We start from the raw sequence: 57,671 nt of genomic DNA on the forward strand, positions 1-57,671 counted from the left end.
CGAGCTGACCGCGGGCGCGGGCCGGCCGGCCGTGCCGCGTCCCCCACGCGCGGCACGGGCCGGAGCCGGAACGAGGAGTGTGTGCCCGAGCGAACCCGCCATCCCCAGTACGGGCGGGATCGCCACTGGCGGCATCGAGACGCGCTGCACGGCGGTCCCCCAACCGCCGAGCTGCGCCGCCCGCTGCCACACCCTCTCGCCGACGAAGCGGTCCAGAGCGTCGGGTGCCTCCTCGTCGCCCTTCATCGCTGTGCTGGAACTGGTCGGAGGCTGCCGATCGCGACAAGGTCAAGGCTAGGGAGCGACCCTCAGCGCATCCTCAAGCGAGGCCTAAGCCCGCCTTTGCGTCCCGACAGGACTTCGATCCGGGATGCTGCGCACGTGAGGTTGGCGCGCGTGCGGGGTCGTGGCATCCTCGGTTCCATGCCGCTCATCGCACTCACCGGAGGCATCGCGTCGGGCAAGTCGACGATCGCCGCGAGGCTCGCCGCGCGCGGCGCCGTCGTCGTCGACGCGGACGCGATCGTCCGCGACGTGCAGCGTCCCGGCTCGCCCGTGCTCGCCGACATCGCGGCCGAGTTCGGGCCGCACATGATCAATCCCGACGGGTCGCTCGACCGGGCCCGCCTGGGCACGCGGGTCTTCGGCGACGACGATGCCGTCAAGCGCCTCAATGCGATCGTGCATCCGGCCGTGCGCCTCGAGTCCGCCCGCCGCTTCGCGGCGGCCCTCGCCGCCGACCCCCACGCTGTCGTCGTCTACGACGTGCCGCTGCTCGTCGAGGCGCGGGTCGACGACCCCTGGCAGCTCATCGTCGTCGCGCACGCGCCCGCCGACGTCCGCGAGGAGCGGCTCATCGGGGTGCGCGGGATGGACGAGACGGATGCCGCCGCCCGCATCGCGTCGCAGGTGTCCGACGAAGCGCGCCTCGCCGTCGCCGACGTCGTGATCGACACCAGCGGCTCGCTCGACGAGACGCTTCGCCAGACCGACGACCTCTGGGAGCGGCTGCCCGAGCACCTCGCCGCTCGCGCCGCCCGCTGACTCGGTCTTTGGCGACACGGCCTTGGTGCCTCGGCGTGCACAACGGCGGGCCGATCGACCGACGCGCCGAGCCGCCGCGGCGCGTCGGTTGAAATCCCCGCAGCTGTGCACGGGTTGAGGCCTTTCGGCCGCTCCTCGACCGGAGTACCGTGTGCGCCACGCACGAGGAGGTGCGGCATGAGCGTGTTCTCGCGGTTCCGGCACGACAAGGCCCCGCCGGTCGAGGTCACCGAGGAGGAGCGCCTGGCCCGATACGCGCACCTTCTCGAAGCCCTCCCGGGCGGGGTGATCGAGAAGGCGCACGCCGCCGCGTTCAAGGCGCTGACGGCCGACCAGCGGGCCGCGCTGGCCGAACGCCTGCAGGCGTCGATTCCGGATGCCGATCGGGATGCGGCATCCGATGATCCGAAGCTTCTTGCGGCACTCTTCGCACGCACCGTCGATCGAGGCGCAGGGACGCGGATCGATCCGGCGGAGGTGCTGCGCGATGCGGGCGCCGTCCACGCCGTCGTTCCCCGCGTGGTGTCGGGGGAGGTCGTGACGACCTACTACCTCTTCGGGCCGGGCTCGCAGACGATCGATCAGGAGCCGGCGTGGCTCCGCGACATGGTCGCTTCCGAAGGGGCGGCCCTCAGCGGGGATCACGTCAGGAGAGGCCCCGATGCCAATCAGTACGACCCCTTCCACGACGATCCGACCGACATCGTGATCGAGACAGGCACCTGGGACGGGTGGCGCGGCATCGATCCGCCTGGGTTCTCATGAGGCTTCGGCGTGGTCGAACCGTCGGGCCCGAGATTGCAGCGGCCCGGTGGGCGTCTGCGGGAACGGATGAGGCGTGATGGCGTGGTGGCGGAAAGATGTCCAGGGACCCGCCGACATCGGCGAGTGGACGCTGGAGGAGAGATCGAAGGCCTACGCGCAGCTGGTTCGATTCGTCCCTCCTGAACTGGCTGACGAAACGACTACGCGTGCCTTCGCGGCTCTGCCGGACCCTGTCGTGGCAGCGGTAGCGGACCGGCTTCTGACCGAAGGGGACCGGTTCTCGTGGGCGGGTCTTTCTTTGCCTGCTGTCCTCGCGGTACGGCTTCGGGAGCGCATCGAGGTAGGTGACCCGCTCACTCTGAAGGGCTGGCTCGCGGTCGTCGCCGATGGCTTCTTCGCCGACCCTTACGTGCAGTCGTACCTCGCCGCCTGCGTGCGCGAGGTCAAGATGCCGGAGCCCCCCAGAATCGCCGCGGCGTGGGCGAGAACGCTTCCCGAGGGTCCACGGTCATCCCAAGAATGGGTCGCGCTGCGCGACGAAGACCAGATGAGGCGTTTGACTCGGTTCGCTCGAGGATTGCGGAATCCCGGCGGGTTCGGATCCCTGTGAGGTGCCCGAGCGGGCGAGATCGTACGGTTTCGCCGAGAGCACACGATGTGCGCGCCTCGATCGTGTGCATTGGACGAGTTCGTACGATCTCGACGGGCGGGCGAGTCCGATGGACGTCCCCCGGCATCCGCCCCTCGCGAACGCCGGCCCCGGTGTCGGAGGCCCCGCCTACCCTGGATGGGTGCAGACCACTCGATCCGTGCGGCCCTTCGAGGTCATCAGCGAATACGCGCCGAGCGGCGACCAGCCGCAGGCGATCGCCGAGCTCGCGGCGCGCATCAACGCCGGCGAGACCGACGTCGTGCTGCTCGGCGCCACCGGCACGGGCAAGTCGGCGACGACGGCCTGGCTCGTTGAGGCTGTCCAGCGGCCCACCCTCGTGCTCGCGCACAACAAGACGCTCGCGGCGCAGCTCGCCAACGAGTTCCGCGAGCTCATGCCCAACAATGCGGTCGAGTACTTCGTCAGCTACTACGACTACTACCAGCCCGAGGCCTACGTCCCGCAGACCGACACCTTCATCGAGAAGGACTCCTCGATCAACGCCGAGGTCGAGCGTCTGCGTCATTCCACGACGAACTCGCTCCTGAGCCGCCGCGACGTCATCGTCGTGAGCACGGTCTCGTGCATCTACGGTCTCGGCTCGCCCGAGGAGTACCTGCGGGCGATGGTGGCCCTGCAGGTGGGGGAGCGGTACGACCGCGACGCCCTCATCCGCAAGTTCATCGCGATGCAGTACAACCGCAACGACGTCGACTTCTCGCGCGGCAACTTCCGCGTGCGGGGTGACACGATCGAGATCATCCCCGTGTACGAGGAGTACGCGATCCGCATCGAGATGTTCGGCGATGAGATCGAGGGGCTCTACATGCTCCACCCGCTGACGGGCGACGTCGTGCAGCGCCTCGAGGCCGTGCCGATCTTCCCCGCGACGCACTATGCGGCGGGAACCGAGACGGTGCAGCGCGCGATCGGCACGATCGAGCACGAGCTCGAGGAGCGCCTGAAAGAGCTCGAGAGCCAGACCAAGCTCCTCGAAGCCCAGCGCCTCCGCATGCGGACGACCTTCGACCTCGAGATGCTGCAACAGCTCGGCTTCTGCTCGGGCATCGAGAACTACTCGCGCCACCTCGACGGCCGCATGCCGGGCGAGCCGCCGCATACGCTCCTCGACTTCTTCCCCGACGACTTCCTCATGGTCATCGACGAGTCGCACGCGACGGTTCCGCAGATCGGCGCGATGTACGAAGGGGATGCCTCGCGCAAGCGCACCCTCGTCGAGCACGGCTTCCGCCTGCCGAGCGCGCTCGACAACCGGCCGCTGCGATGGGACGAGTTCAAGGAGCGCATCGGCCAGACCGTCTACCTGTCGGCGACCCCGGGCCGCTACGAGATGGGCATCGCCGACGGCGTCGTCGAGCAGATCATCCGCCCGACGGGTCTCGTCGACCCGCAGATCATCGTCAAGCCCTCGAAGGGCCAGATCGACGACCTGCTCGAGGAGATCCGCATCCGCGCCGAGCGCGACGAGCGCGTGCTCGTCACGACGCTCACGAAGAAGATGGCCGAGGAGCTCACCGACTTCCTCGGCGAACATGGCGTGCGCGTGCGATACCTGCACTCCGACGTCGACACGCTGCGTCGCGTCGAGCTGCTCACCGAGCTGCGCGCGGGGGTCTACGACGTACTCGTCGGCATCAACCTGCTCCGCGAGGGTCTCGACCTCCCCGAGGTGTCGCTCGTGGCGATCCTCGACGCCGACAAGGAAGGGTTCCTGCGCTCGGGCACATCGCTCATCCAGACGATCGGCCGCGCCGCGCGCAACGTCTCCGGCGAGGTGCATATGTACGCAGACACGGTCACCGACTCGATGCACAACGCCATCGAGGAGACGAACCGGCGCCGTGACAAGCAGATCGCCTACAACCTCGAGAACGGCATCGACCCGCAGCCCCTCCGCAAGCGCATCGCCGACATCACCGAGGTGCTCGCCCGCGAGGCGTCCGACACCGATCGGATGCTCAGGGGCAAGGCGGCTGCGAAGACCAAGTCGGGGAAGGGCAAGTCGCCGACGCCGGGTCTGCGCCGCGAGGGCATCGCGGCCGAGGGCGCCGAGCAGCTCGAGGCGACGATCGCCGACCTCTCCGACCAGATGCTCGCGGCGGCGGGCGAACTCAAGTTCGAGCTCGCCGCACGCCTCCGCGACGAGGTGCAGGAGATGAAGAAGGAGCTTCGCGCGATGGAGCGCGCGGGCCACGCCTGACCCTTCGACGGAGCTCAGGGACCGGGGCTCGACGGAGCTCAGGGATCGGGACGAGAGCTGCCCCCGGAGACCGCGTCAGGGGCAGGTCATGAGGGGCTTCGGCCCCGTGCGGTCGAACGTGTGGAGCGTCATGGGCTTGCCGCACAGGGGGCACGCGCGCTCGGCGCGCTCCTGGACCGACGGCGGAGGAGTCGTCTCGTAGGGGCCGACCGCTGCGGGGCCGGCGAGCTTGATGAGGCGCGAGTTGAACCAGGCGTACCACCCGCCCGCCTCCCGTACTCGTTCGCGCAGGCTCGGCTGGGGGGAGGGGGTCTCATCGCTCACGATGCTTAGTGTACTAAACATTAGCGGGTGTAGGATCGATTTCGTGGATCCCCGTGACGACCTGCTCAAGCTCGAGAACCAGCTGTGCTTCGCTCTCGTGACGGCGGCGCGCAACGTCGTCGCGCTCTACCGGCCCGTGCTCGAGCCGCTCAGGCTCACGCATCCGCAGTACCTCGTGATGCTCGCGCTGTGGGAGGAGTCCCCGCGGTCGCTCGGCGAGCTCGCGGACGAACTCGCGATGGAGCCCGCGACGCTGTCGCCGCTCGTGAAGCGCCTCGAGGCTCAGGGCAGGCTCACGCGCTCGCGGCGGCCGGGAGACGAGCGCGTCCTCGAGATCGCCTTGACGAACGAGGGGCGCGCGCTGCGCCGGCAGGCGCTCGAGGTCCCGCAGCAGATCATGCAGCGGACGGGGATGGATGCAGGGCAGCTCGCGGCGCTGCGCGACGGGCTCATCCCGTTCGCGGGTGGTCGCCCGCGGCGCGAGCCGCCGGCTCCGGCATCCTGATCCCCCTCGAAAGGCGCGGGACGCAATCCCAGACCCCGCGCGACGGCGTGTCACACGTATCGGCTCTGCATCGGTTCGGTGAACTTCGAATCTTTCCCTAGGCAGACTCCGAGCGATTTCCTAGGCTCACTGTCGAGGCCCGGACTCACGGCCATTGCCGCGCGCCGAGGGCATGTCCATCCGACAGAAGAGGAACGCACATGCGAATGCGGTCACACCCCGACCACACATCGTCGCCCAGCCGCCGCAGGATCGCGGCCGGAGCGATCACAGCCGTCGCCGCGCTGGCGGCGGGTCTCGTCGCCGCGGCACCCGCGCAGGCGGCGCCGACCCAGATCCAGATCCTCGCGACCAACGACTTCCACGGTCGCATCCTGGACAATACGACCAACGGCGAAGCCGGCGCCGCGGTGCTCGCGGGCGCCGTCGAGCAGCTGCGCGCCGCCAACCCGAACACCGTGTTCGCGGCAGCCGGAGACCTCATCGGCGCCTCGACGTTCGAGTCGTTCATCCAGCATGACAAGCCGACGATCGACGCCCTCAACGCAGCGGGTCTCGAAGTCTCCGCGGTGGGCAACCATGAGCTGGACCAGGGCTACAACGACCTCGTCAACCGCGTCATGGCGCCCTACAACGCGACGACCAATCCCTACGGCGGCGCGCAGTGGCAGTACATCGCGGCCAACCTGAAGATGAAGGCGACCGGCGATGACGCCGTCCCGGCCACGTGGATCAAGAACTTCGGCGACGTCCAGGTCGGCTTCGTCGGCGCCGTGACCGAGGAGCTCCCGTCGCTTGTGAGCCCCGGAGGCATCGCCGACATCGACGTCAAGGGGATCGTCGACTCGGTCAACACCGAAGCGGCCGACCTCGTCGCCAACGGCGCCGACCTCGTCGTCATGCTCGTGCACGAGGGTGCGCCCTCGACCGACTGCACGACGATGAACGCCTCGGGCAAGTGGGCCGACATCATCAACAACGTCTCGCCGAACGTCGACGCGATCGTCTCCGGCCACACGCACCTCGCGTACAACTGCTCCTTCCCCGTCCAGCAATGGGTCAACGAGGGCCGCGCCGTCACCGATCGTCCGGTCGTCTCGGCGGGGCAGTACGGCACCAACCTCAACCAGCTCGTCTACACCGTCGACGGCGCGACCGGCGTGGTCAGCGCCAAGACGCAGGCGATCCTGCCGCTCGAGCATTCGGTGCCGCCGGTCCCGCCGTCGACAACGACGACCTGGGTCGCGAACTACCCGGCCGACCCGGCGGTGCAGGCGATCGCCGACGCCGCCGCGAAGCAGGCCGACATCCTCGGCCAGCAGCCCCTCGGCAAGATCGCGGGAGCCTTCAACCGGGCACAGGCCAAGAACGCCGCAGGCGCCGTCATCGAGAACCGCGGTGGCGAGTCGACGCTCGGCAACCTCGTCGCCGAGGTGCAGCGCTGGGCCACCGAGAACCCCGAGTCGGGCTCGGCTCAGATCGCGCTCATGAACCCGGGCGGTCTCCGCACCGACATGACGGGCACCGACCCGGGCGACCAGTCGTATCCGCGCACGCTCACGTACAAGCAGGCCGCCGTGGTCCAGCCGTTCGCCAACACGCTGGTCAACCTCCAGCTCACGGGTGCGCAGCTCAAGACGGTGCTCGAGCAGCAGTGGCAGCGCGACGCCTTCAACGCCCTGCCCACGCGTCCGTTCCTGCGCCTCGGCGTCTCGGAGGGCTTCGAGTACACCTACACGCAGAAGACGGTCACCGAGACGCAGCGCGACAACCCGAGCACAGGCACGAACGAGGAGGGTCTGCAGTACCAGGCCCCCGAGGGCACGATCACGGGCATGTGGCTCAACGGCCAGCCGATCGACCTCGCCAAGACGTACTCCGTCACGGTCAACTCGTTCCTCGCCACGGGCGGCGACAACTTCCGCGAGCTCAACAACGGCACGAACAAGCGCGACACCGGCAAGATCGACCTCAGCGCGATGGTGGACTACATGGCCGCGTTCGCGTCGACGACCCCGCTCCCTGTCGACTACGCGCAGCACGCCGTCGAGGTCGCGTTCCCGGCCGGCGCGCCCACCGCGTACGACCCGGGTGCCACTGTCGCGTTCGACGTGAAGTCGTGGTCGCTGAGCACGCCGGCGGACGTCAAGGACACCGAGGTGAAGGTCTCCCTGGGCGACACCGTGCTCGGCACGTTCCCGCTAAACAACGCGATCGGCACGTCGATCTACGACGACTACGGCACGGCTTCGGTCTCAGTCGTGCTCCCGTCGACCCTGACGCCCGGCAGCAGCGTGACGCTGACGCTCACGGGCGCCAGCACGGGCACCTCGGTCGTCGTCCCGATCGCGATCGACAAGGCCGACAGCACGACCGTCGGCCTGCCGAACAAGACATTCGCCAACTCGAACGGCAACGGCGTCATCCAGTACGAGACGACCGTCACCGCGCAGTGGGGCACGCCGGTCACAGGTGTGGTCACCATCTACGACGGCGCCCAGCCGATCGCGACCGCGAACCTCACCGCGGCGAACAACGGTGTCGTCAAGATCAAGCTGCCGAAGCTCGGCAAGGGCGATCACCCGCTGTCGGCGCAGTACTCCGGAAGCGACACGGTGAAGCCGTCCACGAGCGCCACGGTGGTCGTGGTCGTCAAGTGACAGGGCTCGATCACCCGGTGTGATCGACACGCGAACGGATGCCGCGGGCCAAGCCCCGCGGCATCCGTCGTTCCGTCGATCGATCCGATGATCGCCTTCCGCTCGCCGCGCCTCCCGGCCTAGGCTCGCTGGCAAAGCGTCACTCGCCCCCAAGCTCCACCCTCGTTCGTGCCGAGAGGTAGCCGTCATGCGAACCCGCTCCACCGTTCCCCCTGCCCTGCGCCGCCGCGTCGCCCTCACCGTCGTGTCGGTCGCGGCCCTCGCGACCGCCGCACTCGTCGACTCCGACCGCGCCCAGGCCGGCACAGCGCCGGCCGCCGATTTCGGCGTCTCCTCGTGCGGCGTACCAGACACCGTTCCCGAGCCGATCGCCCCGCCCGCCGCGGCCGCCCAGGTCGATGCGCAGGCCGTGCAGACGTCAGGGCGGATCACGGCCGACTTCAATCGCGGTCGCCATCCCACGCCCTCCACGCCGGGCGGACTGTCGGTCTCGCCCGGAGCCGAGTCGACGATGACCAACTTCATCGCCGACGTGCAGCTGTGGGAGGCGCGGCGCGACACTCCGGGGACGCGGATCGCACTCGTCTACGCGGCCTCGGTGGGCGCTGACCTGACCTATGCGGCGTCCGGTCCCGACGACCCCGCCGGCAACCTCACGGCCGACGAGATCCTGGCGGTCCACCGCGACGTCCGGTCGCTGTGCACCGTGCAGCTGACAGGCCGCGACCTGCACGCCGTGCTCGAAGAGCAATGGGGACCGCTGTCCGCGAACCTCTCGTTCGCGAAGCTCGCCACCTCCAAGGACCTGACCTACGTGACGGACTACACGGCACCGGTCGGCTCGCGCATCACGCACGTCTTCTTCAAGGGTCGCGCCGTCGCGCCCGACGAGGTGTTCACGGTCGCCATGGAGGATCTGCTCGCCTCCGGCTCGTACGGGTTCCCCACGCTGCGGGATGCCACGGGGCGCGGCAACCTCGGCGGCACCAACCTGAGCGCGCTCTTCAACTGGTTCCGGGTATCGACGATCGCCTCGCCCGATTACGCGCAGCGCTCGATCGGCGTGACCGTCGTGCCGCGGGCTCCCGGCGGAGTCGTCTCCGGCGCTCCCATCCGCGTCGATCTCTCATCGCTGGAGTTCACGACGAACGAGCCGCGGGCGACGGAGGCGCGCATCACATTCGGAGCGAACACCGACCAGTGGAGCCGCACGATCGACCCGTCGCTCGTACGGAACACCGACGAAGCCGGCCGCGCGTCGGTCTTCCCGACCGTCCACGGCTCGGGCGTCGTCCCGATGCACATCACGACCTACACGGGCACGGCGTTCACCGTCCCGCTGACGATCGAGGAAGGCAGCTTCGAGCGCGCCCCGACGACGACCTGGGCCACCCCGAGCACACTCCACGCGAAGGAGGGGACGCCGGTGACGCTCACGGTGCAGGTGGGGTCGCCGGGTCCGACCGGCGTCATCGGCGAGGTCTCGATCTACGACGGCGGCAAGGCGAAGTCGATCGCGTGGTCACCGCTTCCCGCCGACGGAAGCGGTCGCGTGACCGTGACGCTCCCGCAGCTGTCGAAGGGCCTGCACCTGATCTGGGTGAAGTACCTCGGGTCGCAGCTGCAGGAGCCGTCCCAGTCCAAGCGGGTGCCGGTGGTGGTGTGGTGAGGCCGCTTCGCCGCCGGCGAACACGCCCCGGGCCGCGTGTCGGAGGCCCCGCCTAGACTTGTCGGGTGCCCATCGTCCCTGTCGTCGCGCCCGCAAACAGCAGTTCCCGTAGCGCCGTGAAGCCCTCTTCGCTGGGCCAGCTCAGCGTGCGCGGCGCGCGCGTGCACAACCTGAAAGACGTCGATCTCGACATCCCGCGCGACTCGCTCGTGGTCTTCACCGGCCTGTCCGGCTCGGGCAAGTCGAGCCTCGCGTTCGACACGATCTTCGCCGAGGGCCAGCGCCGGTACGTCGAGTCGCTGAGCGCCTACGCGCGCCAGTTCCTCGGTCAGGTCGACCGTCCCGACGTCGACTTCATCGAAGGCCTCTCGCCGGCCGTCAGCATCGATCAGAAGTCCACGAACCGCAACCCGCGCTCGACGGTCGGCACGATCACCGAGATCCACGACTACATGCGCCTCCTGTGGGCGCGCATCGGCGTGCCGCACTGCCCGGAATGCGGCGAGGTCATCCAGCGCCAGACGGTGCAGCAGATCGCGGATCAGCTCATGGACCTGCCCGACCGCACCCGGTACCAGATCGTCGCCCCGGTCGTCTCGCAGAAGAAGGGCGAGTTCGTCGACCTCTTCAAGGAGCTCGGCGCCAAGGGCTACGCGCGCGCGATCGTCGACGGCGAGCTCATCCAGCTGGCCGAGCCGCCCGTGCTCAAGAAGAGCTACAAGCACGACATCGCCGTCGTCATCGACCGCCTCGTCGCGAGCCCCGACATCCTGAGCCGCGTCACCGACTCCGTCGAGACGGCCCTCGGGCTCGCGGGCGGCATCGTGCAGGTCAACTTCGTCGACGAAGAGGGGGATGCCGCGTGGCAGAGCTTCTCCGAGAAGCTCGCGTGCCCCAACGGCCACCCCCTGCAGCTCACCGAGATCGAGCCGCGCACCTTCTCGTTCAATGCGCCCTTCGGCGCGTGCCCCGCCTGTTCGGGACTCGGCACCCGCATGTCGGTCGACGTCGACCTCATGCTCGGCGACGAGGAGCTCTCGATCCGCGAGGGCGTGCTCATCCCGTGGACGACCCAGGGCAAGGGACTGTTCCAGTACTACGAGCGCCTTCTCGAGGGGCTCGCCGTCGACCTCGGCTTCTCGCTCGACACCCCGTGGCGCATGCTGCCGGCGGCCGTGAAAGAGGCCGTGCTGCGCGGCGAGAACTACAAGGTCACGGTGCGGTGGAAGAACCGGTACGGCCGCGAGATGCGCTACTCCTCGGGCTTCGAGGGCGTCGTGCCCTACATCGAGCGCCAGTACATGCAGGCCGAGTCCGACACGCAGCGCCAGCGTTGGGCCGACTACCTCCGCGAGGTGCCGTGCCCCGTCTGCAACGGCGACCGTCTCAAGCCCGAGGTGCTCGCGGTGCTCGTGCACGGCCACTCCATCGCGGATGCCTCGCGCCTGAGCCTCGCCGAGGCACAGGAGTACTTCGCGCAGCTCGAGCTGACGCCGCGCGAGGCCGTCATCGCGGCGCAGGTGCTCCGCGAGATCCGGCTGCGCCTCGACTTCCTCATCCAGGTCGGGCTCAACTACCTCAACCTGAGCCGCTCCGCGGGCTCGCTGTCCGGCGGCGAGGCGCAGCGCATCCGGCTCGCGACGCAGATCGGCTCGGGCCTGACGGGTGTGCTGTACGTGCTCGACGAGCCGTCGATCGGCCTGCACCAGCGCGACAACCGGCGCCTCATCGAGACGCTCGTCAAGCTCCGCGACCTCGGCAACACGCTGATCGTCGTCGAGCACGACGAAGAGACGATCCACGCGGCCGACTGGATCGTCGACATCGGCCCGCGGGCCGGGGTCGACGGGGGAGAGGTCGTGCACTCGGGGCCGCTCGCGTCGCTCCTGGAAGACCGTGCCTCGATCACGGCCGACTACCTGTCCGGCCGCCGCGAGATCCCGACGCCGAAGACGCGGCGCAAGATCGACAGGAGCCGCAAGATCTCGGTCGTCGGCGCGCGCGAGAACAACCTCAAGGACGTGACGGTCGACTTCCCGCTGGGCGTGCTGACGGCCGTCACGGGAGTCAGCGGCTCAGGCAAGTCGTCGCTCGTCAACGACATCCTCTACGAGGTGCTCGCGGCGCGCCTCAACGGTGCGCGTCGCGTGGCCGGCAAGCACACGCGGGTCACCGGCACCGACGACCTCGACAAGGTCGTGCACGTCGACCAGGGGCCGATCGGCCGCACTCCGCGGTCCAACCCCGCCACCTACACGGGCGTCTTCGACCGCATCCGCACCCTGTTCAGCGAGACGCCCGAGGCGAAGGTGCGCGGCTATCAGCCGGGCCGCTTCAGCTTCAACGTCAAGGGCGGCCGGTGCGAGGCGTGCGCGGGCGACGGCACGATCAAGATCGAGATGAACTTCCTCCCCGACGTCTACGTCGACTGCGAGGTCTGCCACGGCAAGCGGTACAACCGCGACACCCTGGCCGTGCACTACAAGGGCAAGAACATCGCCGAAGTGCTCGAGATGCCGATCTCGGAGGCCGCCGAGTTCTTCGAGCCGATCCAGGCGATCCATCGCTACCTCCGCACGCTCGTCGACGTCGGGCTCGGCTACGTGCGCCTCGGGCAGTCCGCCACCACGCTGTCGGGCGGTGAGGCGCAGCGCGTCAAGCTCGCGACCGAGCTCCAGCGCCGCAGCAACGGGCGCAGCATCTACGTGCTCGACGAGCCGACGACGGGCCTGCACTTCGAAGACGTGCGACGCCTCCTCGAGGTGCTGAACGGGCTCGTCGACAAAGGCAACACGGTCATCGTCATCGAGCACAACCTCGACGTCATCAAGTCGGCCGACTGGATCATCGACCTGGGGCCCGAGGGCGGTTCGGGCGGCGGCGAGATCATCGCGAAGGGCACGCCGGAGCAGGTCGCGCGCGTCGAGGCCAGCCACACGGGAGCGTTCCTCGCGGAGGTGCTCGGGGTCTCGCGCGAGACCGCCGAAGTCCGCAAGGCCGGCTGAGCCCGATGGGCGTCGCCACCCGCACCCCGACCGTCGCCTACAAGCCCAAGCCGGGGGAGATCCCGACCAATCCCGGCGTGTATCGCTTCCGCGACGCCGAGGGCCGGGTGCTGTACGTCGGCAAGGCCAAGAACCTCCGCGCGCGTCTGTCGAACTACTTCGCTCCGCTGCACACGCTGCACGAGCGCACGCGGCGCATGGTGACGACCGCGGCATCCGTCGAGTGGACGGTCGTGGCGAGCGACGTCGACTCGCTGCAGCTCGAGTACCAGTGGATCAAGGAGTTCGATCCGCCCTTCAACGTGCGGTACAAGGACGACAAGTCCTACCCGCACATGGCGATCACCCTCGCCGACGAGGCGCCGCGCGTCATCGTGACGCGCAACCGCCGCATCAAGGGTGCGAAGTACTTCGGGCCCTATCCGAAGGTCTGGGCCGTGCACGACACGATCGACCTCATGATCAAGGTCTTCCCGATCCGCACGTGCAGCGACTCGTCGTACAAGAAGGCCATGGCGACAGGCCGGCCGTGCTTCCCGGGGCAGATCGGCCGCTGCGGCGGGCCGTGCTCCATGAAGGTCACGATCGACGAGCACCGCGCGATCGTCGACGACTTCATCGCGTTCATGTCCGGCGGCGACCAGCGCTTCACGCGCGAGCTCACGGCGCGCATGCGCGAGGCATCCGCCGCCATGGACTACGAGTCCGCCGCCGTCTATCGCGACAAGCTGCAGGCGATCGACGCCGTGCTGAACAAGAGCGCGCTCGTGCTGACCGCCGACACCGACGCCGACCTGTTCGGCATCGCCGAGGACGAGCTGGCCGCGACGGTGCAGCACTTCGTGATCCGCGGCGGCCGCGTGCGCGGTGTGCGCGCCACGACGATCGAGAAGGAGCTCGACATCACCGGCGCCGACCTCGTCGACCAGGTGCTGCAGCGCACGTACGGCGGAGCGACGGGCGCAGACATCCCGAAGCAGGTGCTCGTGCCGGCGCTGCCCGAAGACGCCGCGGAGCTCGAGGCGTGGCTGCGCGAGCGGCGGGGCCGCAACGTGAGCATCCAGGTCGCGCAGCGTGGGCAGAAGGCCGAGCTCATGAAGACGGCGACGCTCAACGCGCAGCAGGCGCTCATGCTGCACAAGACGCGCCGCACAAGCGACTACGTCGCACGCACACAGGCTCTCACCGACCTGCAGGAGGCCCTCGACCTGGCCGAGGCTCCGCTGCGCATCGAATGCTTCGACGTCTCGCACCTCGGCGGCACGAACGTCGTCGCCTCGATGGTCGTCTTCGAGGACGGGCTGCCGCGCAAAGACCAGTACCGCTCGTTCAAGGTCGACGAGACGACCGACGACACCGACTCGCTGTACCAGGTGCTCACGCGGCGCCTGGCGCACATCGACCGAGACGACCCACCCGGCGGCGGAGAGGCGGATGCCGCGGCCGCGGCCGTGAGCGACGACGACGGCGTCGTGACCGAGCGTCGCCGGCCACGGTTCGCGTACCGCCCGCAGCTGCTCGTCGTCGACGGCGGCCAGCCGCAGGTCGAGGCCGCGGCGCGCGCCCTGCGCGACGCGGGGCACGACGGCGACATCGCGCTGTGCGGCATCGCGAAGCGGCTCGAAGAGGTGTGGATGCCGGGGGAGGACTTCCCCGTCATCCTGCCGCGCACGAGCGAGGCGCTGTACCTCCTGCAGCGCCTCCGCGACGAGGCGCACCGCTTCGCCATCACGCACCAGCGCAAGCGCCGCCGGCGCGACATCCAGAGCGTCCTGGCGGAGGTGCCCGGACTCGGCGAGGCCCGCATCCGCGCCATCCTGCGCCACTTCGGCTCGGTGGCCGCCCTCAAGCAGGCGACGACCGAGCAGATCGAGGAGCTGCCCGGCGTGGGGCCCAAGCTCGCAGCATCCATCCATTCGCATCTTTCCGAGCCGTAGGCCTGCCGAGCCCTCCCGCCGAGTCGATAGGCTGAAAAGCAGACGATGGGGGTGGTCATGACGGACGAATCGCCGCGCGATGCGGGCGAGGTGCTGATCGTCACGGGCATGTCGGGGGCCGGCCGGTCGACAGCGGCCGACGCACTGGAAGACCTCGACTGGTACGTCGTCGACAACCTTCCCCCGCAGATGCTCAAGCCCCTGCTCGACCTCACGGGCATCGCCGGGGGAGCGCTGCCCAGAGTGGCCGTCGTCGTCGACGTGCGCGGGCGCACCCTCTTCGCCGGGCTTCCCGACGTGACGCGGGCCCTCCGCGACGCGCGCCAGCATGTCCGGGTGCTCTTCCTGGATGCCTCCGACGACGTCCTCGTGCGACGCTTCGAGGCGGTGCGCCGCCCGCACCCCCTGCAGGGCGACGGCACGATCCTCGACGGGATCCACCGCGAGCGGGAGCGTCTGCGGCCCGTGCGCGAGAGCGCCGACATGATCGTCGACACGTCGACCTACAACATCCACCAACTCGCGACGCACATCGCCGACCTCTTCGCAGAGTCGGGCAGCGCGAAGCACACGCTGACGATCCAGAGCTTCGGGTTCAAGTACGGGCTGCCGCCCGACGCCGACCTGGTCGCCGACATGCGGTTCCTCCCCAACCCGTTCTGGGAGGAGAGCCTGCGGGCGCTCACGGGCGAGGACGAGCCGGTGCGGGAGTACGTGCTCGAACAGGACGGCGCCCGCGAATTCCTGGATGCCTACGCCACAGCCCTCGTCCCCGTGCTCGAGGGGTATCAGCGTGAGAACAAGCGCCATTCCGTCGTCGCCGTCGGGTGCACCGGCGGCAAGCACCGCTCGGTCGTCATGGCGCGGGAACTCGCCGCGCGACTGTCGCAGGTGTCCGGCGTCGCCGTGCGGATCAAGCACCGCGACCTCGGCCGCGAGTAGGCTGGAGCGTCGTTCCCCCACCCCTGACCACGAGGAGACCTGTGTCGCTGACCGCCGACGTCAAAGCCGAGCTGACCGCCGTCCGCGACCCGCGTCCCACCGCGCGCGTCGCCGAACTGACGTCGCTGCTGCGGTTCTCGGGCGGTCTGCACTCCATCGCCAACCGCGTCGCGGTCGAGGCGGAGCTGGAGTCCGACATCCTCGCGCGCCGCGTCGCGCGGGACCTCGTCGAGATCTACGGCGTGCGCCCCGAACTGGTGCACGTGCAGGGCTCCGGCGCGCGCTCGGGGAGCCACTACGCCGTGCGCGTCATCGAGGGCGGCGAGACGCTCGCCCGTCAGACGGGCCTGCTCGACCAGCGCCGCCGGCCCGTGCGCGGTCTTCCCAACAAGCTCACGACGGGCTCGCGCCCCGATCTCGCCGCCGTCTGGCGCGGTGCGTTCCTCGCCTCCGGGTCGCTCAGCGAGCCCGGTCGCTCCGCGGCGCTCGAGATCTCCTGCCCCTCGGGCGAGGCCGCGATGGCGCTCGTCGGCGCCGCCCACCGCCTCGGCATCGCCGCGAAGGCGCGTGAAGTGCGCGGCGTGCCCCGGGTCGTCGTTCGCGAGGCCGAGGCGATCCGCCAGGCCCTCGCCGCGATGGGCGCCATCCGCGCCGCGACCGAGTGGGATCAGCTGCGCCAGCGCCGCGAGGTGCGGGCGGGCGTCAACCGTCTCGTCAACTTCGACGACGCCAACCTGCGCCGCTCGGCGCAGGCGGCCGTCGCGGCGTGCGCACGCGTCGAGCGCGCCCTCGAGATCCTCGGCGACGAGGTGCCCGACCACCTGGCCGAGGCGGGCGCCCTGCGCCTCGCCCACCGCGACGCGAGCCTCGACGAGCTCGGCCACCACGCCGACCCGCCCCTCACGAAGGACGCCGTCGCCGGCCGCATCCGGCGCCTCCTCGCGATGGCCGACAAGAAGGCCGAAGTCGACGGCATCCCGGGCACCGAGGCGGCAGTGCCGGCGGGTGCCGCCGACTGATCGGTGACGGATGCCCGGCCATCAGGCATCCGCCCCGTTGCGGGTCGTCATGCGGGGAAGCAAGCCCTCTTCCGCCGCGTTGCGCCTCACTAGGATGAACTGGTCACCCTCGCTGACGCCGGGGATCTCCTGGCGCAGCGCCGACAGGAAGAAGAGAAAATGGCGAAGTACACGCTGCCCGATCTGCCTTACGACTACGCCGCTTTGGAGCCGCACATCAGCGGCAAGATCATGGAGCTGCACCACAGCAAGCACCACCAGGCGTACGTCACCGGCGCGAACACTGCCCTCGAGCAGCTCGCGGAGGCGCGCGAGAGCGGCAACCTGGCGAACGTCAACAAGCTCGAGAAGGACCTCGCGTTCCACCTCGGCGGTCATGTGAACCACTCGATCTTCTGGACCAACCTCTCGCCCGAGGGCGGCGGCCAGCCCGAGGGCGAGCTCGCAGCGGCCATCGACGAGTTCTTCGGCGGCTTCGACAAGTTCCAGGCGCACTTCACGGCCGCGGCCAACGGGATCCAGGGCTCGGGCTGGGCCGTCCTCAGCTGGGACCCGATCGGCGAGCAGCTGATCATCCAGCAGCTGTTCGACCAGCAGGGTAACACCGCCCAGGGCACGATCCCGATCTTCCAGCTCGACATGTGGGAGCACGCCTTCTACCTCGACTACCTCAACGTCAAGGCCGACTACGTCAAGGCCGTCTGGAACATCGCCAACTGGCAGAACGTCGCGCAGCGGCTCCAGGCCGCCCGTGAGAAGACCGCGGGCCTGCTGGTACTGTCATAGCAAGTGCGGCCGTCCCGGCGGATCCGCCGCCGGGACGCCGTTGTCCACTCGTCTGAAACTGCAACAACCGCGCACTCGCGCATGACACCTTCAGGAGAAATTCCGTGACTGTCAAGATCGGAATCAACGGCTTCGGCCGTATCGGACGCAACTACCTCCGCGCGGCTCTCGCGCAGGGCGCTGACCTCGACATCGTCGCTGTCAACGACCTCACCGACAACAAGACGCTCGCGCACCTGCTCAAGTACGACTCGATCCTGGGCCGTCTCGACCAGGAGGTCTCGTACACGGAGGACTCCATCACGGTCGGCGACAAGACGATCAAGGTCTTCGAAGAGCGCGACCCCGCGAACCTCCCCTGGGGCGAGCTCGGTGTCGACATCGTCATCGAGTCGACGGGCCGCTTCACCAAGGCCGTCGACGCCAAGAAGCACATCGACGGTGGCGCCAAGAAGGTTCTGATCTCGGCCCCCGCGAACGGCGAGGACGGCACGTTCGTCATCGGCGCGAACGAGGACCAGTACGACCCCGAGAACCACAACATCATCTCGAACGCGTCGTGCACGACGAACTGCCTCGCGCCGCTGGCCAAGGTGCTGAACGACGAGTTCGGCATCGTCAAGGGCCTCATGACGACGGTCCACGCGTACACCGCGGACCAGAACCTCCAGGACGGCCCGCACAGCGACCTGCGTCGTGCCCGCGCCGCCGCCCTCAACATCGTCCCGACCTCGACGGGCGCCGCCAAGGCCATCGGCCTCGTGCTCCCCGAGCTGAAGGGCAAGCTCGACGGCTTCGCCCTCCGCGTCCCGGTGCCCACCGGGTCGGCCACCGACCTCACGGTCGAGCTCGAGCGCGAGGTCTCGGTCGACGAGATCAAGGCCGCCTACAAGGCTGCCGCCGAGGGTCCCCTCAAGGGCATCCTCAAGTACACGGAGGACGAGATCGTCTCGAGCGACATCGTCACCGACGCCCACTCCTGCATCTTCGACGCGGGCCTGACGCGCGTCATCGGCAACCAGGTCAAGGTCGTCGGCTGGTACGACAACGAGTGGGGCTACTCGAACCGCCTCGTCGACCTGACTGAGATCGTCGCCGAGAAGCTCTGATCGCATAATCATGGCTCTGCGCACCCTCGATTCGCTGGGTTCGCTGGCCGGCAAGCGCGTCATCGTCCGTGCTGACCTCAATGTGCCTCTCCAGGCCGGGGTCATCACGGACGATGGCCGTGTGCGGGCCACGCTCCCCACGCTGAACGCCCTCATCCACCAGGGCGCCCGCGTCATCGTCTGCTCGCACCTGGGTCGTCCCGACGGTGCGCCCGACCCGAAGTACAGCCTCGAGCCGGTCGCGCAGCGCCTCTCCGAGCTCCTCGGCAAGCCGGTCGCGTTCGCGCGCGACACCGTCGGCGAATCCGCCCGCGAGGCCGTCGCGGCGCTCGAGGACGGCGACGTCGCGGTCATCGAGAACCTCCGGTTCAACCCGGGCGAGACCGCGAAGGACGAGGCCGAGCGCCGCGCCTTCGCGGAGCAGCTCGCCGAGCTCGGCGAGGTGCTCGTGTCCGACGGCTTCGGCGTCGTCCACCGCAAGCAGGCCTCGGTCTACGACCTCGCGCAGATCCTGCCGTCGGCGGCGGGCTTCCTGATCGAGAAGGAGGTCGACGTGCTCGACCGCCTCACGGAGAACCCGGAGCGCCCCTACACGGTCGTACTCGGCGGCTCGAAGGTCAGCGACAAGCTCGGTGTCATCGCGCACCTCCTGCCCCGCGCCGACAAGATCCTCGTCGGCGGCGGCATGATGTTCACGTTCCTCGCGGCGCAGGGCTACAAGGTCGGCAAGAGCCTCCTCGAAGAGGATCAGATCGACACCGTCAAGGGCTACATGGCGACGGCGCAGGAGAAGGGCGTCGAGCTCATCCTCCCGGTCGACACCGTGGTCGCTGCGGCGTTCTCGGCGGATGCCGACCGTGCCGAGACCGACGCGGACTCGATCGAGGACACCCCGATCGGCCCCGACGCGCTGGGCCTCGACATCGGCCCGAAGACGTCGGAGGCCTTCGCGGACGCGATCCGCACCTCGACGACGGTCTTCTGGAACGGCCCCATGGGCGTGTTCGAGATGGCGCCGTTCGCCGCGGGCACGAAGGCCGTCGCGGAGGCGCTCACCGAGGCCTCCGGTCTCAGTGTCGTCGGCGGCGGCGACTCGGCGGCCGCCGTGCGTCAGCTCGGCTTCGCAGACGACCAGTTCGGTCACATCTCGACGGGCGGAGGCGCGAGCCTCGAGTTCCTGGAAGGCAAGAAGCTCCCCGGACTGGAGGTCCTCGGATGGCAGTGAACGGCCGCACCCCGCTTCTCGCGGGCAACTGGAAGATGAACCTCGACCACCTGCAGGCGGTCGCGTTCGTCCAGAAGCTCCACTGGACGCTCAAGGATGCCAAGCACGAGGACGGCTCGGTCGAGGTCGCGGTCTTCCCGCCCTTCACCGACCTGCGCACCGTGCAGACGCTCCTCGACGCCGACAAGATCCCATTCGCACTCGGCGCTCAGGACCTGTCGACGAAGGACTCCGGCGCCTACACGGGTGAGGTCTCGGGCGCGTTCCTCGCGAAGCTCGACGCGCGGTACGTCATCATCGGCCACTCCGAGCGCCGCCAGTACCACGCCGAGACCGACGAGGTCGTGGCGGCGAAGGTCCAGGCGGCGCTGCGCCACGGGCTCGTCCCCGTGATCTGCGTCGGCGAGACGCTGGAGGAGCGCGAGGAGTCGGGACCGACCGCGGTCTCCGTCGCGCAGCTCCAGGCGGCGCTGGAGGGCGTTCCGGCCGATGCCGACTTCGTCGTCGCCTACGAGCCCGTCTGGGCCATCGGCACGGGGCAGGTCGCCTCGCCCGAGCAGGCGCAGGAGGTGTGCGTCGCGCTGCGCGACGTCATCGCCGGCAAGCTGGGAGCGGATGCTGCGGCCCGCACGCGCATCCTCTACGGCGGATCGGTCAAGTCGGGCAACATCGCGAGCTTCATGCGCGAGCCCGACGTCGACGGTGCCCTCGTGGGCGGCGCGAGCCTCGTCGTCGACGAGTTCGCGGCGATCATCCGCTACCAGAAACACGTCGGGGTCTGACCCGCCCGGTATACTCGTCCTTTGTGCGACCGCAAGGACGCATCTTCATGCTCGTGCGATCCGCGGAGGATCGCAGCGAAAGGCTACAACGACAGTGCAGATCCTCGAGTTCGTCCTGCAGGTGCTTCTCGGCATCACGAGTCTCCTGCTGACCCTTCTGATCCTGCTCCACAAGGGTCGCGGCGGTGGCCTCTCCGACATGTTCGGCGGCGGGCTCACGTCCGCCCTCGGGTCGTCGGGGCTCGCGGAGCGCAACCTCAACCGGTTCACGGTGATTCTCGCGCTCGCGTGGTTCGTCTCCATCGTGGCCCTCGGGCTCATCACGAAGTTCCAGGGGCTCTGATGGCCACCGGAGGAAACGCCATTCGCGGCACGCGCGTCGGCGCGGGCCCCATGGGCGAGCAGGACCATGGCTTCCACGCCGAGCGCGTCTCGATCTCGTATTGGGACGCCCTCGGCAACGAGACGGTGCGGTACTTCGCGGCGGGCATCCCCGACGAGGAAATCCCCGACGTCATCGATTCGCCGCACTCGGGACTTCCCGCGGGCCGCGACAAGGAGAACCCGCCGGCCGTCGCCAAGACCGAGCCGTACAAGACGCACCTCGCGTATGTGAAGGAGCGTCGCACCGAGGAAGAGGCGGAAGCCCTCCTCGACGACGCCCTGACGCAGCTGCGCCAGCGTCGCGGCGAGGACTGACCCCGCAAGACATACGCAAGAAGGGCCGCCCGAGAGGGCGGCCCTTCTTGCGTATGTCTCTACGCCGAGGTCAGTACTCGCCGGTGATCAGCTCGTGCGGCACCTGGGAGGCGGCGGCCTCGTCGACGAAGAAGATCGTGCGACGGCGACCCTTCGCGCCGGCGGCCGGGACGCTGTGATAGCTCGCGCCCGCGAGGGCGAGGCCGAGCGCGGATGCCTTGTCGGAGCCCGACATCACGAGCCACACGCGCTGCGACGAGTTGATGACGGGGCGCGTCATCGTGACGCGCTCGGGCGGCGGCTTGGGGGAGTCGCGCACGGGCAGCACGGCCTCGTCGGTCACGCGGATCTCGTGCCGATCGGGGAAGAGCGACGCGATGTGCGCATCGGGCCCGACACCGAGGAAGCACACGTCGAACGAAGGCCACGCGTCGTCGCCGTGGTCGGGACGGAAGCGCGCGAGCTCCTCCGCGTACGCCGCGGACGCGGCATCCAGATCGATCCCCTCGTCGCTCGCGGCGATCGAGTGGATGTTGCCGTCGGGAAGGTCGAGCGCGTCGAGGAGAGCCTCGCGGGCCTGCTTCTCGTTGCGATCCGGGTGCGCGCGCGGGACGAAGCGCTCGTCGCTCCACCAGAAGTGCACGCGCGACCAGTCGACCTTGCCGAGGCGGGGATGCCGCCCGGCCGCCGCGAGCACGGCCGAGCCCATGGAGCCGCCGGTCAGCGACACGTGGGCGTCGCGCCCGTCTTCGGTGATCTTGGCGAGCCGGTTCAGGAACCGCGCGGATACCTGCTCGGCCAGCGTCGCAGGGTCCGGGCTGATGACGACGCGCTTCTCACTCCAGAACTCAGCCATGAGCCTCCTGCGACAGGGGCTGCCCCACAAGCTGCCAGCCCTCGGTGATCACTCGACCATACAGGAGGTCGGGATCGAGGCGACGGAGCTCCTCGGCGAGGCACTCCCGCAGCGTGCGGCGCGGCAGAACCAGGTCGTGATCGGGCTGACCCGGCTGGCTCAGGCACGCGATCGCGGGCGACGAGCGCTCGAGCAGGATGTCGCCGCTCGCGCGGGCGAGCCGCACCGACTTGATGCCGTCGTGCCACTCGTCGGCGGGCAGATACTGCCAGTCGACCTGGACGTCGAGCATGAGCCGCAGCCACGCGGCGAGCAGCGCCGTCGAGGGCGAGCTCGACGCACCCCGCACCTCGACGGCCGTGATCGGCTCGTAGGGCGGCTGGTCGAGCACGGCGGCGAGCTGCTCGCGCCAGTGCGTCAGGCGCGTCCACGAGAGGTCGGTGTCGCCGGGCGCGTGGTTCTGGCCGAGGTGGGCGAGGCGGTGGCTCTCGTACGGCCGGGTCGAGGCATCCGTGATCCGTCGCTGCGCGATCCTGCCGAGCGGCGAGGCCGACGGGACGGCGGGCGGGTTGTCGGGCCACCAGACCACGACGGGCGCGTCGGGCAGGAGGAGTCCCGTGACGAGGCTCTCGGTGTTGGATGCCGCGGCGCCGTACGCCTGCACGACGACGACCTCGCTCGCGCCGGCGTCGCCGCCGACGCGGATCTGCGCGTCCAGGCGCGGCTCCGCGTCGCGGTCGCCGAACATGAGCACGATGACGCGCATCGGGTGCTCGCGCGACGCGTCGTTGGCGGCCTCGATGGCCTCCTCCTCCGCGCCGTGTCGCGTGGCGATCACGAGCGTGAGCACGCGGCCGAGGGCGACGGCGCCGCCCTCCTCGCGCACGTCGATGAGGGCGCGCGAGATCTTGCTGACCGTCGTGTCGGGGAGTTCGATGATCACGGCCGCCTCCAGGTCCGTCCGTCGCGGGCAAGGAGCTCGTCGGCGGATGCCGGACCCCACGAGCCGGGGGAGTACTGGTCGAGCGGACCGCCCTCGGTGTCCCAGAACTTCTCGAACGGGTCGAGGATCTTCCAGGACAGCTCGACCTCTTCGTGCCGCGGGAACAGCGGCGGGTCGCCGAGGAGGACGTCGAGGATGAGTCGCTCGTACGCCTCGGGGCTCGCCTCGGTGAACGCGTGGCCGTAGCCGAAGTCCATCGTGACGTCGCGCACCTGCGTGCCGGCGCCGGGTACCTTCGAGCCGAAGCGCAGCGTCACGCCCTCGTCGGGCTGCACGCGGATGACGAGCGCGTTCTGGCCGAGCTCCGACGTCTGGCTGCGCGAGAACAGGTGCTGCGGCGCGCGCTTGAAGACGACGGCGATCTCGGTGACGCGGCGACCGAGCCGCTTGCCGGCGCGGAGATAGAACGGCACCCCGGCCCAGCGGCGCGTGTTGATCTCGAGCTTGAGCGCCGCGTAGGTCTCGGTCGTCGAGTCGGGGGCCATGCCGTCCTCGTCGAGGAAGCCGAGAACCTTCTCGCCGCCCTGCCAGCCGCCCGCGTACTGACCGCGCGCGGCCGCCTCGGAGAGGTCCTCCGGCAGCGTGACGGCGGCGAGCACTTTCTCCTTCTCCGCGCGGAGGTCCGCCGCATTGAACGTGATGGGCTCTTCCATCGCCGTCAGCGCCATCAGCTGCAGCAGGTGGTTCTGGATGACGTCGCGCGCAGCGCCGACGCCGTCGTAGTAGCCTGCGCGACCGCCGACGCCGATGTCCTCGGCCATCGTGATCTGCACGTGGTCGACGTAGTTGCGGTTCCAGATCGGCTCGTAGAGCTCGTTGGCGAAGCGCAGCGCCAGGATGTTCTGGACCGTCTCCTTGCCGAGGTAATGGTCGATGCGGAAGATCGAGTCCGTCGGGAATGTCGAGCGGAGGACGTCGTTGAGCTGACGCGCCGACTCGAGGTCGTGACCGAACGGCTTCTCGATGACGACGCGTCGCCAGCGGTTGTCACCGTCGGCCGTGTCGTCGACGAGACCCGAGGACTTCAGCTGCGCGGCGACCTCGGCGAAGTCCTTCGGCGGGATCGACAGGTAGTACGCATGGTTGCCCATCGTGCCGCGCTCGACGTCGAGCTTCTCGACGGTCTCGCGCAGGCGCCGGAAGGCGTCGGCGTCGTCGAACGTGCCCGAGACGAACCGGATGCCCTGCAGCAGCTGGTTCCACGTCTCTTCGCGGTACTCGGTGCGCGCGTACTGCTTGACGGCCTCGTGCACGACCTGCGCGAAGTCCTGGTCCTCCCAGTCGCGGCGCGCGAAGCCGACGAGGGCGAAGCCCGGGGGCAGCAGGCCGCGGTTGGCGAGGTCGTACACGGCGGGCATGAGCTTCTTGCGGGACAGGTCACCTGTCACGCCGAAGATGACGAGCGCACTCGGACCCGCGATGCGGTTGAGGCGCCGATCATCCGGGTCGCGCAGGGGATTGTGCCCGCGCGAGATCTCCACGGTCATCGGAAAAGAGCTCCTACTGGATGGCCTCGAAGAGCGCGAGCACCTCGGGCTGGGGGTCGGTGAGGGTGATGGTGACGACGGGGCGGCCGTGGCCCTTCGAGAGGACCGAGGCGTCGCCGGCGGCCTGAGCCTCGATGAGCTGGCCGAACGTGAACGGGCGGCCGGGGATCTCGAGATCGACGTCGGTTCGGGCGAGGACCTGCACGAACACTCCGTTCGCGGGGCCGCCCTTGTGGTACTGGCCCGTCGAGTGGAGGAACCGCGGGCCCCAGCCGAACGTCGTGGGGCGACCGGAGTCGGCGGCGATGAGCTCGCGGAGGCCCTCGAGCTGCGGCAGCTCGAGGCGATCGACGTACGCCTGGATCGACACGTAGCCGTCGTCGGGGAGCTCGGCCCAGAGGGCGTCGAGCACGCCTCCGACGGTGCCCGACGCGGCGAGGGCCGGGTCGGAGACCCGCACCTCGAAGCCCTCGGCCGTGAAGGCGGGGGCGGCCGGCTCCGGTCGCGCGTCGAGGAGTCCTCGGGCCGCGGCCTTGGCCGACTCGACGTCGGGCTGATCGAACGGGTTGATGCCGAGCATCCGCCCCGCGATCGCCGTCGCGTACTCCCACACGATGAACTGTCCGCCGAGCGAGCCGCTCACGAGGATCTCGCCCTCGTGCCGCTCGCGGAAGTGGAACGCGTTCGCCTCGTCGACGAACCGGACGATCTGCAGGTCGGCCGGCTTGCTCTCGAGTTCGGGGGAGACGGGGAGGAGCACGACGGGCAGGATGCCGGTGCCCTCCTTGCCCGTCGACTCGGCGATTAGCTGCTCGATCCAGTCGGGCAGGCCCACGATGTGCGTGCCGTCGGTCACGAGGCCGAGCTTGTCTTTGCGCGGGCTGCCGCCCGCGATCGCCGCCGCGAGGACGAGCGCCGGGTTGTCCGGGCTGTCGATCGCGACCTCGAGCAGCGAGGCCTCGGCCTCGTCGAGCAGCTCGGTCAGGTCGACGCCCGCAAGGCCGCTCGGCACGAGGCCGAACGCGGTGAGCGCCGAGTAGCGCCCGCCGACCGTCGGGTCCGCGTTGAAGACGCGGTAGCCGGCGGCGCGGGCCGACTCGTCGAGCGGCGAGCCCGGGTCGGTCACGACGACGATGCGCTCGGCGGGGTCGATGCCGAGGTCGCGCCAGGCCGCCTCGAACGCGCGCTTGGCCGAGTCGGTCTCGACGGTCGAGCCCGACTTCGACGACACGACGAGCGCCGTCTGGGCGAGCCCGCCCCCGTCGGAGCCGCCGTCGATCGCCGCGAGCACCTGGCCGGGCGCCGTCGAGTCGAGGATCGTGAGCGGCTTGCCGGCCGTCTGGGCGATGACCTCGGGAGCCAGCGACGAGCCGCCCATTCCGGCGAGGACGATGCGCGTCACGCCGCGCGCGCGAAGCTCTTCGCGCAGCGCGACGATCTGCGGCACGAGCGGGCGCGAGACGGTGACCGCCTCGACCCACCCGAGCCGCTTGGACGCTTCGTCCTCAGCCGCCTCGCCCCACAGGGTCTGGTCGCCGGCGGTGATGCCCGACGCGACCAGATCCGCTGCGAGGCCGGGGAGCGTCGCGTCGACGACCGACTTGACGTGCCCCGTCAGGTGGAGCTGGAAGCTCACCGGGCGGCCTCGGGAGCTGCTGCCAGCGCGTTGGTGACGGTGGCCTCGAGGTCGTGCCAGGAGGCGATGAACTTGTCGACGCCCTCGTCCTCGAGCACCTGGGTGACGTCGGCGAAGTCGACGCCGACGGCCGCGAGCTGGTCGAAGACGCCGTGCGCGTCGGCGTAGGCGCCGGTGACGGCGTCGCCGGTGATGACGCCGTGGTCGAACGTGGCCTCGAGGGTCTTCTCCGGCATGGTGTTGACGGTGCCGGGGGCGACGAGCTCGGTGACGTAGAGGGTGTCGGGGAGCGACGGGTCCTTGACGCCGGTCGAGGCCCACAGCGGGCGCTGCACGTTGGCGCCGGCATCCGTCAGCGCCTTCGCGCGATCCGTGCCGAACTTCTCCTCGAACAGCTCGTAGGCGAGGCGCGCGTTGGCGACGCCGGCCTTCGACTTCAGCGCGAGGGCCTCGTCGGTGCCGATCGCGCCCAGGCGCTTGTCGACCTCGGTGTCCACGCGCGAGACGAAGAACGATGCGACGGAGTGGATCTTCGAGAGGTCCAGGCCCGCGGCCTGCGCCTGCTCCAGGCCGGCGAGGTACGCGTCGATGACGTCGGCGTAGCGCTCGAGGCTGAAGATCAGCGTCACGTTGACCGAGATGCCCGAGCCGATGACCTCGGTGATGGCGGGCAGGCCGGCCTTGGTCGCGGGGATCTTGATGTGCACGTTGGGGCGGTCGACGGTCTTCGACAGCTCCTTGGCCTGCGCGATCGTCGCGTCGGTGTCGTGCGCGAGGTCGGGGGAGACCTCGATCGACACCCGGCCGTCGACACCGTTGCTGGCGTCGTAGACGGGGCGGAAGATGTCGGCCGCGTCGCGCACGTCGTCGGTCGTGGCCGCGAAGATCGCCTCGTCGGCCGACGCGCCCTTCGCCGCGAGGTCGGCGATCTGCGACGTGTAGGCGTCGCCACCGCCGCCGATCGCGGCCTGGAAGATCGTCGGGTTCGTCGTGACACCGGTCACGTTGCGCGTCGCGATCAGCTCGGCGAGGTTGCCCGAGGTGATCCGCGAGCGGGACAGGTCGTCGAGCCAGATGCTCACACCTGCGGCGGCCAGCTGTTCAGTGGGGGTGCTCATTCTGCGTTCTCCTTGTGCTTACTGAGCCGTCGCGACTTCGAGCGCAGCCGAGGCCGCGATCGTGTCGCGCGCCGCCTCGACGACGGCTTCGGCGGTGATGCCGAACTTCTGGAAGAGGGTCTTGTAGTCGGCCGACGCGCCGAAGTGCTCGATCGAGACCGAGCGGCCGGTGTCGCCGACGATGCCGCGCCACGTCAGTGCGAGGCCGGCCTCGACCGAGACGCGCGCCTTGACGGAGCGGGGCAGCACCGACTCGCGGTACGCCTCGTCCTGCTCGGCGAACCACTCCAGCGAGGGCGCCGACACGACGCGGGCGTTGACGCCCTCCGCCTTGAGCGTCTCGCGGGCGGCGACGGCGAGCTGCACTTCGGAGCCCGTGCCGATGAGGATGACGTCGGGCTCGCCGTTCTCGGCGTCGATGAGCACGTACGCGCCCTTCGCGACGCCGTCGGTGGTGGCGAACCCGTCGACGCCGCGGGGGAACACCGGGATGTTCTGGCGGGTCAGCGCGATGCCGGCGGGCGCGCTCTGGCGGCGGAGGATCTCCAGCCACGCGGCCGAGGTCTCGTTCGCGTCGGCGGGGCGCACGACGTCGAAGTTCGGGATCGCGCGCAGCGTCGCGAGCTGCTCGACCGGCTGGTGGGTGGGACCGTCCTCGCCGAGGGCGACCGAGTCGTGCGTCCACACGAAGATCGACGGGATGTTCATCAGCGCAGCCAGGCGCACCGGGGGACGCATGTAGTCGCTGAAGATCAGGAACGTGCCGCCGAACGGACGGGTCGGGCCGTGCAGCTTGATGCCGTTGACGATCGCGCCCATCGCGTGCTCGCGGATGCCGAAGTGCAGCACGCGACCGTGCGGGTCGCCCGACCACTCGTGGGTGGACCACGCGGCCGGGATGAACGACTTGGCGTCCTTGATCGTGGTCAGGTTCGACTCGGCCAGGTCGGCCGAACCGCCCCAGAGCTCGGGGAGCTCCGCGGCCAGCGCGTTGATCACCGTGCCCGACGCGGCACGCGTGGAGACGTCCTTGCCGGCCTCGAACACGGGCAGCGCCGACGCGATGTCCTCGGGCAGCTCGCCCGCCTCGAGGCGGTCGAGCAGCGCCTTGCGCTCCGGGTTGGCCGCGGCCCACGCGTCGAACGAGGTCTGCCAGGCGGCGCGCTCCTCGGCGGCGCGGCCGGCCAGCGCGCGGGTGTGGGCGAGGATGTCGTCGGCGACGACGAAGGACTGCTCGGGGTCGAAGCCGAGCACCTTCTTCGTCGCGGCCAGCTCATCGGCGCCGAGCGCCGAGCCGTGGATCTTGCCTGTGTTCTGCTTGCCGGGCGAGGGCCACCCGATGATGGTGCGCAGGACGATCAGCGACGGCTTGGAGGTCTCGCCCTTGGCGGCCTCGATCGCGGCGAACAGCTCGGGGACGTCCTCGACGTACTGGCCGGTCTTCTTCCAGTCCACGACCTGGACGTGCCAGCCGTACGCCTCGTAGCGCGCGGCGACGTCCTCCGTGAAGGCGACGTTCGTGTCGTCCTCGATGGAGATCTGGTTCGAGTCGTAGATCGCGATCAGGTTGCCCAGCTCCTGGTGACCCGCGAGCGACGAAGCCTCCGAGGTGACACCCTCCTGCAGGTCGCCGTCACCGGCGATCACATACACGAAGTGGTCGAACGGGCTCGTGCCGGCCGGCGCCTCCGGGTCGAACAGGCCGCGCTCGTAGCGGGCCGCGTACGCGAAGCCGACCGACGACGCGAGGCCCTGGCCCAGCGGGCCGGTCGTGATCTCGACGCCCTTGGTGTGGCCGTACTCGGGGTGGCCCGGGGTCAGCGAGCCCCACGTGCGCAGCGCCTTCAGGTCGTCGAGCTCGAGCCCGAACCCGCCCAGATACAGCTGCACGTACTGAGTCAGCGACGAGTGGCCCGCCGACAGGATGAACCGGTCACGACCGAGCCAGTGCGTGTCCGCCGGGTCGTGGCGCAGCACCCGCTGATAGAGCAGGTACGCCGCCGGCGCCAGGCTCATCGCCGTGCCGGGGTGGCCGTTGCCCACCTTCTCGACGGCATCCGCCGCCAGAACACGGGCCGTGTCCACGGCGCGCTCGTCGATCTCATCCCAACGCAGATCCGACACGGGACCGCCTTTCATCCTGGAGGGTCCGCGGCCCCGGGCCACCACAGCCACACAACTCCTGAGGAAGTTTTCTGCGGGAGGGGGTTGCGCGCGGGGTCGCGCCTGTGTTTTCAGCATATCGAAGGGTCATGCCCCTCTGGCCATGTGCGCCGTTGTGTGACAGCCACAAAGGGAGCGCCGGAACAGAGTCGCACGCGCGCCGCTCACGAGCGTTGCGCAGAGGTGTCGCACGCGTGTCGCGCACCCCACAGCCCCGTGCCGCCGATTGTGAGGCCCGCCCGCTGACAGGCGGTGCCAGGGCGATGCCATAGACTTGGGAAGGTTCGACATCGGGCGCACGATACGGGGGGCGATGGACATCTCGAGCACGGCGCACGTGACGACATCCGCCGCCCCGCGCACCTTCGGCCGCACCGTCCGCGCCTACGTCGCTCTGACGAAGCCGCGTGTGCTCGAGCTGCTGCTGGTCACGACCGTCCCGGTCATGATCCTCGCTGAGGGCGGCCTGCCCAACCTCTGGCTCGTCGTCGCGACCGTCATCGGCGGGTCGATGAGCGCCGGGTCCGCCGCCGCGTTCAACATGTATCTCGATCGCGACATCGACGCGCACATGCAGCGCACCGAGAACCGGCCGCTCGTGACGGGAGAGGTGTCGCCGCGCGGCGCCCTCATCTTCGCGTGGACGCTCGCCGTGCTCTCGACCGTCTGGCTGTGGCTCACGACGAACTGGCTCGCCGCGGCCCTGTCGGCCGCCGCCATCTTCTTCTACGTCGTGATCTACACGATGATCCTCAAGCGACGCACGGAGCAGAACATCGTGTGGGGCGGGATCGCGGGCTGCTTCCCCGTCGTGATCGGCTGGACAGCCGTCACCGGCTCGCTCGCCTGGCCCCCCGTCATCCTGTTCGCCCTCGTCTTCCTCTGGACGCCGCCGCATTACTGGCCGCTCTCGATGAAGTACAAGGCGCAGTACGACGAGGTCGACGTGCCGATGCTCGGCGCGACCCGCAGCGGTTCACAGGTCGGGCTGCAGGTCATCCTCTACGCGTGGGCGACCGTCGCGTGCTCGCTGCTGCTGATCCCGGTCGCCGACATGGGCCTGGTCTACACGGTCTCGGCTCTCGTCTTCGGCGGCTGGTTCATCTACGAATCGCACCGCCTCTACAACCGCGCGGTGCGCGGCACCGAGCCGCGCCCCATGCGCGTCTTCCACGCCTCGATCACCTACCTGACGCTGCTCTTCGTCGCCATCGCGATCGACCCGCTGCTGCCCTTCTGACCCCGTCGCAGGGCCCGTTGTGAGGCCCTGGCCCGAGGAGTACCTTCTGAGGTGTTCCGGGCGTCGCGGCCCGGTTCGGGGGAGTTCCACGGACGGCGGTCCAGTGCGAACGGAGGGCTGTCATGGCCACGCGGATTCGAGACCTGGCGATCACGATCGAGAACCGTCATTTCACGCCATGGGCTCCCTGGCAGGACGCCGAGTGCGGCAGCACCGACGTGTGCGGCGAGACCGGCGTGTGCGGCGAGACCGGTGTCTGCGGTGCGACGGGCTGCGGCGAGACGACGTGCGGTGACACGGGTGTGTGCGGTGCGACGGGCTGCGGCGAGACGACGTGCGGTGACACGGGTGTGTGCGGTGCGACGGGCTGCGGCGAGACGACGTGCGGCGACACGGGCGTGTGCGGTGCGACGGGTGTGTGCGGCGCCACCGGCGTGTGCGGCGCGACGGGCTGCGGCTTCACCGACAGCTGCGGCATGACGGACGGCTGCGGAATGACCGACGGGTGCGGCATGACGGACTCGTGCGGCGCGACCGGCTGCGGCATGACCGACGGCTGCGGCATGACGGACTCGTGCGGCGCGACCGGCTGCGGCCAGACCGACGGCTGCGGCATGACGGACTCGTGCGGCTCGACGGGCTGCGGCCAGACCGACGGCTGCGGTCAGACCGATGGCTGCGGTCAGACCGACGGGTGCGGCATGACGGGGTCGTGCGGCGACACGGGCGGTGACGCCATCGTGAAGTGGTGGACCGAACTGTCGATCGAGACGAAGGCGTCGGAGTTCGAGCGGGTGCTGAGGGGGCCGAACCGCGATGCGCTGCTGCAGATCATCCAGGCCAAGCGCGGAACGCAGGTCGCGGCGCAGCACCTCGACCAGCTCGACGCGCGGCAGCTCGGAGACCTGGAGCGCACGCTCGAGACCGCCCTGAAGGAGGTCCGCGCGCGGGCGAAGCGGCGCGACGCGCAGAACCTATGACACCCGGTGTCATCGACGCCGGATCCACGCTCACCGCGGCGAACCGCGCGATCTCCCGGGAGGCGGTCGAACACGCCGCTGCGCTGATCGGCCTCGTATCGACGGCGATCGTGCGCAACGCCCTGTACACGTACGGGCGTCGCGCCTGCACACCGGAATGGGCGCGCACCTTCCCCGATGCGCGGTACGTCGACGAGTGCACGGCGGATGCCTTCGCGGGGCTCGATCGGGCGAGCTGGGCGACGAGGTGGAACGAGGATGCCGCCGGCCGGTGGCGCTTCGAGACGCGGAGGTCCGCCGACACCGCCCGGGGAGCGCAGCCCGTCAAGCTCTACGTCAACGCCGGTGGCGCCGCCCTCGTCGCGCGCCTGCCGGCCATCGTCGAACGCATCGCCGCATCCGACGCCGCCGCGTTCAAGGTGGCATCTGATCCGTGGGGACTGCTCCGCTCCGACAAGTGCGTCGTCTACCTCCGCTCCCTGGTGGAGGCCCGGCGGCTCGCGGCCGAGCTCGGCCAGGTGCTGGCTGACGACGACGTACAGCAGCTTGCCTTCACAGCGGCCCTCGACGAGCGAGGCGCGGTCTCGCTCGGGTTCGATCCGCCTCAGCACGTCGTCGACGAGCTCGGCGAGCGCAGCTGGCGCGGGATCGTGTGCGGACTCCTCGAAGTCGCGTTGGTCGACGCCGTGTCGCGATCTGACGATCGACCCGTCGAGGCGTCCCTCGCCGCGGTCGCAGCCACCGGGATCGACACCGTCACCTGGGCACCGATCGGCGTCTCCTGATGGCGGAAGACGGTCGCGCATACGTCCTCGCTCCGGGGGTCGTCGTGAGGGCGGCGGCGGAGCTGCGACCCGACGTGCGCCGTCAGCTCGACCTCGAGCCGGGCGACCACGTCGTGACCCTGCCGACTGCCCGCACGCGATCGCTGCTGGTCGACAAGGAGAGCGCCCGCGTGCTGGCGCTCTGGCGTCGCGCCGCGACGGCCGAGGCGATCACCGCGGAGGCGGCGAGCGCCGGGATCGCGCTGACGCGGGATGACCTCGAAGACCTCCGCGCAAGGCTCGTCGGCGTCGGGTACCTCCTGCCGGATCGATCCGATCGTCCCTCCAGCGGCGACCGGCTCGCGGACGGCGCCCGCGTCGGGTCCTTCGTCGTGACGGCGCGCGTGCAGGAGATGCCCGACAAGGCGGTCTATCTGGCCGCCGGCCCGGACGGCACCCGCGCAGCGCTCAAGATCGCCGCGTCGGGCGCTCCCGAGGCCACGACGGCATCGCTCGACCGCGAACGCCGCATCCTCGCCACCCTCGAGCTGGACGCGGTGCCGCGACTGCTCGACGCGGGCGAGGTCGACGGGCGGCCCTACGTCGGCGTGGAGTGGCGGGACGGCGCAGACGTGCTGACCCGGGCCAACGGCATCCGCTCGGAGGCGTCCTCACCGGCTCTCGCAGCGCCTCGCCTGCGGGACCTGGTCGCCGCGATGCTCGACGCGTACGCGACGCTGCACGACGCGGGGGTCGTGCACGGCGACATCCATCCCAAGAACGTCATCGTCGGCGCGGACGGGGGCATCAGCCTCATCGACTTCGAACTCGCCTCGGGGCCGGGACTCGATCCCGGCGAAGCGATCCCGCGCGGGGGCGTGCCGTATTTCTACGAGCCGGGCTACGCGCGCGCGCTGCTGGCGGGACGCGGGGCGCCCGAGGCGACCCGCGAGTCCGACCTGCACGGCCTCGTCGCGCTGACCTACCTCCTGATCACGGGACGCCACTACCTGCCGTTCCGACTGGAGCGCACGCTCTTCTACCGCCAGATCGCTGAACGCGACATGCAGCCGTTCGCCCACGCAGTGGACTGGTCGTGGCCGTCCGTCGAGCTGCTGCTCGAGCACGCCCTGCGCGATGGGGCGGGCAGTGCGGCCGAACTGGCACGAGGGATCCGGGCTCTCGACGCGGCCGACCTCGACGAGCATCCGACGGCGGTGGTGTGGCCGCGCGACTTCCTGCGCACCTTCCGGCTCGGCCGGTCGAACGACACCTGGCCCTTCCCCGCACCGTCGGTCTCGCTCCACCACGGCGCGGCGGGCGTCGCGGTCGCGCTCATCTCCGCGGCGGGGAGCGATCCTGCGGCCCTCGCCGACGCTGCGCGCTGGTCGCACCGGTCGAACTCCGCCGTCGACGATGAGCACCTCGTCGGCGACGGGAGCGTCGTGGGCGCCGACGTCACCCGACCCTGGTCGCTGCACTACGGCGCGGCCGGGGTTCACCTCGTGAGCGGCCTCATCGCGAACGCGCGCGGCAACGCCGTCGAGGCCGAGCGCGCTCTCGCCGCCTACTGCGCGTGCGCCGCCGATCTCGACGTCTCGGCGTCGCCCGACCTCATGAGCGGCGCCGCGGGATGGCTGCTCGGGGCGGTCCACCTCGAGGGCGCGCTGCCCGCCTCTGCGCACCTGCCGTCGCGAGGCGAGCTCGTCGAGACGGCCGACGATGTCGCGCACCGGCTCGGCGAGGTCGAGGCATCCACCCTCCCCGCGGGAGTCGCGCATGGCCGCGCCGGCATCGCATACGCGACGCTGCTGTGGGCCGCAGCACGACTCAGGGAGCCGCCGCCGGGCGCGGTCGCCGTCGTGCGACAGCTCGCGCAGGAGCAGCGGACGCCTTCGCGGCCCGGGTGGACGGCCCCGGAGGGCTGGCAACCCGACCGTGCCGCCAGGTTCGCCTCGAGCTGGTGCAACGGGTCGGCAGGGCTCGCGCTCACGTTCTGCGCCGCCTACGACGCCACGCAGGACGCGGGTCTCCTCGACGCGGCCGAGCATGCTGCACAGGTCGCCGTCGATGCCGGATCGAACGGATCGAGCCTCTGCTGCGGCGACGCGGGCCTGGCGTACGCGCTCGCCGCGCTCGGGCGCCGCACAGGCCGGGACGAATGGCAGCAGCTCGCACGCGAGGTCGCGTCCCGCGCCGCCGCGATGCGCCACGGCACCCCGCATTCGCTGTACAAGGGGCTGCTCGGCGCGCGCCTGGCCGACGTCGAGTTGAACGACCCGGCGTCCGCACGCTTCCCGCTCTTCGAACCGGAGGTCTGGCCCATGCGGTGGTCCTACACGGCTCCCCCCTTCGTGAGGGGTGAGCGATGAGCGGCGTGCCGCTCGGGGTGCTCGAGCTCGGCAAGCGCGCGGGGGGACGGGTCGAGGACGACGCACGCGCCCTCGTCGACGTCGCGCTGCGCGTCGAGGCGGCCGGATACCGCCGGCTCTGGATCGCCGAGCATCACGTCGACGACGCGGCGGTCACCGTGCCCGAGGTGCTCCTCGCAGCGATCCTCACGCGCACGTCGACGATCCGCGCGGGTCTCGGCGGCGTCATCTTGCCGTATCGGAGTCCGTATCGCGTCGCCGAGCTGGCGCGCTCGCTCGCGGTCCTCGCGCCCGGCAGGGTCGATCTCGGAGTGTGCCGGGGCCCAGGGCTCACCGACCCCGCGATCGCCGACGCGCTCGTGCAGGGGAGCGGGTGGGAGCTGGCGCCGGCCGCCTTCGACCGGAAGGTGCGCACGACGCTGCGGCTGTTCCGCGGCGAGGGTGCACCGCACGTGTGGCCCGACGGCGCCGAGACGTTCTCGCCGTGGGTGCTCGGCTCGTCCGACGCGACGGCGGCGCTCGCCGGCGAGGCGGGCGCGGGCTTCGCGGCATCCCTGTTCATCCTGCGCAACGAGGAGGTCGTCGCGCGGAGCGTCGCGGCCTATCGCGCGGCCGCCGACCCTGCCTCGGCACGGGTGGTCGTCGCCGTGAGCGTCGTCGCCGGCGCGTCCGCCGAAGAGGCGCACGACCGCCACGAGGCGCTGCAGGCCGACGGATTCCTGCCGAGCAACATCGTCGGCGAGGTCGACGAGTGCCGTCGCCGGCTCGCCGAGCTCGCCGCGCGGCTGGACGCGGACGAGATCCTCATCGTGTCGTTCTCGCGCGACCCCGAGGCGCGCGCCACGCTCTACGAGGCTCTCGGGCCCGAGGTCTGACCCGACCGGCGACATGACGAGAGCGCCGGAGACCTCAGGTCTCCGGCGCTCTCATGAAGCAGCTCAGCGAGCGGCGGGCCCGTCCTTGGGGGCGGGGGTGTAGCCCTCGGGAGCCTGAGCAGGCTCGGGCTCCGACGCGACGGCGGGCTCCGACGCGACGGCGGGCTCCGACGCGACGGCGGGCTCGGATGCGACGGCGGGCTCCGACGCGACGGCGGGCTCGGCGGCAGCGGGGGCCGCGGGCACCGTGTAGGCGGCGTCCGTGGCGACGACGGGCTCAGCGGCCTCGGGCTCGGCGTCCCAGTCGATGGGCTCGACGACCTCGACGGCCGCGGCGGGCACGAACGACTTCAGAACGCCCAGGAAGAGCACCGCGATGAGGCCGATGAGGCCCACGCCGATGAGGGCGGCACCGACGGTGATCCACGACTGACCGCCGTAGACCTCGACGCCCGTCGCGGTGCCGTCGAGCAGCGTCGCGTTCATGGTCGTGATCTTGTCGACGACGAGCCACGCGCCGACGGCGACGCTGGCGACCGAGCCGACGAGAAGGATCCAGAACGGGATGCTGCGAACGAGACGGGGACGTGCTGTCATGTGGTGACTCCTTAGGAGGGGGATTTCGCGGCACAGACGCGGCCGCGCGTCTGACAGTCTTTCAGACGCTTCGGCACGAGTTCGTGTGTCTACCGATGAGTCTCCTATGAGCCGATGGGCGCAGGGTTTTTGTAAAGAGACTTTAGTAAAGACTCTTGACAAACCTTCGCGACGCCCGCCACAGTGGGGGTGTTCGCAGCCACAGCGTCGTGGAGAGGATCCCCCCAATGCACTCGATCCGCACGTCCGTCGCGGGCCTGACGGCCCTCCTGGTCACCGCCGGCCTCGCCGTCGCGTCGCCCGCACACGCGGCGCCGCCGCCCAAACCATCGGACGATGTCCCGGGCAAGGTCGTCAGCGCCTACTTCACCGACTGGAGCGTCTACGGGCGCGGCTACTACGTGAAGGACATCCCCGCCGACAAGCTCAACGTCATCCAGTACGCGTTCGGCGACGCCGTCTACGACCCCGCGACCGGGAACGTCGGCTGCAACGTGCTCGACCCGTGGGCAGACTTCCAGCAGGTCTACTGGGGCCCCGAGAACACGGTGGACGGCGTCGCCGATACCTACCCGGGCCAGAACCTGTACGGCAACTTCAACCAGCTGCGCAAGCTCAAGGCGGCGCATCCGCACCTCAAGGTCGAGATCTCGCTCGGCGGCTGGACCAAGTCGAAGTGGTTCTCGACCCTCGCCTCGACGGCCGACCTGCGGCAGAAGTTCGCCGCAGCGTGCATCGACACGTTCATCAAGGGCAACCTGCCGACGGGTGGATGGCCCGAAGATGCGGGCGGCGTCGGCGCGGCCGCCGGGATCTTCGACGGCATCGACCTCGACTGGGAGTACCCGACGGCCGTCGGCGACGGCAACTACAACGTGAGCCCCGCCGACCGGAAGAACGCCACGGCGCTCGCCAAGGAGTTCCGCAAGCAGCTCGACGCCTACGGCAAGACGAGCGGGAAGCACTACCTCCTGACCGCCGCCATGCCCGCCGCGACGAGCTCGACGAATTACTACGATCTCGCCGACTTCGTGAAGCAGCTCGACTGGGCCAACGTCATGACGTACGACTTCAATGTCGCCTCCAGCCCCGTCGTCGCGCACAACACGCTCTTCGGACTCGACCCGCGCGACCCCAATGCGAAGAATCCGACGTGGAACACCGCCGGCACGGTCGCCTACTACCTCGCGAACGGGGTGCCCGCCTCGAAGATCGTCGTCGGCGTGCCGTTCTACGGCCAGCAGTACCTCCGCACGGGGTCCGCGAACAACGGCCTGTACACGCCGTTCGACAACACGGGCCTCGATCCGAACCAGCTGACGGCGGATGTCGCTGTGCAGCCGTCGTTCCACGCGCTCGTCGAAGCGGGATACGTGAGCGAAGACGGCAAGACCGGCGGCAACGGCTACACCGTCGGCTGGAACGTGCTCGCGGGGGAGCCCTACCTCTACAGCCCCGCGGCGTCGCACCCGAATCTGACGACGGGCCCCGAAACGGTGCGCACGGTCATCGCCTTCTCGAGCCCGGCGTCGATCGCGGAGCGCACCGTTCTCATCAAGAAGCTCAAGCTGCGCGGTGCCATGGCGTGGGAGCTGAGCCAGGACTCGGCGTCCGGCGCGCTGATCAGTGCGCTCGGACCGATCCTGAACTGAGCGAGCCGGAGGATGCCTCGGCCGCGGCTTCGGGCGCGGCCGAGGCATCCGTCGTCTTGAGGTGCATGACGACCGCCGTCATCGCCGCGACGAGGCTGACGGCGAGCACCATGTGGGTGTTCACGAGCGCGATGGGCAGACCCGTGCGGGCCTGCCACAGTCCGACGCCGATCTGCACGAGCTCGACCGCGAGGAGGAGTCCCGTGAACAGCTGCAGGCGCAGGGACGGGGGAGTGCGCCACGACCAGACGAAGAGCACGACGGTCAGCGCGAAGGTCACATAGGCGGGCCACGCGTGGATGTGCTGCCAGAGCACGGGGTCGAGGCCGTTGCGCGCCGCGGCGTCGTCGCCCGCGTGCGGGCCGGCGCCGGTCAGGAGGATGCCGATGAGCACAGTGACGGCGACGGCCGCGCTCGTGACGTGCGTGAGGATCGCGAAGCCCTTCGACACGGCGCGGCGACGCGGGCCCGCGCCGCCGTAGACACGCGCGATGTAGGCGGCCGCGTTGGCGACGAGGGCGGCGGAGATCACGAAGTGGATGCCCACGAGGCTCGGCGGAAGGTGGAGCCACACGATGACGCCGCCCACGACGGCCTGCAGGATGATGCCCAGGCCGTTGGCGAGCGTCAGCGCGAACAGCTCGGGGCGCGAGGCGCGCAGGCGGACGACCGACAGGAACGCGAGCAGCGCGATGACGATCAGCACGCCGGTGAGGGTGCGGTTGCCGAACTCGATGAGGCTGTGCCAGCTGAGCGCCGCCGTCGGGACGAGCGACCCCTCGGTGCAGTTGGGCCAGTTCGGGCATCCCATGCCCGATCCGGTGAGGCGCACGAGGCCGCCGGTGCCGACGATGACGACGTTGCTGACGAGCACGAGCCACGCCAGGACGCGCGTGCTCGTGCGCACCGAATCGGGCAGCAGCCGCGAGAACGGGAGCGTGCGGGTCGGGGCGCTCTCGGGAGCGGGCATGCGGTGTCGCCTCCTGACGGGCCCGCCGCAGCACGGCGGGCGAGGCTCGACGGCGCCGGGTGACGGCGCGAACCTGTAGAATCGAGGGGTTGCGTGCGAGCGCCTTGGCGCCGCGCATCACTGACAGTTTAGGCGCGCACGACTGGCGCCGCCGATGAGGGCCCAGAGCGGCATCCCCCTTCCCGAACTCCACGGAAGACCAGGAATGCCGGGGCGGATGAACACCGTTTCGGCCTTGAGGAGAGTGTGACGATGTCGGATGTCCTGATCGACCGCCCCGAGCTCGAAGGTCTGGGGGTGTACGAGTTCGGATGGCACGATGCTGACGCCGCCGGAGCCAGCGCGCGGCGCGGCCTGAGCGATGCCGTCGTCCGTGACATCTCGGCCCTCAAGTCCGAGCCCGAATGGATGCTGCGCAACCGCCTCAAGGGCCTGCAGCTGTTCGGCCGCAAGCCCATGCCCACGTGGGGTGCCGATCTCAGCGAGATCGACTTCGACAACATCAAGTACTTCGTGCGGTCCACGGAGAAGCAGGCGCAGTCGTGGGAGGACCTCCCCGAGGACATCCGCAACACGTACGAGCGCCTGGGCATCCCCGAGGCCGAGCGCCAGCGCCTCGTCGCCGGTGTCGCCGCGCAGTACGAGTCCGAGGTCGTGTACCACCAGATCCGCGAGGACCTCGAGGCGCAGGGCGTCATCTTCCTCGACACCGACACGGCGCTCAAGGAGCACCCCGAGTTCTTCGAGGAGTACTTCGGCACGGTGATCCCCGCGGGCGACAACAAGTTCGCGGCGCTCAACACCGCCGTGTGGTCGGGCGGCTCGTTCGTCTACGTGCCGAAGGGCGTGCACGTCGAGATCCCGCTGCAGGCCTACTTCCGCATCAACACGGAGAACATGGGCCAGTTCGAGCGGACCCTGATCATCGCCGACGAGGACTCCTACGTCCACTACATCGAGGGCTGCACCGCCCCGATCTACAAGAGCGACTCGCTGCACTCGGCCGTCGTCGAGATCATCGTCAAGAAGAACGCCCGCGTTCGGTACACGACGATCCAGAACTGGTCGAACAACGTCTACAACCTCGTCACGAAGCGTGCCATCGCGCACGAGGGCGCGACGATGGAGTGGATCGACGGAAACATCGGCTCCAAGGTGACGATGAAGTACCCGTCGATCTACCTCATGGGCGAGCACGCGAAGGGCGAGACCCTGTCGGTCGCCTTCGCGGGTCCCGGCCAGCACCAGGACGCCGGCGCCAAGATGATCCACATGGCGCCGTACACGCAGTCGTCGATCGTCTCGAAGTCGATCGCGCGCGGCGGCGGCCGTGCCGGCTACCGCGGCGAGGTCCGCGTCGACGCGAACGCGCACCACAGCGCCAACACGGTGCGCTGCGACGCGCTCCTGGTCGACACGATCTCGCGCTCCGACACCTACCCGGCGATCGACATCCGCGTCGACGACGTGCAGCTGGGCCACGAGGCCACGGTCTCGAAGGTCAGCGAAGAGCAGCTCTTCTACCTGCAGTCCCGCGGGCTCCCCGAGGACGAGGCCATGGCCATGATCGTCCGCGGATTCATCGAGCCCATCGCACGTGAACTGCCCATGGAGTACGCCCTCGAGCTCAACAAGCTCATCGAGATGGGCATGGAAGGATCGGTCGGCTAGATGACGACCACGCAAGAGGCACCCACGTCCGTTTCAGAAGACCGAGTGGTGCCTGGCTCCCGAGCGCACTCCGACGGGGCCGGCGCCTTCGTGCCGGTGCAGACCCGTTCCGAGCGCCCCCACTCGTTCGACCCTGCCGACTTCGGCGCGCCGACGGGCCGTGAGGTCAACTGGCGGTACACGCCCGTCGACCGCCTCGCGCCGCTCTTCCAGAACGCCGCCGGTCCGCACGGCGTGATCTCCGTCGACGTGCAGGCGCCCGACGTCGTCGAGCAGTCGCGGCTTGCGCCGGGCGCGGCTCCCCGCGGCGAGGTGTTCCGCCCCGAAGACCTCCCGAGCGCCATCGCGTGGGCGCAGGAGGCGGAGGCTCCGCTCGTGCGCATCCCCGCCGACGCCGAGCTCGACGAGCCTGTGCTCGTGAACCTCACCGGCAACGGCGGCCTCGCGCACGCCCACGTCGTCGTCGAGGCGGGTGCGAACTCGCGGGCGACCGTCGTCTTCCGGCACACCGGCACGGCGCAGCACGCGCAGAACATCGAGATCCTCGTCCGCGACGGCGCCAAGCTCAACCTCATCACGGTGCAGGAGTGGGAGGATGACGCCCTCCACCTGTCTTCTCACCAGGCGCGCGTCGAGAAGGACGCCTACCTGCGCCACATCATCGTGAGCTTCGGCGGCGGCGTCGTGCGCGTGAACCCCTCGATCGAGCTCGCCGGTGCGGGCTCCCACGCCGAGCTCTACGGCCTGTCGTACTCCGACGCCGGCCAGCACCTCGAGAGCCAGGTGTACCTGCACCACAAGGGTGAGCACACGAAGGGCGACGTCCTCTACAAGGGCGCCCTCCAGGGCTCGGGCGCGCGCAGCGTGTGGATCGGCGACGTGCTCATCGGACCGGACGCCGTCGGCACCGACTCCTACGAGGCCAACCGCAACCTGGTCCTCACCGACGGCGCGCGCGCCGACTCCGTCCCCAACCTCGAGATCGAGACGGGCGACATCCTCGGCGCGGGCCACGCCAGCGCGACGGGCCGCTTCGACGACGAGCAGCTTTTCTACCTCCAGGCGCGAGGCATCTCCGAAGAGGAGGCCCGGCGCCTCGTCGTCATCGGCTTCCTCAGCGAGATCGTGCAGAAGATCGGCGTCCCCGCCATCGAGCAGGAGCTCGCCGAGGCGATCGAGCGCGAGCTCGCGGAAGGAGCGGGCGCATGAGCGCGTCGCGTGTGTGTGCCCTGAGCGACCTCGAGCAGGATGCCGCGATCCGCGTCGAGGTCGACGGCGTGCCGATGGCCGTCGTGCTCGACTCCAACGGCGAGGTGCACGCGATCGGCGACACCTGCACCCACGGCGACATCTCGCTCGCCGAAGGCTTCGTCGACGGCGACACGCTGGAGTGCTGGGCCCACGGCTCCGCGTTCTCGCTGCGCACCGGCAAGCCCCTCAACCTCCCCGCGTACGAGCCGGTCCCGGTCTACGCCGTCACGATCGAGGGGGATGACGTGCTCATCGACCCCACCGTGACCAAGAAGTGAACTGAGAAGGAATCCGAATGTCTGTCCTCGAGATCCGAGACCTGCACGTCACCGTCGAGACCGACGAGGGGACGACGCCCATCCTCAACGGCGTCACCCTCACCGTGAAGACGGGTGAGACGCACGCCATCATGGGCCCCAACGGCTCGGGCAAGTCGACGCTCGCCTACACGATCGCCGGCCACCCCAAGTACAACGTCACGAGCGGCTCCATCACCTTCGACGGCGAGAACGTGCTCGACATGACGGTCGACGAGCGCGCCCGCGCCGGCGTCTTCCTGGCGATGCAGTACCCCGTCGAGATCCCCGGCGTCACGGTCACCAACTTCCTGCGCACCGCGAAGACCGCGATCGACGGCGAGGCGCCCTCGATCCGCACGTGGACGAAGGACGTCAAGGCGTCGATGAAGAACCTGCGCATGGACCCCAAGTTCGCGGCGCGCAACGTCAACGAGGGCTTCTCGGGCGGCGAGAAGAAGCGCCACGAGATCCTCCAGCTCGAGCTGCTCAAGCCGAAGCTCGCCGTGCTCGACGAGACCGATTCGGGCCTCGACGTCGACGCGCTCAAGATCGTGTCGGAGGGCGTCAACCGCGCCAAGGCCGAGACGAACCTCGGCGTGCTGCTCATCACGCACTACACGCGCATCCTCCGCTACATCCACCCCGACTTCGTGCACGTCATGGTCGGCGGACGGATCGTCGAGGAGGGCGGCCCCGAGCTGGCCGAGCGCCTCGAGGACGAAGGCTACGACCGTTTCCTCGAGCCGGCCGCCGGAGCCGGTGTCGAGGCCGAGGCGTAAGATCGGCGACATGACCGCGACGCTCACACCCGAGAAGTTCGACGAGGTCACAGAAGCACTGAAAGACGTCATGGACCCCGAGCTCGGGATCAATGTCGTCGACTTGGGACTCGTCTACGACCTCGCCTGGGATGACGAGAACGACGCTCTCGTGATCCACATGACCCTCACCTCGGCGGGCTGCCCGCTCACCGACGTCCTCGAGGAGCAGACCGCTCAGGCCCTCGACGACGTCGTCGAGCGCTTCCGCATCAACTGGGTGTGGATGCCGCCGTGGGGCCCCGAGCGCATCACCGACGACGGGCGCGACATGATGCGCGCGCTCGGCTTCGCCATCTGACGTCCGCTGAAGGGCATGTGCCACACTCGGCACATGAACGCGGTCGTTCGCCGGCGTGCCGGTCTGTCTGTCGTCGTGGTCGCGGTGCTCGCTCTGACGGCGTGCACCTTTCCCGCCGGACCCACCCCGTCGTCGAGCGCGTCATCCGCTCCCGTCGATGAGAACCCCGGTGTGGATTCGCTTTCGCACGTGACCGCCGAGAGCGTCGAGAAGGCGATCGCCGACCTCCCCGCCTCGGTGAAGGCCGCGATGGACGCGACGGGCACACCCGGGATCGCGGTGGGTGTCGTCTACGACGACGAGCTGCGGTTCGCGAAGGGCTACGGCGTGCGCGATGTCGACAGCGGCGACCCCGTCGATCCCGAGACCGTGTTCGCGATCGCGTCGGTGTCGAAATCGGTCGGAATGACCGTGGTCGCGCGCGCCATCGATGACGGTGTCGTCGCGTGGGACACGCCCGTCGCCGACAACCTCGCAGGTTTCGCGCTCTCCGACCCCTATGTCGGGTCGCACGTCACGATCGGCGACATGTATGCGCATCGGTCGGGGCTCTACGAGCATGCCGGCGACGAGCTCGAAGAGATCGGCTACGACCGCGCCACGATCATCGAGCGGATGCGGTACATCCCGCTCGAGCCGTTCCGCACGACGTACCACTACGGCAATTTCGACATCACGACGGCGGCGGAGTCGGTCGCGCAGGCGGCCCACGAGGACTGGGCCGACCTCTCCGACCGGCTGATCTACGAGCCGCTCGGGATGGATTCGACGAGCTCGCGGTTCTCCGACCTCGAGGAGCGTGACGACCGCGCGCTCGGGCACGTCGAGGTCGACGGGGAGTGGATCGTGAACCCGGAGCAGCGGCAGCCCGACGAGCAGTCGCCTGCGGGGGGCGTGAGCTCGAACGTCGAAGACCTCGCGGTCTGGATGAGGATGCTGCTGAACGAGGGCCAGGTCGACGGTGCCGAGTTCATCGACCCGGCGACACTCCTGCCCGCCATGTCGCCGCAGTCCGTGTCGGCGCCGGCGCCCGTGCTCGGCTCTCGCTCGGGGTTCTACGGCTACGGCTTCAACGTGAGCACCACGGCCGGGGGAATGGTCGACGTCAACCACTCCGGCGCCTTCGCGCTCGGCACCGGCACGATCGTGAAGATGCTGCCGGCCGCGGGTCTGGGCATCATCGTGCTCGCCAACGCGTCGGCGAACGGCGTCGTCGAAGGCATCGCGGGCCGCTTCATGGACATCGCCCAATTCGGCCGGGAGCGCCGCGACTGGCTCGACCTCTTCACCGGCGTCTTCGCGAAGATGAACGTGCCCTCCGGCGAGCTGGTCGGACAGAAGGGCCCGAGTGCTCCCGAGCCCGCCCGGCCGCTCGCGGATTACACCGGCGAGTACGTGAACGACTACTTCGGTCCAGCGACGGTGTCGCTCGCGGGCGATGCGCTCGAGCTCCGACTGGGACCTGCCGGCCGCTGGCCGCTCGAGCACTGGGACGGCGACGTCTTCGTCTTCCGCCCGCAGAGCGAGAACGCGCTGCCCGGCAGCATCTCGAAGGCCACGTTCGACGGCGACCGCCTCGTGCTGGAGTATTTCGACAAGGAGCATCTCGGCACGTTCGTCCACCGAGGCTGAAACGCGGCGAAACACGACGAGGGGCCGCGTCCCTCCCCGTCGTTAGGCTCGTACGGTGAGCGTCACCCCCCTGCAGGCCCTGCCCATCGACGAGCTGCGACAGCGAACCAGCACGAAGTGGCAGAAGTACCCGCAGGACATCCTGCCGTTCTTCGTCGCCGAGATGGACTACCCGCTGGCCCCCGCCATCACGGCCGCGCTGACCCGCGCCGTGCAGCTCGGCGACACGGGCTACACGCCGCCCGAGCCCGGCATCCGCGAGGCGTTCGTCGCATTCGCGCAGCGCCGCTTCGACTGGACGGTCGACCCCGCGACGGTGTTCTGGACGGGCGACGTCATGATGGGCGTCGTCGAGATCCTGCGCGCCGTGACCTCGCCCGGCGACCGCGTCGTCGTCACGACGCCCGTGTATCCGCCGTTCTTCGACACCGTCGAGGAGGCCGGCGCCGTCGTCGAGCGTGTGCCGCTCGCGCGCTCGGAGGCCGGATGGGAGCTCGACCTGCTCGGCATCGAGGCGGCCCTCGCCGGCGGCGCGCGCGCTGTGCTGCTGTGCAACCCGCACAACCCGACCGGCACCGTCCACACGAGCCAGAGCCTCGCGGCCCTCGCCGACGTGGCGGCGCGCTTCGGCGCCGTCGTCATCTCCGACGAGATCCACGGTCCGCTCGCCCACGGCGACGTGCCGTTCACCCCGTTCCTCGCCGTCTCGGATGCGGCCCGCCGTGTCGGGTACACCGTCACGAGCGCGAGCAAGACCTACAACTTCGCGGGGCTCAAGTGCGCCGTCATGATCGGCGGCGGCGCCGAGCAGGCCAAGGTGCTGCGGGCCCTGCCGTGGGAGGTCGAGTGGCGCACAGGCCTGTTCGGCGCCCTCGCCAACAACGCGGCGTTCGCCCCGGAGAGCGACGCATGGCTCGACAGCCTCCTGGCGGCGCTCGACGAGAACCGGCGCCTCCTGGCCGAACTGCTCGCCGAGCATCTCCCCGAAGCGGTCTACCGCATCCCGGATGCCGGCTTCCTCGCGTGGGTCGACGTGTCGGCGTACGGCTGGGGCGACAACCCCGCGACCGAGCTGCGGCGCAAGGCGCGCGTCGCGTTCCACCATGGCCCGCTGTTCGGCGACGAAGGCAAGGGGCACGTCCGCATCAACTTCGCGTGCTCGCCTGACCTGCTGCGCGAGGCGATCGAGCGGGTCGGCGCCCTCGTGGCGCCGTGAGCTCCGGGGCCCCGCGGCCGCCCTCGGTCTGGGTCGCGCCCTACGTCTGGGTGACCGTCGGCGCCGTCGCGCTCATCTTCCTCGCGGCGATCCAGTCGCTCGCGGTCACGACGGTCATGCCGGTCGTGAGCGAAGACCTCGACGGCGCCGCCCTCTACGCCGTCGCCTTCTCGGGCACGCTCGCGACGAGCGTCATCGGCATGGTCGCGGTCGGCGCCTGGAGCGACCGCTCGGGCCCCGTCTGGCCGCTCACGACCTCGGTGGCGCTGTTCGTCGCAGGGCTGATCGTCTCGGGTCTCGCGCCCACGATGGGCGTGCTCGTCGTCGGCCGGCTGATCCAGGGCCTCGGGACCGGCGGTCAGACCGTCGCACTCTACGTCGTCGTCGCCCGCGTGTACCCGCCCGCGCTCCACGGCCGCGTGTTCGCAGCGTTCTCGGCGGCGTGGGTCGTGCCGTCGCTCGTCGGGCCGTTCCTGGCCGGCGCCGTCACCGAGTACCTGCACTGGCGCTGGGTGTTCCTCGGCGTCGCGGGTCTCACGGTCGTGGCCTTCACGATGGTCGCGACACGGCTGTGGGGCATGCCGCTCGACACAGAGCATCCGTCGACTGCGCGCATCGCGCCGCGGCTCGCGTGCGCCGTCGCCGTGGCCGCCGGCGCGCTCGGACTGAGTCTCGCGGGCGAACTGGGGGAGTGGGCGTGGGTCGCGGTCGTGGCATCCGTCCTCGTGCTCGTCTTCGCGTCGAAGCCTCTCCTGCCCCGGCGCACGCTCCGCGCGGGCCGGGGCCTGCCGAGCGTCGTGCTCATGCGCGGCCTCATCGCGGGCGCCTTGTTCGGCGCCGAGATCTACGTGCCGTACCTGCTCATCGATGGCTACGGCTTCTCGCCGACGTGGGCGGGCCTGGGCCTGACGGCCGGGGCGCTCGCGTGGGCGGTCGCGGCCGACGTGCAGGGGCGCACCGGCGACCGCCTCGGCAACTCCCGCATCGCGATCATCGGCACGGCGCAGCTCGCGGCGGCGATGGTCGTGGCGGCGCTCACGGCCGCACTGCATCTGCCGCCCGCCGTCATCATCGTGGGCTGGGCCCTCGCCGGATCGGGCATGGGACTCATGTACCCGCGCCTGACCGTCCTGACACTCGCCTACTCGACGCCGCAGAACCAAGGCTTCAACTCGTCGGCGCTCTCGATCTCCGATTCGATCGGCGCCGCGACGTCGATCGCGGCGATGGGACTCCTGTTCACAGCGCTCACGGGGACGGATGCCGCGTTCCCGGCCGTCTTCGTGCTCGCGGCCGTGCTCGCGGCGCTCGCACTCGTGCCGGGCCTGCGACTCGGCCATGCGCACGAGGCGAAGCCGTGATCCCGAAGGCGCGCTGAAGCCACCCTCGTCGGAGCCGGAGCGATTTTGCGAACCGAAGGTAGGTAAGGCTAGCCTAACGCCATGCCTCCGACTCAGACCGCCGTCCGGCCGGCCTATCGTCCCTACGCCGCCGAGGTGGCGCGCGTCGCGCGGCTCTCGCCGCACTTCGTGCGCGTGACCTTCACGGGCGCCGACCTCGAGCACTTCGGCACGGCACGCCTCGATCAGCGCATCAAGGTCGTGCTTCCGCACGCGGACGGGACGTTCTCGGACTTCGGGCAGGACGAGGCCGCGGGAGACTGGTACGACCGCTGGCGCGCGCTCCCGCACGCCGAGCGCAACGCCTTCCGCACCTACACCGTGCGGCGGATCGAGCCCGAGGCCCGCGAGCTCGACGTCGACTTCGTCACTCACCACGAGGCCGGCCCGGCCGGCGCGTGGGCCGAGCAGGCCGCGCCCGGGCAGCGCCTGTTCATCGTCGGGCCGGACGCGCGCAGCCCCCACTCCGCGGGAGGCCTCGACTGGCACCCCGGCACCGCGCGCCGTGTCGTGCTCGCGGGCGACGAGACCGCGGCTCCCGCGATCACGGCGATTCTCGAGCTGCTCAGCGCCGACTTCGACGTCGACGCGTTCATCGAGGTGCCCACGGCCGCGGATGCGCTCGACGTCCGGCTCGGGGCCGACACACGACTGACGTGGCTTCCTCGCGAGGACCGCCCTCACGGCTCGCTGCTCATCGAGGCGGTCGCGGGATGGGCGGATGCCTCGGCCGACGTGCTCGCCCGTGCCGCCGCGCCACGCCGTCAGGAGGTCGCCGACATCGACGTCGACGTCGAGCTGCTGTGGGACAGCCCTGAGGCCGCCGACGGTGAGTTCTACGCCTGGATCGCCGGCGAGGCGGCCACCGTCAAGACGCTGCGACGGATGCTCGTGAGCGAGCGCGGCGTCGACCGCAAGCGCGTCGCGTTCATGGGCTATTGGCGGCTCGGCCAGGCGGAACGCACGCAATGATCGGCGCCGCCCGCACCCGACGGGCGCGCGTCGTGCTGGCCTCGGTCATCGTCCTGCTGGCGGTGGCGATCCTCCTGAGCCTCGGCGTAGGGGCCCGCCCGATCGCGCCGCTCGATGTGCTCCAGGCCTTCCTCGCACCCGACTCCGGCAACGCCGACCACACCGTCGTGCTCTCGCAGCGCGTGCCGCGCACCGTCATCGGCATCCTCGCCGGCGCGGCGCTCGCCCTCGCCGGGACCGTCATGCAGGGACTCACCCGCAACCCGTTGGCAGACCCGGGGATCTTCGGAGTCAACGCGGGCGCCGCCGTCGCCGTACTCGCGGCCATCACGTTCCTCGGCGTCGCGAGTCCTGCCGGCTTCGTGTGGTTCGCCTTCGCCGGTGCCGCGGTCGCGGCCGTCGTCGTCGCGGTCATCGGCTCGCGCGGACCCGACGGCGGCAATCCCGCGAAGATCGCCCTCACCGGCGCCGCCGTCACGGCGGGTCTCACGGCGGTGTCGCTCACGATCCTGACCACGAACCGGCAGGCGTTCGACGTCTACCGGTACTGGTCGGTGGGCGGGCTCACGGCGCGCGGACTCGATGCCGTCGTCGCGGTCGTGGCGCCGATCGTGCTCGGCATCGTGCTCGCCGGGATCTGCGCGCGGGGGCTCGACCTCATCGCGCTCGGCGAAGACACAGCGACGGGCCTGGGCCACAACGTCGCGCGCACACGGGGGATCGGCATCCTCGCGATCGTCCTCCTCTGCGGCGGAGCGACGGCGATCGCGGGCCCCATCGTGTTCCTCGGGCTGCTCGTGCCGCACGTGCTGCGCGCGCTCGTGGGATCGGACTACCGCCCGCTCCTTCTCATCGGCGCGCCCGCGGGCGCCGTCGTGCTGCTCTTCTCCGATGTGCTCGGACGCCTCATCGCCCCGCCCGGCGAAGTGCAGGCCGGGCTCGTGGTCGCGTTCGTGGGCGCGCCCGTGCTCATCTCGCTCGTCCTCCGCCGCCGGCAGGTCGCGCTGTGACCGCGGTGAGCGCGATCCCCGCCCCGTCGATCGCGACGGTGCGCGCCCGCGTGCAGCGCCGCCGGCTGGTCGTGGGGGTCGGCGTGGGAATCGCCGTCGTCCTCCTCGCCGCGATCTCGCTGTCCGTCGGCGAGTACGCCCTCACCCCCGCCGACCTCTGGCGCACACTGTGGAGCGGCGGCACGCGCATCGAGAGCTACGTCGTGTTCCAGGTGCGCGCACCGCGCCTCGCGATGGGGCTCCTCGTCGGGGCCTGTCTCGGCGTCGCAGGAGCGCTGCTCCAGTCGCTCCTGTCGAACTCGCTCGCGAGCCCCGACCTCCTGGGCATCAGCGGTGGAGCCGGCGTCGCTGCCGTGTTCGGCATCCTGATCCTGGGCGTCGGCGGACCCGTGCTCGCCCTGTTCGCCTTCGTGGGCGGGCTCGTCGTCGCGGGCTTCCTGCTGCTCGCGGGTCGCCGCGGCGACGGCGACTACCGCCTCATCGTCGCCGGCGTCGGCATCTCGTTCCTGTGCGCCGCCATCACGAGCTACCTGATGGTGCGCGCGAAGGTCGAGCTCGCGCAGTCGGCGCTCATCTGGCTCACCGGAAGCCTCGCATCCACGCCGTGGTGGAACGTGCTCGTCGTGCTCGTCGTCGGCGTGCTCAGCATCCCGGCCGTCGTGGCCTGCGCGCGGTGGCTGCCGCTCACGCAGCTCGGCCCCGGCACAGCCGTCTCGCTCGGCGTGCGCCCGGGCCTCGTGCGGATCGTCGCGGTCGTCGTCGCGGTGCTGCTGACGGCGACGACCTGCGCCTTCGTCGGTCCGATCTCGTTCGTCGCGCTGTGCGCGCCGGCCATCGCACGACCGCTCCTCGGCCACGGCGCCGTCGGCCTCGGCACGAGTGCCGGAGCGGGGGCGGCGCTCCTCGTCGCGGCGGACCTCGTCGCGCAGTATGCGATCCCCGGCGTCTCGCTCCCCGTCGGCGTCGTGACGGGCGCGATCGGCTCGCTCTTCCTCCTCTGGCTGCTCACGACCTCGAAGGGACGCCACCTGTGACCACGGCATCCGCTCCTCGTCTCTCGGCGCGCGGGCTCGCGGCGGGGTATCCCGGCCGCCGCGTCATCGAGGATCTCGACCTCGAGCTCGCGCCCGGGCGGATCACGATGATCATCGGCGCCAACGCGTGCGGCAAGTCGACCCTGCTGAGCGTGCTCGCTCGCGTCAACGCGCCGCTCGCGGGCCGCGTCGAGCTCGACGGCACGGATGTCGCGGTCATCCCCCGACGCGCCTTCGCGCAGACCGTCGGGCTGCTGCCGCAGCATCCCTCCGCTCCCGACGGGCTCACAGTGGCCGAGCTCGTCGCGCGCGGCCGGCATCCGCACCGCGGGGTCTTCCAGCGCTGGAGCGCAGCGGACTCGGCGCGCGTCGACGAGGCGATGGCGCGCACCGGCGTCACGGACCTCGCCGACCGGCCCGTCGGCGACCTGTCGGGCGGGCAGCGCCAGCGCGTGTGGATCGCGATGGCGCTCGCGCAGAACCCGCGGATCCTGCTGCTGGACGAGCCGACGACGTTCCTCGACCTGAGCCACCAGATCGAAGTGCTCGACCTGCTCCGCGAGCTCAACCGCACCGACGGCACGACGATCGTCGTCGTGCTGCACGAGCTCAACCTCGCGGCGCGCTACGCCGACGACCTCGTCGTCATGTCGGAGGGGCGCATCGTCGCGCATGGCACGGCCGCCGAGGTCATGACGACCGACATCATCTCCGAGGCGTTCGCCCTCGATGCGCTCGTCATCCCCGACCCGCTCACGCAGACCCCCCTCGTCGTTCCCGTTCCCGGCGGCTCCCATGTCGTCGCGGACGGGCACTGAGGCCATCGAAAGGAAGAACACAGCAATGCCTTCTCGACTCCGCTCCCTCGCCGCCGCTGCGGCGCTCACCGCCGTCGGCGCGCTCGCGCTCAGCGGCTGCGCCGGGTCGGCCGCAACCGAAGCGACCGCCTCATCCGCGCCCGCGGGCGACGCCTCGGCGTTCCCCGTCACGTTCGAGCACCTGTACGGGGAGACGACGATCGAATCAGCCCCCGAGCGCATCGCGACGTGGGGCTGGGGCGCCACCGACGCCGTGCTCGCGCTCGGGATCGTGCCGGTGGCCATCTCCTCCATGGACTACGGCGGGGGCGACGACCGCATCACGCCGTGGGTCTCGGACGCGATCGAGAAGCTCGGCGGCGAGACGCCCGTCATCCTCGACAACGCCACCTACGAGCTCGACGTCGAGGAGCTGCTCGCGGCCGACCCCGACGTGCTGATCGCCCCGTACTCGGGCCTCACGCAGGAGGAATACGACGCGGTCACGTCGGCCGGCATCCCCGTCGTCGCCCCCGAAGAGGCGCTCTGGGCCACCCCGTGGCGCGATGTCATCACCGAGACGGGCGAGGCGCTCGGACTCTCGGACGAAGCCGGCACGCTGCTCGCCGGTCTCGATGACCAGATCGCGGATGCCGCCGCAGCCCACCCCGAGTTCCAGGGCACGACGATCGCGTACGTCGACGACGACGTGGACACGCTGTACATGTACCTCCCGGCTGACGCGCGCGTGGAGATCCTGGAGGACCTCGGCTTCTCGACACCCGACAGCGTCACTGCGCTCGACACCGGCGAGGGCACGTTCTACACGACCGTGAGCTACGAGAACCTCGACAAGATCGACGCCCAGGTGATCTTCACGCAGGCGGAGGAGCAGGCGGTGCTCGACGAGTTCCTCGCCTCCGACCGCGGCCGGCTCATCCCGGCCGTCCAGAAGGGCGCCGTCGCGCCGATCGTCGGCGAGGAGGACGTCGCTGCCGTCTCTCCGACCGCCCTGTCGCTGCCGTGGCTGCTCCCGACCATGGTCGACCAGCTCGCCGCGGCCACCGCCACCGCGAACACCTGACGTTCCGCAGACGAGGAAGAGGACCCCGGCCGCTCGGCCGGGGTCCTCTGGTCGTATCGGGGCTAGTCGTCGTCGCCCGGCCGCCCGGCCTTCCTCCGCTCGAGCCGCCAGTGGATCTCGTGCGTGGTCGGGTTGCGCCATTCGACCATGCGGTATTCGAAGCCCGGCAGCAGCACGATCGGGATGGGATCAGGGGATGCCGGTGCCACGGCGCCGACGACGATCTTCGCGTCGGTGGGGATGAACGGCGACTGGGCCGGAACAGGTGCCGTGATGATCTCGACAGGGTCTCCGTAAGGACGCGCCATACCGGCAACCTAGCACGCCGAGTGGATTCATAGGTGAGTGCCAGAGAAGCACATTAGAGGTGCATTAGAGGAATGATAAAGTTCTCATACGACCGCGCGTGATCTGGGGTATGCGCGGCCGACCCGAAACCCGATCGAAGGAGATCCCCGATGCAATCCTCCATGAGGGTCGGGGGCTGCGCCGCGCGTGGACGATTACCTCGGCGCAGCCGACCCGGAGCCGATGGACGGCCGGTGTGCGCTTCGGTTTCGCTGCGCGCCCAGAAGATACGGGTTAACACGGATATCGGACGGATACGTCGGAGAGGCACACTGATCGCGGGGGAGCTCGGGTACACGCCGCCGTGCGCGGGGGCGTCAGTTCTGGAGCTGCTGACATGCTTCGATCTCCGCGCCGGACCTTCATCGGCCGCAACACGCTCATCGACGAGCTCTCGGCGGCGGGTGAGGCGGACGAATGCCGACTCGTCACCGGCCCGCCCGGGATAGGCCGATCGATGCTGCTGGCGCGCGTCGCGGCTCTCAGCCGCCCCAAGCGCGCCGTGCACGAACTCGTCGGCACGCGGGGTGCCGCATCGATGCCTCTCGGCGCCTTCCTCCCCGTGGTCGATCGGGTCGAGACGACGTTCGAGGCCGCCACACGGGTGCGACTCACGCTCCTGAAGAGCAGGCCTCTCGTGACGGTGGACGATGCGCATCTGCTCGACGAGGTGTCCGCGGGACTCCTGCTCGAGCTCGCGCGCGGCGGTGTGCCGCTGCTGGTGAGCGTGCCGGAAGGCGCCGCCGTCGATGAGGCGATCGAGGCGATCGAGCAGCACTTCTCACCGCCTCGAACCGCCATCCCGCCGCTGACGGCGGCCGAGCTCGCTCGTCTGGTGCGCGAGACTCTGGGGGCCGTTCCCGATCCCACGCTGGTGGCCCTCGTGCGCCGATGGTCGCAGGGCGTGCCGAGGTATGTCGTGGAGATCGTCGACTCACTGCTGCACGCTCATCGCATCGGCTTCGAGGCAGGTCATGCGTTCGTCCTCGGGAGCGGCCCACCCGAGGCCGGCGACTCGGCCGCGCTCATGACGCGTCGTGTCTCGCCGGGCGCGGTTCGGCTGGCGCGTCTGGTCGGACTGGCCCACACGCTGCCGATGACGGCCGTCCGCGGGATCGCGACGCCGGCGGCCGTCGAGGAAGCCGAAGCCGCGGGACTCGTCGAGATGCAGGTAGACGGGGAGGGAGCGGTGCTCGTGGCGGGGCATCCCTGGGTCGCCCGATCGGTGGTCGCAGGCCTGACGGGGGGCTCTCGGCTGGAGCTCGTGCAGACCCTCGTCGACGCCTTTCCGCACAGCCCCCGCGACCCCGTGCTGTCGGCTCGACTCGTGGGCTGGCGACACGAGATCGGTCGGCATGTCGCCGTCGACGAGCTCATCACGGCCGTGTCGCGCGTGCAGGCCGCCGCTCCCGCCGAGGCCGACGGGCTGCTCGATGTCGCGGTCGAGCGCGCGAGCGGTCCGAATGAGCGGTTGCGCGTCGCGACCCTCCTCGCGCATCGCCTGCGCATCAACGAGGCGGAGCTGCTGCTGGCCGAGCTGTCGGAGACGGGCCTGTCGGCCGAGCCGCAGCGGACCCTCGACCTTCTGCGTGCTTTCGTGCTGCTCTTCCCCGCGAACGATCCGGCTCGCGCTGCCGAACTGCTGCAGGCGCACCCGGGAGACGATCCCCTCATCCACGCGCAGCTCACGGGCGCCTTGCTCCAGCTGGGCGACATCTCCGCCGCGATCCGGGTGGGGGTCGGCGTGCTCGCCGACGATTCGGCCCCGGCGCTCGCGCAGGCGCATGCCGCGGTCGCGCTGAGCGCGGCCTACGTGCAGGCCGGGAACGTCGACGCCTACGACGCACTCCGGGCCCGCCGGGCCCAGCTGCTGGCCGAGGCGGCGGACGAGTTCCCCGAGGGGCCGGAGGCGATGGTCTTCATCGACGAGTCCGCCCTGCTCGAAACGCGCGAGTCGCTGGATGCCGCGCACACGCTGACCCGCACGTCGTTCGAAAGGTCGCTCGCGCGCGAGGACGAGGGGATGCGCGCGCAGCATGCGCATCTGCTCGCCCGCATCGCGCTCGAGCGGGGGGCTCCGTGCGAGGCGCTTCCGCTCGCACTCGGCGCGGCCGCGAGCGACGGTCTGTGGGCTCGGGCGTTCCGCGCCTGGACGACGGCCACCCTCATCGAGAGCCTCGCGCTGATCGGACGCACGGAGGAGGCGGAACAGCGCCGAGCCGAGGTCGCGGCTCGACGCCGCGCACCCCTGCACGACATCGACGTCGCCCGCGCGACGGCGGTCGTGAGCGCGGCCGGAGGCGACTTGACCGAGGCCGCCGAGCGGCTGACGGCCGCGGCGACGCAGGCCGTCGCCCGCGGTCAGCTGACACGCGGGCGGTATGCGCTCGACCAGGCCGTGCGCTACGGATCGGATGCCGCGGCGCGGGTGCTGCTGCGGATACGAGGGGTTGCGGCGAACGGGCCGCTCACGCGATCGCAGATGCTCGCGCATGCCTGGCTCGAGCGCGACGGAACCGTGCTCGACGCGATCGCCGGCGACCTNGCGCTCGACCAGGCCGTGCGCTACGGATCGGATGCCGCGGCGCGGGTGCTGCTGCGGATACGAGGGGTTGCGGCGAACGGGCCGCTCACGCGATCGCAGATGCTCGCGCATGCCTGGCTCGAGCGCGACGGAACCGTGCTCGACGCGATCGCCGGCGACCTGGCCGAGCGCGGCCTCCTCTGGCGGGCTGTGGAAACGGCGGCTCTCGCGATGCGCGCCCGCGGAGTCGCGGAGTCCGAGACGCTCGCTCGCCTTCGGCCGCGATGCCCGACGCTGAAGAGTCCCGTCGTGCCCGAGGATCCTCCGCCCGTGCTCACGGCGCGCGAGACCGAACTCGCGGCTCTGGCCGCGGCGGGCCGCACGGATGCCGAGATCGCGGCGGAGACGCGGCTGTCGATCCGCACGGTGCAGACGCACCTGTCGAACGCGTATCACAAGCTCGGAATCCGCAGCCGCGCAGAACTCGCGCTGCGACTGGACGAGCCATCCGGTCTACGTACTCAGCAGGGTACGTAGAAGTCAGACGGCCGAACCTCGCCACACTGGGCATCGGGGGAGGCCATGGTCTCCGGAGAGGCGCGACAGGGGGTCGCCCTCCGGATTTGCGGAGAGCGAGGCAGCCATGAGCCGTACATCGGTGCGCGTCAATGCGCGTGATCCCATCTCGGAGGCGGGGATCGTGAGCCAGCTGCGTCCGAGACCCGAGGTGCGCGTCATCAGCCCCGACGAAGAGCTGACGCCCGAAGTCGTCGTCGTGGTCGCGGACGTCGTCGACGACGAGACGCTCACGACGCTGCGATTCCTGCAGCGTCATGGCGAGTCGCGCACCGTGCTGGTGGCGACGCAGCTGAGCGACGGCGATCTCGTGCGGGCCGTCGAGACGGGCGTCGTAGGTCTCGTGCGCCGGTCGGAGGCGCGGCCCGACCGTCTGGTCGCGGCGATCTGCGCCGCGGCAGCCGGTGAGGGGACCGTGCCGCCGGATCTGCTCGGACGACTGCTGGATGAGGTGGGCCGTCTGCAGCGCACGGTGCTCGATCCGCGCGGGATCACCTTCTCGGGTCTCGCGGCGCGCGAGGTGGAAGTGCTCAAGCTCGTCGCCGAAGGCTGGGACACCGCCCAGATCGCGCACAAGCTCGCGTACTCCGAGCGCACCGTCAAGAACGTGCTGCACGACATCACGACGCGACTCCAGCTGCGCAACCGCTCGCACGCGGTCGCGTACGCGATGCGCGAAGGGCTGATCTGACGGATGCCGCATGCCCGGTCGGGCAGGGGACATGCACGGATGGGTGCCCCCGCGCGAGCGGGCCGCGCGATCGGCCTCGCGACGATGGAAGCGGAAGCAGGATGACGTGACACTCCGACGCCTCGCAGCAGCGCTCGCGTCGCTCAGCCTCGTGCTGGGCGGTGCGGTCGTCGCCGCGCCGGCGGCGCAGGCCGCGGATCCGGATGGACCCGTGTTCGAGATCACTCTCGACCATGATGTCCGCGTACAGCCGGGGAGCACCGTGTTCTTCAGTCCGAGCATCCGACGAGTGGGCGAGCTGGATCCCGACCTCGACCCGTTGTCGCAGATCGCGCTGAAGGTCACCTTCCCCGACACGCTCGAGTTCCGATCCGGAGGATGCGCCGCATTCGTGGATGCCGCGGGCTGGGTGCACCTCCCGCCGTACCAGGGTCCGCAGGATCCGACGTACACCTTCGCGTCCGGCGACGAGTGCGTCGTCAGCGGCGGACTCGGCGACAGCCCGAGCACCGGGACGAATATCACGTTCACGTCGCGCGCCGAGGCCTTCTTCGACGCGGATCCACCGCTCGAGCAGCTCCCCGCCCCTGTCGGCGTCGAGTTCTCGATCGAGCGCACCGTCGTGCTGAACAGCGACCCGCCCATCGCGGTCGAAACCGATCTGGGAGACCAGCGCTCCGACGCGACCGGTGACGTGTCCTTCGACGCGCCGTATCTCACAGACGTGAGCCCACAGGAGCGCATGACATGGCCCGACGATGACGTCATCCTGGTCGAGTACTGGCTCAGCGCCCCGCAGCTGACGGGTGAGACGGGTCAAGTCGTCGACTTCAGCCAGGCATCGACCTCGTGGGATCTGCGCGCTCCCGCATTCGCGACCCTGATCGACGACGACGCCGCGACCGACAGCGCGCTGTGCACCGACGAATCGGTGGCAGCCGGCTATTGTCACGTCACCTTCACGCAGAACGCGCCTCCGCCGCCTCCGCC

The 57,671-nt window shown here is 70.2% G+C and carries 50 protein-coding genes (1 of these 50 cut by a window edge); 39 read left to right on the forward strand and 11 right to left on the reverse strand.

Going from position 1 to position 57,671, the window contains the following annotated elements:
* On the reverse strand, positions 1 to 246 hold a 246-nt coding region (locus ACH3VR_RS18810; RefSeq protein ID WP_397557854.1), incomplete at its 3' end, for a hypothetical protein.
* A 177-nt stretch (positions 247 to 423) separates the two neighbouring features.
* On the opposite strand from ACH3VR_RS18810, the gene coaE reads away from it, so the two are divergent.
* The 4 genes from coaE to uvrB all read left to right on the forward strand — a co-directional run bounded on the left by coaE (position 424) and on the right by uvrB (position 4,682).
* A complete protein-coding gene (coaE, locus tag ACH3VR_RS18815; RefSeq protein WP_397557855.1) occupies positions 424 to 1,044 on the forward strand; it encodes a dephospho-CoA kinase in 621 nt (206 codons plus the stop codon).
* A gap of 177 nt (positions 1,045 to 1,221) precedes the next feature.
* The gene (locus tag ACH3VR_RS18820; RefSeq protein WP_397557856.1) at positions 1,222 to 1,809 is read left to right on the forward strand and encodes a hypothetical protein; all 588 of its coding nucleotides are present in this window, start codon (positions 1,222 to 1,224) and stop codon (positions 1,807 to 1,809) included.
* A gap of 73 nt (positions 1,810 to 1,882) precedes the next feature.
* The gene (locus ACH3VR_RS18825; RefSeq protein WP_397557857.1) at positions 1,883 to 2,419 is read left to right on the forward strand and encodes a hypothetical protein; all 537 of its coding nucleotides are present in this window, start codon (positions 1,883 to 1,885) and stop codon (positions 2,417 to 2,419) included.
* A 181-nt stretch (positions 2,420 to 2,600) separates the two neighbouring features.
* On the forward strand, positions 2,601 to 4,682 hold the full coding sequence (gene uvrB / locus ACH3VR_RS18830; RefSeq protein WP_397557858.1) for an excinuclease ABC subunit UvrB: 2,082 nt from the start codon (positions 2,601 to 2,603) through the stop codon (positions 4,680 to 4,682).
* A gap of 75 nt (positions 4,683 to 4,757) precedes the next feature.
* Here uvrB and ACH3VR_RS18835 read toward each other — a convergent pair whose 3' ends face one another.
* Entirely contained in the window at positions 4,758 to 5,006 is a 249-nt protein-coding gene (locus ACH3VR_RS18835; protein ID WP_397557859.1) for a hypothetical protein, read from the reverse strand.
* A 43-nt stretch (positions 5,007 to 5,049) separates the two neighbouring features.
* Between ACH3VR_RS18835 and ACH3VR_RS18840 the strand changes: the two genes are divergently transcribed.
* From ACH3VR_RS18840 to ACH3VR_RS18900, 13 genes are all read left to right on the forward strand, one after another.
* Complete coding sequence (locus ACH3VR_RS18840; RefSeq protein WP_397557860.1) at positions 5,050 to 5,511, forward strand: MarR family winged helix-turn-helix transcriptional regulator; 462 nt, start codon at positions 5,050 to 5,052, stop codon at positions 5,509 to 5,511.
* A gap of 200 nt (positions 5,512 to 5,711) precedes the next feature.
* On the forward strand, positions 5,712 to 8,171 hold the full coding sequence (locus tag ACH3VR_RS18845) for a 5'-nucleotidase C-terminal domain-containing protein (RefSeq protein WP_397557861.1): 2,460 nt from the start codon (positions 5,712 to 5,714) through the stop codon (positions 8,169 to 8,171).
* A 187-nt stretch (positions 8,172 to 8,358) separates the two neighbouring features.
* Complete coding sequence (locus ACH3VR_RS18850; RefSeq protein ID WP_397557862.1) at positions 8,359 to 9,840, forward strand: 5'-nucleotidase C-terminal domain-containing protein; 1,482 nt, start codon at positions 8,359 to 8,361, stop codon at positions 9,838 to 9,840.
* Between the two features lie 65 nt (positions 9,841 to 9,905).
* Entirely contained in the window at positions 9,906 to 12,845 is a 2,940-nt protein-coding gene (uvrA, locus tag ACH3VR_RS18855; RefSeq protein ID WP_397557863.1) for an excinuclease ABC subunit UvrA, read from the forward strand.
* A 5-nt stretch (positions 12,846 to 12,850) separates the two neighbouring features.
* Positions 12,851 to 14,782: an excinuclease ABC subunit UvrC gene (gene uvrC, locus ACH3VR_RS18860; protein ID WP_397557864.1), complete on the forward strand. Its 1,932-nt coding sequence runs from the start codon at positions 12,851 to 12,853 to the stop codon at positions 14,780 to 14,782.
* Positions 14,783 to 14,839: 57 nt separating this feature from the next.
* Positions 14,840 to 15,724: an RNase adapter RapZ gene (rapZ, locus tag ACH3VR_RS18865; RefSeq protein ID WP_397557865.1), complete on the forward strand. Its 885-nt coding sequence runs from the start codon at positions 14,840 to 14,842 to the stop codon at positions 15,722 to 15,724.
* A 41-nt stretch (positions 15,725 to 15,765) separates the two neighbouring features.
* The gene (whiA, locus tag ACH3VR_RS18870) at positions 15,766 to 16,743 is read left to right on the forward strand and encodes a DNA-binding protein WhiA (RefSeq protein ID WP_397557866.1); all 978 of its coding nucleotides are present in this window, start codon (positions 15,766 to 15,768) and stop codon (positions 16,741 to 16,743) included.
* A 159-nt stretch (positions 16,744 to 16,902) separates the two neighbouring features.
* Complete coding sequence (locus tag ACH3VR_RS18875; protein ID WP_397557867.1) at positions 16,903 to 17,529, forward strand: superoxide dismutase; 627 nt, start codon at positions 16,903 to 16,905, stop codon at positions 17,527 to 17,529.
* A gap of 104 nt (positions 17,530 to 17,633) precedes the next feature.
* Positions 17,634 to 18,638 (forward strand): type I glyceraldehyde-3-phosphate dehydrogenase, encoded by a 1,005-nt coding sequence (gap, locus tag ACH3VR_RS18880; protein WP_397557868.1) that lies wholly within the window; start codon positions 17,634 to 17,636, stop codon positions 18,636 to 18,638.
* A gap of 10 nt (positions 18,639 to 18,648) precedes the next feature.
* Positions 18,649 to 19,863 (forward strand): phosphoglycerate kinase, encoded by a 1,215-nt coding sequence (locus ACH3VR_RS18885; protein ID WP_397557869.1) that lies wholly within the window; start codon positions 18,649 to 18,651, stop codon positions 19,861 to 19,863.
* A complete protein-coding gene (gene tpiA / locus ACH3VR_RS18890) occupies positions 19,854 to 20,645 on the forward strand; it encodes a triose-phosphate isomerase (protein WP_397557870.1) in 792 nt (263 codons plus the stop codon). The genes ACH3VR_RS18885 and tpiA overlap by 10 nt, the downstream gene beginning before the upstream one ends.
* 94 nt (positions 20,646 to 20,739) lie before the next feature.
* A complete protein-coding gene (gene secG, locus ACH3VR_RS18895) occupies positions 20,740 to 20,988 on the forward strand; it encodes a preprotein translocase subunit SecG (RefSeq protein ID WP_397557871.1) in 249 nt (82 codons plus the stop codon).
* The gene (locus tag ACH3VR_RS18900) at positions 20,988 to 21,344 is read left to right on the forward strand and encodes an RNA polymerase-binding protein RbpA (RefSeq protein ID WP_397557872.1); all 357 of its coding nucleotides are present in this window, start codon (positions 20,988 to 20,990) and stop codon (positions 21,342 to 21,344) included. Before secG ends, ACH3VR_RS18900 begins: the two co-directional genes overlap by 1 nt.
* A gap of 70 nt (positions 21,345 to 21,414) precedes the next feature.
* On the opposite strand, the gene pgl is transcribed toward ACH3VR_RS18900, so the two are convergent.
* The 6 genes from pgl to tkt are packed head-to-tail and all read right to left on the reverse strand — an operon-like array spanning position 21,415 to position 29,568.
* Complete coding sequence (pgl, locus tag ACH3VR_RS18905) at positions 21,415 to 22,200, reverse strand: 6-phosphogluconolactonase (RefSeq protein ID WP_397557873.1); 786 nt, start codon at positions 22,198 to 22,200, stop codon at positions 21,415 to 21,417.
* Entirely contained in the window at positions 22,193 to 23,143 is a 951-nt protein-coding gene (locus tag ACH3VR_RS18910; protein ID WP_397557874.1) for a glucose-6-phosphate dehydrogenase assembly protein OpcA, read from the reverse strand. The genes pgl and ACH3VR_RS18910 overlap by 8 nt, the downstream gene beginning before the upstream one ends.
* A complete protein-coding gene (gene zwf / locus ACH3VR_RS18915; RefSeq protein WP_397557875.1) occupies positions 23,140 to 24,690 on the reverse strand; it encodes a glucose-6-phosphate dehydrogenase in 1,551 nt (516 codons plus the stop codon). Before zwf ends, ACH3VR_RS18910 begins: the two co-directional genes overlap by 4 nt.
* A 13-nt stretch (positions 24,691 to 24,703) precedes the next feature.
* Positions 24,704 to 26,326 (reverse strand): glucose-6-phosphate isomerase, encoded by a 1,623-nt coding sequence (locus ACH3VR_RS18920; RefSeq protein WP_397557876.1) that lies wholly within the window; start codon positions 26,324 to 26,326, stop codon positions 24,704 to 24,706.
* The gene (tal, locus tag ACH3VR_RS18925) at positions 26,323 to 27,444 is read right to left on the reverse strand and encodes a transaldolase (protein WP_397557877.1); all 1,122 of its coding nucleotides are present in this window, start codon (positions 27,442 to 27,444) and stop codon (positions 26,323 to 26,325) included. The genes ACH3VR_RS18920 and tal overlap by 4 nt, the downstream gene beginning before the upstream one ends.
* A gap of 18 nt (positions 27,445 to 27,462) precedes the next feature.
* Positions 27,463 to 29,568, reverse strand: a complete 2,106-nt coding sequence (tkt, locus tag ACH3VR_RS18930) for a transketolase (protein ID WP_397557878.1) — start codon at positions 29,566 to 29,568, stop codon at positions 27,463 to 27,465.
* Positions 29,569 to 29,920: 352 nt separating this feature from the next.
* On the opposite strand from tkt, the gene ACH3VR_RS18935 reads away from it, so the two are divergent.
* The 5 genes from ACH3VR_RS18935 (at position 29,921) to ACH3VR_RS18955 (ending at position 35,838) form a co-directional block, all read left to right on the forward strand.
* The gene (locus ACH3VR_RS18935) at positions 29,921 to 30,847 is read left to right on the forward strand and encodes a heme o synthase (protein ID WP_397557879.1); all 927 of its coding nucleotides are present in this window, start codon (positions 29,921 to 29,923) and stop codon (positions 30,845 to 30,847) included.
* Between the two features lie 122 nt (positions 30,848 to 30,969).
* Positions 30,970 to 31,827 carry a hypothetical protein gene (locus tag ACH3VR_RS18940; protein WP_397557880.1) on the forward strand — a complete coding sequence of 286 codons (858 nt, stop codon included), beginning with the start codon at positions 30,970 to 30,972 and terminating at the stop codon, positions 31,825 to 31,827.
* Positions 31,824 to 32,612, forward strand: a complete 789-nt coding sequence (locus ACH3VR_RS18945) for a hypothetical protein (RefSeq protein WP_397557881.1) — start codon at positions 31,824 to 31,826, stop codon at positions 32,610 to 32,612. The genes ACH3VR_RS18940 and ACH3VR_RS18945 overlap by 4 nt, the downstream gene beginning before the upstream one ends.
* Complete coding sequence (locus ACH3VR_RS18950) at positions 32,612 to 34,963, forward strand: lanthionine synthetase LanC family protein (protein ID WP_397557882.1); 2,352 nt, start codon at positions 32,612 to 32,614, stop codon at positions 34,961 to 34,963. The genes ACH3VR_RS18945 and ACH3VR_RS18950 overlap by 1 nt, the downstream gene beginning before the upstream one ends.
* On the forward strand, positions 34,960 to 35,838 hold the full coding sequence (locus tag ACH3VR_RS18955) for an LLM class flavin-dependent oxidoreductase (protein WP_397557883.1): 879 nt from the start codon (positions 34,960 to 34,962) through the stop codon (positions 35,836 to 35,838). The genes ACH3VR_RS18950 and ACH3VR_RS18955 overlap by 4 nt, the downstream gene beginning before the upstream one ends.
* A gap of 63 nt (positions 35,839 to 35,901) precedes the next feature.
* Here the strand turns inward: ACH3VR_RS18955 and ACH3VR_RS18960 are convergent, their stop codons facing one another.
* Positions 35,902 to 36,435 (reverse strand): tetraspanin family protein, encoded by a 534-nt coding sequence (locus tag ACH3VR_RS18960; RefSeq protein ID WP_397557884.1) that lies wholly within the window; start codon positions 36,433 to 36,435, stop codon positions 35,902 to 35,904.
* Positions 36,436 to 36,662: 227 nt separating this feature from the next.
* On the opposite strand from ACH3VR_RS18960, the gene ACH3VR_RS18965 reads away from it, so the two are divergent.
* Entirely contained in the window at positions 36,663 to 38,087 is a 1,425-nt protein-coding gene (locus ACH3VR_RS18965) for a glycoside hydrolase family 18 protein (RefSeq protein WP_397557885.1), read from the forward strand.
* On the opposite strand, the gene ACH3VR_RS18970 is transcribed toward ACH3VR_RS18965, so the two are convergent.
* Positions 38,059 to 39,057 (reverse strand): COX15/CtaA family protein, encoded by a 999-nt coding sequence (locus ACH3VR_RS18970; RefSeq protein ID WP_397557886.1) that lies wholly within the window; start codon positions 39,055 to 39,057, stop codon positions 38,059 to 38,061. The two genes, ACH3VR_RS18965 and ACH3VR_RS18970, sit on opposite strands and share 29 nt — an antisense overlap.
* Positions 39,058 to 39,309: 252 nt before the next feature.
* Here ACH3VR_RS18970 and sufB point away from each other — a divergent pair, with 252 nt between their 5' ends.
* From sufB to ACH3VR_RS19035, 13 genes are all read left to right on the forward strand, one after another.
* A complete protein-coding gene (gene sufB / locus ACH3VR_RS18975) occupies positions 39,310 to 40,728 on the forward strand; it encodes a Fe-S cluster assembly protein SufB (RefSeq protein WP_397557887.1) in 1,419 nt (472 codons plus the stop codon).
* Positions 40,729 to 41,937, forward strand: a complete 1,209-nt coding sequence (gene sufD / locus ACH3VR_RS18980; protein WP_397557888.1) for a Fe-S cluster assembly protein SufD — start codon at positions 40,729 to 40,731, stop codon at positions 41,935 to 41,937.
* Positions 41,934 to 42,257, forward strand: a complete 324-nt coding sequence (locus tag ACH3VR_RS18985) for a non-heme iron oxygenase ferredoxin subunit (RefSeq protein ID WP_397557889.1) — start codon at positions 41,934 to 41,936, stop codon at positions 42,255 to 42,257. The genes sufD and ACH3VR_RS18985 overlap by 4 nt, the downstream gene beginning before the upstream one ends.
* Positions 42,258 to 42,274: 17 nt before the next feature.
* A complete protein-coding gene (gene sufC / locus ACH3VR_RS18990; protein WP_397557890.1) occupies positions 42,275 to 43,057 on the forward strand; it encodes a Fe-S cluster assembly ATPase SufC in 783 nt (260 codons plus the stop codon).
* Between the two features lie 10 nt (positions 43,058 to 43,067).
* Entirely contained in the window at positions 43,068 to 43,397 is a 330-nt protein-coding gene (locus tag ACH3VR_RS18995; RefSeq protein ID WP_345802417.1) for a metal-sulfur cluster assembly factor, read from the forward strand.
* A gap of 33 nt (positions 43,398 to 43,430) precedes the next feature.
* A complete protein-coding gene (locus ACH3VR_RS19000) occupies positions 43,431 to 45,029 on the forward strand; it encodes a serine hydrolase (RefSeq protein WP_397557891.1) in 1,599 nt (532 codons plus the stop codon).
* A gap of 55 nt (positions 45,030 to 45,084) precedes the next feature.
* Positions 45,085 to 46,245 (forward strand): MalY/PatB family protein, encoded by a 1,161-nt coding sequence (locus tag ACH3VR_RS19005; RefSeq protein WP_397557892.1) that lies wholly within the window; start codon positions 45,085 to 45,087, stop codon positions 46,243 to 46,245.
* Positions 46,242 to 47,606: an MFS transporter gene (locus tag ACH3VR_RS19010; RefSeq protein ID WP_397557893.1), complete on the forward strand. Its 1,365-nt coding sequence runs from the start codon at positions 46,242 to 46,244 to the stop codon at positions 47,604 to 47,606. The genes ACH3VR_RS19005 and ACH3VR_RS19010 overlap by 4 nt, the downstream gene beginning before the upstream one ends.
* Before the next feature lie 81 nt (positions 47,607 to 47,687).
* Positions 47,688 to 48,617: a siderophore-interacting protein gene (locus tag ACH3VR_RS19015; RefSeq protein ID WP_397557894.1), complete on the forward strand. Its 930-nt coding sequence runs from the start codon at positions 47,688 to 47,690 to the stop codon at positions 48,615 to 48,617.
* Positions 48,614 to 49,627, forward strand: a complete 1,014-nt coding sequence (locus tag ACH3VR_RS19020) for a FecCD family ABC transporter permease (RefSeq protein ID WP_397557895.1) — start codon at positions 48,614 to 48,616, stop codon at positions 49,625 to 49,627. Before ACH3VR_RS19015 ends, ACH3VR_RS19020 begins: the two co-directional genes overlap by 4 nt.
* Positions 49,624 to 50,661 carry a FecCD family ABC transporter permease gene (locus ACH3VR_RS19025; RefSeq protein WP_397557896.1) on the forward strand — a complete coding sequence of 346 codons (1,038 nt, stop codon included), beginning with the start codon at positions 49,624 to 49,626 and terminating at the stop codon, positions 50,659 to 50,661. Before ACH3VR_RS19020 ends, ACH3VR_RS19025 begins: the two co-directional genes overlap by 4 nt.
* A complete protein-coding gene (locus ACH3VR_RS19030) occupies positions 50,658 to 51,479 on the forward strand; it encodes an ABC transporter ATP-binding protein (protein ID WP_397557897.1) in 822 nt (273 codons plus the stop codon). Before ACH3VR_RS19025 ends, ACH3VR_RS19030 begins: the two co-directional genes overlap by 4 nt.
* A gap of 25 nt (positions 51,480 to 51,504) precedes the next feature.
* Positions 51,505 to 52,542, forward strand: a complete 1,038-nt coding sequence (locus ACH3VR_RS19035; protein ID WP_397557898.1) for an ABC transporter substrate-binding protein — start codon at positions 51,505 to 51,507, stop codon at positions 52,540 to 52,542.
* Between the two features lie 62 nt (positions 52,543 to 52,604).
* Here the strand turns inward: ACH3VR_RS19035 and ACH3VR_RS19040 are convergent, their stop codons facing one another.
* On the reverse strand, positions 52,605 to 52,850 hold the full coding sequence (locus tag ACH3VR_RS19040; RefSeq protein WP_397557899.1) for a hypothetical protein: 246 nt from the start codon (positions 52,848 to 52,850) through the stop codon (positions 52,605 to 52,607).
* 2,795 nt (positions 52,851 to 55,645) lie between these two features.
* Between ACH3VR_RS19040 and ACH3VR_RS23355 the strand changes: the two genes are divergently transcribed.
* From ACH3VR_RS23355 to ACH3VR_RS19055, 3 genes are all read left to right on the forward strand, one after another.
* Positions 55,646 to 55,951 (forward strand): response regulator transcription factor, encoded by a 306-nt coding sequence (locus ACH3VR_RS23355; protein WP_449566856.1) that lies wholly within the window; start codon positions 55,646 to 55,648, stop codon positions 55,949 to 55,951.
* 106 nt (positions 55,952 to 56,057) lie between these two features.
* Positions 56,058 to 56,681, forward strand: coding sequence for a helix-turn-helix transcriptional regulator (locus tag ACH3VR_RS19050; RefSeq protein WP_397557901.1), 624 nt, complete (start codon positions 56,058 to 56,060; stop codon positions 56,679 to 56,681).
* Between the two features lie 106 nt (positions 56,682 to 56,787).
* On the forward strand, positions 56,788 to 57,671 hold the beginning of the coding sequence (locus ACH3VR_RS19055; RefSeq protein ID WP_397557902.1) for a choice-of-anchor L domain-containing protein. It continues 3,586 nt past the right edge of the window; only the first 884 of its 4,470 coding nucleotides appear in the window; it begins with the start codon at positions 56,788 to 56,790; the stop codon falls past the right edge of the window.

It is taken from the genome of Microbacterium alkaliflavum (genome assembly GCF_044325405.1).
GTDB lineage: Bacteria > Actinomycetota > Actinomycetes > Actinomycetales > Microbacteriaceae > Microbacterium > Microbacterium alkaliflavum.

Excerpts from the sequence above, each read along its gene's own strand:
- rapZ (WP_397557865.1), top strand. The coding sequence starts at position 14,840 with ATGACGGACGAATCGCCGCGCGATGCGGGCGAGGTGCTGATCGTCACG.
- ACH3VR_RS19020 (WP_397557895.1), top strand. The coding sequence starts at position 48,614 with ATGATCGGCGCCGCCCGCACCCGACGGGCGCGCGTCGTGCTGGCCTCG.
- ACH3VR_RS18850 (WP_397557862.1), top strand. The coding sequence starts at position 8,359 with ATGCGAACCCGCTCCACCGTTCCCCCTGCCCTGCGCCGCCGCGTCGCC.
- ACH3VR_RS18945 (WP_397557881.1), top strand. The coding sequence starts at position 31,824 with ATGACACCCGGTGTCATCGACGCCGGATCCACGCTCACCGCGGCGAAC.
- ACH3VR_RS19040 (WP_397557899.1), bottom strand. The coding sequence starts at position 52,850 with ATGGCGCGTCCTTACGGAGACCCTGTCGAGATCATCACGGCACCTGTT.
- ACH3VR_RS18820 (WP_397557856.1), top strand. The coding sequence starts at position 1,222 with ATGAGCGTGTTCTCGCGGTTCCGGCACGACAAGGCCCCGCCGGTCGAG.
- ACH3VR_RS19000 (WP_397557891.1), top strand. The coding sequence starts at position 43,431 with ATGAACGCGGTCGTTCGCCGGCGTGCCGGTCTGTCTGTCGTCGTGGTC.
- ACH3VR_RS19035 (WP_397557898.1), top strand. The coding sequence starts at position 51,505 with ATGCCTTCTCGACTCCGCTCCCTCGCCGCCGCTGCGGCGCTCACCGCC.
- ACH3VR_RS18940 (WP_397557880.1), top strand. The coding sequence starts at position 30,970 with ATGGCCACGCGGATTCGAGACCTGGCGATCACGATCGAGAACCGTCAT.
- ACH3VR_RS19050 (WP_397557901.1), top strand. The coding sequence starts at position 56,058 with ATGAGCCGTACATCGGTGCGCGTCAATGCGCGTGATCCCATCTCGGAG.
- sufB (WP_397557887.1), top strand. The coding sequence starts at position 39,310 with ATGTCGGATGTCCTGATCGACCGCCCCGAGCTCGAAGGTCTGGGGGTG.
- coaE (WP_397557855.1), top strand. The coding sequence starts at position 424 with ATGCCGCTCATCGCACTCACCGGAGGCATCGCGTCGGGCAAGTCGACG.
- ACH3VR_RS18955 (WP_397557883.1), top strand. The coding sequence starts at position 34,960 with ATGAGCGGCGTGCCGCTCGGGGTGCTCGAGCTCGGCAAGCGCGCGGGG.
- ACH3VR_RS19015 (WP_397557894.1), top strand. The coding sequence starts at position 47,688 with ATGCCTCCGACTCAGACCGCCGTCCGGCCGGCCTATCGTCCCTACGCC.
- ACH3VR_RS18900 (WP_397557872.1), top strand. The coding sequence starts at position 20,988 with ATGGCCACCGGAGGAAACGCCATTCGCGGCACGCGCGTCGGCGCGGGC.
- uvrC (WP_397557864.1), top strand. The coding sequence starts at position 12,851 with ATGGGCGTCGCCACCCGCACCCCGACCGTCGCCTACAAGCCCAAGCCG.
- sufC (WP_397557890.1), top strand. The coding sequence starts at position 42,275 with ATGTCTGTCCTCGAGATCCGAGACCTGCACGTCACCGTCGAGACCGAC.
- ACH3VR_RS18950 (WP_397557882.1), top strand. The coding sequence starts at position 32,612 with ATGGCGGAAGACGGTCGCGCATACGTCCTCGCTCCGGGGGTCGTCGTG.
- ACH3VR_RS18970 (WP_397557886.1), bottom strand. The coding sequence starts at position 39,057 with ATGCCCGCTCCCGAGAGCGCCCCGACCCGCACGCTCCCGTTCTCGCGG.
- ACH3VR_RS18885 (WP_397557869.1), top strand. The coding sequence starts at position 18,649 with ATGGCTCTGCGCACCCTCGATTCGCTGGGTTCGCTGGCCGGCAAGCGC.
- zwf (WP_397557875.1), bottom strand. The coding sequence starts at position 24,690 with ATGACCGTGGAGATCTCGCGCGGGCACAATCCCCTGCGCGACCCGGAT.
- ACH3VR_RS18845 (WP_397557861.1), top strand. The coding sequence starts at position 5,712 with ATGCGAATGCGGTCACACCCCGACCACACATCGTCGCCCAGCCGCCGC.
- ACH3VR_RS18935 (WP_397557879.1), top strand. The coding sequence starts at position 29,921 with ATGGACATCTCGAGCACGGCGCACGTGACGACATCCGCCGCCCCGCGC.
- tal (WP_397557877.1), bottom strand. The coding sequence starts at position 27,444 with ATGAGCACCCCCACTGAACAGCTGGCCGCCGCAGGTGTGAGCATCTGG.
- ACH3VR_RS18995 (WP_345802417.1), top strand. The coding sequence starts at position 43,068 with ATGACCGCGACGCTCACACCCGAGAAGTTCGACGAGGTCACAGAAGCA.
- ACH3VR_RS18875 (WP_397557867.1), top strand. The coding sequence starts at position 16,903 with ATGGCGAAGTACACGCTGCCCGATCTGCCTTACGACTACGCCGCTTTG.
- sufD (WP_397557888.1), top strand. The coding sequence starts at position 40,729 with ATGACGACCACGCAAGAGGCACCCACGTCCGTTTCAGAAGACCGAGTG.
- ACH3VR_RS18960 (WP_397557884.1), bottom strand. The coding sequence starts at position 36,435 with ATGACAGCACGTCCCCGTCTCGTTCGCAGCATCCCGTTCTGGATCCTT.
- ACH3VR_RS18965 (WP_397557885.1), top strand. The coding sequence starts at position 36,663 with ATGCACTCGATCCGCACGTCCGTCGCGGGCCTGACGGCCCTCCTGGTC.
- ACH3VR_RS18985 (WP_397557889.1), top strand. The coding sequence starts at position 41,934 with ATGAGCGCGTCGCGTGTGTGTGCCCTGAGCGACCTCGAGCAGGATGCC.
- pgl (WP_397557873.1), bottom strand. The coding sequence starts at position 22,200 with ATGGCTGAGTTCTGGAGTGAGAAGCGCGTCGTCATCAGCCCGGACCCT.
- tpiA (WP_397557870.1), top strand. The coding sequence starts at position 19,854 with ATGGCAGTGAACGGCCGCACCCCGCTTCTCGCGGGCAACTGGAAGATG.
- ACH3VR_RS23355 (WP_449566856.1), top strand. The coding sequence starts at position 55,646 with ATGCGCGCCCGCGGAGTCGCGGAGTCCGAGACGCTCGCTCGCCTTCGG.